Here is a 55381-nt window from a genome sequence, read left to right on the forward strand (position 1 = left end):
AATAAAAAACCGGGTCGCCGGCGCGCCTGGGGAGGGTTTGCGCCGACGACCCGTAGTCGGGCCAAGTCGAGGATGCGAGAAAAGTCGAGGATTTAGAAACGTCGGGCGGCTCGAAGACGTCGGCTCGGAAAAAAGCGCGCGGCCTTCGCCGCCTTCCTTCTCCCCGCATGCGGGGAGAAGGTGAGGATGAGGGGCTCGGGGCGCTTTTCCGTTTCTGGCTAACGCCCCGTGCCCCTCACCCCGGCCCTCTTCCCGCGTGCGGGGAGAGGGAGAAGGCGATCACGGCGCCGAAGCGGATTTCGCGCCGCCCGTCGGCGCCTCGGAGACCAGCGCCACCTTGGAGTAGCCGGCGGAATTGATCGCGCCCATGGCCTCGACGACGCGGCCGTAAGGCACGGTCTTGTCGGCGCGCACATGGATGCGGCGATCCTTGTTGTTGTCGCTGCCGTCGCTCAGCGCAGCGAGCAGACCGTCCGCCGGAACCTCGCGCTTGTCGACGAAGAAGCCCCCGCCCGCATCGACGCTGACGACGATCGGCGGCTTCTGATCGTTGAGCTGCTTGGCCTGCACCTTCGGCAGATCGACCGGAATGCCGGAGGTCATCAGCGGCGCGGCGACCATGAAGACGATGAGCAGGACGAGCATCACATCGACGAGCGGCGTGACATTGATGTCGGCGATCGGCTGGGAATCGAATTCGGAATCGTGCTTACGCAACGCGAAGGCCATGACGCTCTCCCTTGCGCGACAGATGACGGGACAGCTCGACCTCGAAGACGCCGATGAAGGCGGTCACGCGCTTGCCGTAAGCGCCGATGTCGCCGCTGATGCGGTTGTAGAAGACCACCGCCGGAATAGCGGCGACGAGGCCGAGCGCGGTGGCGAACAGCGCCTCGGCGATGCCGGGCGCGACCACGGCGAGGCTGGTGTTGTTGGAGGCGGCGATGCCCTGGAAGGAGTTCATAATGCCCCAAACCGTGCCGAACAGGCCGACGAAAGGCCCGACGGCCCCGATGGTGGCCAGTCCCGGCAGACGCTTCTGGAGCTGATCGAGCGCGGCGGCGCTGGCCAGCACGGAGACGCGATGCACGCGCTCCTGCAGAGCGTCGCGCTGACCCTCTGAGGCGACGAGATCGGACGAGCGCTGATACTCCTCCACCGCGGCCTTGTAGACCTGCGCCAGAGGGTCGCTGGCCGGCGCGGCGAGGAAGGCGGGCGCGACCTCCGTCACCGGAAGATCGCTCTGAACGCTCTCGATGAGCGCGGTCGCGCGGCGATGCAGCAGCGTCAGGCGGATGAGCTTCTCGGCGATCACCGCCCAGCCCCACGCCGAGGCGAGCAGCAGCAGCACGATGACGGTCTTGACGATCGAATCCGCCTGCAGAAACAGCTCGACCGGTGAGAGGGCGTGGGCGACGGCGGCCGAAGCCGCGCCGATTGCTGGATCACTCATTTTCTGTCTGTCCTCGTGCGAAGATTGTGGAGAGCGCGGCGTCAGAAGACGACGCCGCCGTTGATAAAGAACGGACGACCGATCGACCGTAGATTGGCGCCGCAACGCGTGACGATAACAGCGGCGATCGCGTCGAGCGTCGAATTGCCAGAAGGCGACACGATGCTGAATGCCGTCAGGGCTCCGGTGGACCCGAACACAACGCGAAAACCAACACGACCATGCTCCGAAATCGCCGGATCGTAGGCCGCGCGGCGGGCGGAATGTCGAAGGCACGCATAAAACCGGTTGGCGGCGCCCCACTCCGCGGCGTCCCACTCCTTCGAGGCGGCGACGCTTTGCGACGAGTGCAGAAGGCCCCACGCCGCGCCGGTCAGGCCGATAAAGCGCGCGAGGAAACCGATCGTGGCCGGCAACCGGCGCCGCCGCTTGTCGAGCATGGAGGCGCTCGACTGGAGGACGTCGACGCTCTCGAACAGAGAGGAATGTAGCCCCTCGGAAGCGACGAAGTGAGCGTGGACGCCGTCCGTTGCGGCCATGTCGATTGCTGAACCACTCATGTCGGTGCCTATACTCAGCCAAACAAAGGCGCGTCAGAAGACGACGCCGCCGCTGACGGCGAAGACGCGTCCGATCGCCGGCAGCGAGCCGCAGCGCGAGCCGACGCGTGTCGCTATGGCGTCCAGCGTGGCGTTGCCGGAGGAGGAGACGATGTTGAATCCCGTCATCGCGCCGCCGGCGCTGAATGTCGCGCGATAGGCGACGCGGCCGTGCTTGGGTATCGGCCCGTCCGGCGCCGCGTTGCGCGCCGAGCGCTGCATGCAGGACAGGAATTGATTGGCGGCGATGGATTGCTGCGCATTGGCGTTGGCCGTCGCGGCCTGCGCCGGCGCGGCGTCCTGGCGCGCGGCGGTGGCGGGGCGCGGCGTCGGCGGCTTTTTCTCCACCACTTTGGGAACGGGCTTGGGCGCCGGCGGCTTCGGCGGCTCGATCGGCGCGACAGGCTCGATCGCCTCGGGCGGCGGCGGCGTGTCGTCGATCTCCTCGGGCTGCGGAATCTCCTCCGGCGGCGGCTGATCGACCGCGGGGCTCGGCACGACGACGAGCTCGAGCGGCTCTTCCGTCGTCGGCTCCGTGTGCGGCAGCGCGAAATTCACCACCGCCGTCAGCAGCAGCGCATAGGCGAGCGCCGCCGCGACGCTCACCGCATAGTTGGGGCGGCCGCCGTCGGGCAGCAGAAGCGATTGGGTGTTGCGGTGCTCTCCCGTCGTCGTGATCGTTTCCGGCGCCGAAATGAGCGCCTCTGCAGCCGCAGCCGTCATGGAATGATCCCCCTCGTGCGAAACATTACCTGCCATTAAAGATTATAATTCCTATAGAAGCAATGGGCTTAGTTGCGACTTTTGTCGATTCGGCGAAATTCGCTCGCTCGGGCCGCTCCGGCAGAAAGGATGTGCTACGCCGGCTGAAGACCGGAGGCCGTCATTTCGGCTCCGCCAGTCCGAGGCGCCGCGCGGCGCCGCGCGCCGCCACGAAAGCGCTCGAAAAGCTCGCCTGAAGCAGATAGCCGCCGGTGGGCGCATCGAAATCCAGCATCTCGCCGGCGACGAAGACGCCGGGAAGCGTCTTCAGCATCAGATCGTCGTCGAGCGCCGCGAAGCGCACCCCGCCGGCAGTGGAGATCGCCCGCTCGAGGCCCGCCGTCGCGGCAATGGCGAGCGGCAGATTTTTCACGCGCTCGGCGAGCGCTTCGGCCTCATTGGGCAATGGGCCGGAGAGGCGCAGCAGCGCGATCTCCGATTTGGTCAGCCGCAGCGTCTTGCGCAGAAAGGTCGCGAACGATTGCTTTTCGCGCGGGCGCGCCAGCCTTTGCGCGAGCGCTTCCGTCGTGCTGCTGGGCCGCAGATCGATGTGCAATGCGGCGCCCTCGCCTCGCGCGAGCGCGCGTCCGAGCGTGGAGGCGAGCGCATAGACGGGACCGCCTTCGAGCCCCGTGCGCGTGACGACGATATCGCCGAGACTGCGCGCCTCGCCATGGCGCAGAGCGATCGTCTTCAGCGGCGTCCCCTCGAAAGCCTTTGCGAAATCGGCCGGCCAATCGATGACGACGGCGCAATTGGCGGGAAGGAGCGGCGCGATCTCGACGCCCTTCGCCCGCAGCGTCTCGACCCAGCCGCCATCGGCGCCGAGCCGCGGCCAGGAGGCGCCGCCGAGCGCCAGAATCGTGACGTCCGCCGCGATCTCGCGGCGCTCGCCGCTCGCACCCGCGATCAGCAATGCGCCGCTCTCCGCAAAGCCCTCGAAAGAAGCGCGCGTCTCTATGCGGACGCCATTGGCGGAGAGCCGCCCGAGCAGCGCCCGCAACAGAGGCGAGGCCTTGAAGCTCCTCGGAAACACGCGCCCGCTGGAGCCGACGAAGGTCTCCTCTCCCAGCTCGGCGCAATAGTCGCGCAGGCGCTGCGGCGGAAAGGCGCGGATGATCGGGCCGAGCCAATCTGCGGCTTCGCCATAACGGGCGATAAGCCTATCGAGCGGCTCGCTATGCGTGATATTGAGGCCGCCGCGCCCGGCCATCAGAAATTTGCGGGCGACGCTCGGCTTGCGCTCATAGACGGTCACGCTCGCGCCCTGCCGCGCGAGCAGATCGGCGGCGAAGAGGCCGGCCGGCCCGCCGCCGACGATGACGCAATTCGGCGTGGGTGGGGCGAGCGAGATGGTCGGGCTCCGGCACGAAAACGAGGACAGGCGCGCTGGTTAGCACGCCGACAGCATGAGAAGGAAATCCATGCGCGAGGGCGTCGCAGAAATCGCTTTGGTCGATGAGGAAGACGATATTCTGTTCTCCTTCGAGGTTCCGCCGGAGGCGGCGGGGGCGAGGCTCGATCGTTTCCTCGCCGAGCGGCCCGAGCTCGTCGCCGCGCATCTCTCCCGCACGCGGCTGAAAGCGCTGATCGAGGATGGACGGCTGACGATCGGCGCCGCCGCCGCGCGCGACGCCAGCCGCCGCCTCGCCGCGGGCGATTCCGTCACCCTCGCCGTGCCGCCGCCGGAGCCCGCCGAGCCGCAGCCCGAGAATATTCCGCTGAATGTCGTGTTCGAGGACGCGCATCTTCTGGTCGTCGACAAGCCCGCCGGCCTCGTGGTGCATCCCGCCCATGGCCATGAGACGGGAACGCTGGTCAACGCCCTGCTCGCCCATTGCGGCGCCAGCCTCTCCGGCATAGGCGGCGTCAAAAAGCCCGGCATCGTGCATCGCATCGACAAGGACACGTCCGGCCTGCTGGTCGTCGCCAAGACCGACGCGGCGCATAAGGGCCTGTCGCGCCTCTTCGAGGATCATGGCCGCAAGCTGCATCTGGTGCGCGAATATCTCGCTTTCGTCTGGGGCGCGCCGGAGCGCCGCCACGGCGTCATAGAGGCGCCCATCGGCCGCCACTCGACCCAGCGCGAGAAAATGGCCGTCGTGCCCGAGGAGCGCGGCCGCGAGGCGGTGACGCATTGGGAGCTGGTCGAGAGCTTCGGACCCGCTTCGCTCGTGGCCTGCCAGCTGGAGACCGGCCGCACCCATCAGATCCGCGTGCATATGGCCCATATCGGCCATCCGCTGATCGGCGACGCCACCTATGGCGCCGGCTTCAAGACCAAGACCGCCCTGCTCGCGCCCGCCGCCCGCGCCGCCGTGGAGACGCTCGGCCGCCAGGCGCTGCACGCGGCCTCGCTCGGATTCACCCATCCGGTGACGCGCGAGGAGCTGATGTTCGAGAGCGAATTGCCGGAAGACCTCACGGCTTTGCAGAAGGCGCTCGAAGCGAGCTGACCCGCTACGACGAGACGACGAGCCATGCCGATTCCGATGGAGTATCAGCACGCCTCAGAGGAGTTCGAGCGCTTCCTGCGGCTCGTCGTCGAACGCACAGGGCTGACGACGCGCAATCAGGCCTATACGACGGCGCAGGGCGTCCTGCTGACATTCCGCCGACGCCTCGACGTTTCCGATGCGATTCGCTTCGCCGGGGCGCTTCCTCCGGTGCTGCGCGCGATATTCGTCGCCGATTGGGACATTGGAGAGCCGCCGCGTCCATTCTCGTCCCGAGCGGCGCTGACGGAGGAAGTCCGATCCTTGCGGCGCGACCATAATTTTTCGCCCGACAGCGCCATCGTCGATGTGGCCGGCGCTCTGCGCGCCTGCGTGGACGAGGCGGCTTTCGATCGCCTGCTGGCGACGCTCCCGCCCGGCGCCGCGGAGTTCTGGAGGCTCGCCCCACCCGGCTGAGTGTTTCGTTCCGCCTCACGGCCGCAAGCGCGGCTCGGCGGCGATGCAATCGCCGAGAAAATCCATGACCGCGCGAACCGCCGCCGAGCGGCGCAGATCGGGATAGGCGATCAGCCAGAGATTGCGCTCGGGCGGCGGCGGCTCGATCGGCAAGCCGACGAGCCCCGGATCGTCGTCGCCCATGAAATCGGGAAGAACCGCCGCTCCTGCTCCGGCGCGGGCGGCGGCCTGCTGCGCGAAGAGATCATTGGCCTCGAAGACGATTTTGCGCCCGCCGGCGAATTTGCGGAGCCAGCGCTGCTGCGCCAGATGGCCGAGCGATTCGTCGAAGCCGACGAACTCCCATTCCTCCGCCGGCCGCCGCGCGACCTCGGCGCTGGCGTAGAGACCGAAGCGCATGGCGCCGACGCGCCGCGCGACGGCGCTCTCCTCCTCCGGCCGGCTCATGCGGATCGCAATATCCGCCTCGCCGCGATCGAGCGCCGCGAAGCTGGCGGAGGCGAGCAGCACCACGCGCAATTGCGGATGAAGGCGCTGCAACGCCCCTATGCGCGGCGCGACGCAGAGCGTCGCCAGCACCGGCGGAAGGGAGATGCGAACGGCGCCGGTGAGCGTCAGCGCTGCGCCGCGCGAGCGCAGCAGCACGTCTTCGGCGAGCGATTCCATTCGTTCCGCCACTGCGGCGATCGCCGCGCCATCTTCGGTGAGCGGCCGGCTGCGCGGCAGACGATCGATCAGCCGCAGCCCCAGCGACGCCTCCAGAGCGGCGATGCGGCGCCCGACCGTCGCATGGTCGACATCGAGCTCGCGCGCCGCGGCGGACAGCGAGCCGCAATGCGACAGCACCAGAAAAAAGCGGAGGTCTTCCCAATCCATCGGGGAATTATCGCACAGATCTTGTGAGCGCTCGCCGAATTTTCGCTCCGTGGACAAATCGCTATCGTCGACGCGGCAATCAACGAAGGAGCCGCAAATGTCTCGCATCATTCGCTTTCATCGTCTCGGCGGCCCGGAGGTTCTCCAGATCGACGAGATGGAGCTCCGCGCCCCGAAAGCCGGCGAGATTCGCCTGCGCGTCCGCGCGATCGGCCTCAATCGCGCCGAATCCATGTTCCGCTCCGGCGCCTATATAGAGGCGGCGCGCCTGCCCTCGCTGCTCGGCTATGAGGCCTCGGGCGAGATAGAGGCGATCGGCGAAGGCGTGACGGGCTTTTCCATCGGCGACGCCGTGAGCACGTTGCCGGCTTTCTCCATGACCGAATATGGCGTCTATGGCGACGCCGCCATCGTCCCCGCTCATGCGGTGGTGAAGCACCCGAAATCGCTGTCCTGGAGCGAGGCGGCGGCGATCTGGATGCAATATCTCACCGCCTATGGCGCACTGGTCGAGATTGGCGGCGTCTCCGCCGGCGATCGGGTGATCGTCACCGCGGCGTCGAGCAGCGTCGGCCTCGCCGCTATACAGATCGCCAGAGCCGCCGGCGCGACGCCGATCGCCGTCACGCGCAAGAACGCCAAGCGTGAGGCTTTGCTGAAAGCGGGCGCGGGCCATGTCGTCGTGACCGAGAGCGACGACCTCGTCGAAAAGACGCGCAGCATCACCGAAGGCAAAGGCGCGCGTCTCGTCTTCGATCCGATCGGCGGGTCGGGCGTCGAAGCGCTCGCCGAAGCCGCGGCTATCGGCGGAACCATTTTTCTCTATGGCGCGCTTTCCAGCGAGCCGACGCCTTTTCCCTTGTTCGCCGCCATTCGCAAGCAGCTCACGCTACGCGGCTACACGCTGTTCTCGGTGACGCTCGATCCGCAAAAGCGCGAGCGCGGCGTACGCTTCATTCTGGACGGATTGGCGGCGGGGAGCCTCAGGCCCATCATCGCGCGCAGCTTTCCGCTGGAGCGGATCGTCGAGGCGCATCGCTTTCTCGAGTCGAACGATCAGATCGGCAAGGTCGTCGTGACGGTCTGAGCCGGCGAGGGCGCTGCGCGTGACGTAGCGCCGCATCGCGCTAAGTAGTGGAGACGAGGTCTCATAATCGTCACGCGCGCGCCGAAGCCCCTACGCATATTACGGAAATTTAACCCGGCGGCCATTTGGCGCTTAGCGAAGAGCCATCTTTCGGCCATGCTCGGATCAGTCTATATTGAGGCGTTGCGGCCGGCGCTTGCGGTCGCGCATTACGGGCTCGCCGCATATCGGGGGCCCGTCAGGAGGTGAAAATGGCGAACGCCCTGCCCATCGTCTCCGGTGAAAGCGGCCTCGCGCGGTACCTCGCCGAGATCCGCCGGTTCCCCATGCTGGAGCCGCAGGAAGAATATATGCTCGCAAAGCGCTGGCGCGAGCACGAGGACCCACAGGCCGCGCAAAAGCTCGTCACCTCCCACCTTCGGCTCGTCGCCAAGATCGCCATGGGCTATCGCGGCTATGGCCTGCCGATCGGCGAGATCGTGTCCGAGGGCAATGTCGGCCTGATGCAGGCGGTCAAGCGCTTCGAGCCGGACCGCGGCTTCCGGCTGGCCACCTACGCCATGTGGTGGATCCGCGCCTCGATCCAGGAATATATCCTGCGCTCCTGGTCGCTCGTGAAAATGGGCACCACCGCGAGCCAGAAGAAGCTGTTCTTCAATCTCCGCAAGGCCAAGAGCAAGATTTCGGCCTTCGAGGAGGGCGATCTCACGGCCGAGCATGTCGCGACGATCGCCACCCGCCTCGGCGTCTCGCAGCAGGACGTCATCGAGATGAACCGCCGCATGGCCGGCGACGCCTCGCTGAACGCGCCGTTGCGCGAAGAGGGCGAAGGCGAGTGGCAGGACTGGCTGGTCGACGATTCCTCCACCGATCAGGAGCATGTGCTCATGCATCAGGAGGAGAGCGACAATCGGCTGGACGCGCTGCGCGGCGCGCTGACCGTGCTCAACCCGCGCGAGCGCCGCATCTTCGAGGCGCGCCGCCTCTCCGACGATCCGGTGACGCTCGAGGATTTGTCCGAGGAGTTCGGCGTCTCCCGCGAGCGCGTGCGGCAGATCGAGGTGCGCGCCTTCGAGAAGGTGCAGTCCGCGGTGCGCGCCGGAATTGCGCGGCTCGAGGCCCTGCCCGCGGCCTCGCTCTGACGCTGCGGCCGAGAGCGGCGTAACGCTCTCGCGCCGGCTGACGAAATAGGAGCGGCGGACCCATCCGGGCCGGCCGCTCTTTCTTTTTGCCCGAGGCGCAAATGCTGATTCGTCATTCGCCCGATATCGCCCCATCTAAGATCACGCCGCGCTCCCTCTATCTGCGGCGGCGCGAGTTTCTCGCCGGCCTCGGCGCGGGTCTCGCTTTCGCGGGCGCGGCTCAGGCGACGCCGCTCGCCGCCACGCGCAGCCCTTTCTCGACCGACGAGCCCAAGACGCCGCGGGCGGATGTGCTGGCCTATAATAATTTCTACGAGTTCGGCGGCCGCAAGAGCGATCCGGCCGACAACGCCCATACGCTCACCACCAAGCCATGGAAGGTGCGGATCGATGGGCTCGTCGCCAAGCCGGCGGATTTTCTTCTCGAAGACCTCATCAAGCCGCTCGCGCTGGAGGAGCGCGTCTATCGCATGCGCTGCGTCGAGGGCTGGTCCATGGTCATTCCCTGGATCGGCGTGCAGCTCTCCGAGATTTTGAAGCGCGCCGAGCCTCTGGGCTCCGCCAAATATGTCGCCTTCGAGACTCTGGTGCGGCCGGAGGAAATGCCCGGCCAAAAGGGCCTGCTGCAGCTACTGCCCTGGCCCTATGTCGAGGGGCTGCGGCTCGACGAGGCGCTGCATCCGCTCACAATTCTCGCCACCGGCCTCTATGGCGAGACGCTGCCCAATCAGAATGGCGCGCCGCTGCGGCTCGTGGTTCCGTGGAAATATGGCTTCAAGGGCATCAAATCCATCGTGCGCATCTCGCTCACCGAGACGCAGCCGAAGACGTCCTGGAACATTCAAAATCCGCGCGAATACGGCTTCTATTCCAACGTCAATCCGAACGTCGACCATCCGCGCTGGAGCCAGGCGACGGAGCGGCGCATCGGCGAGGGCGGGCTCTTCGCCAAAAGGCGGCCGACGCTGATGTATAATGGCTACGCCGATCAGGTCGCCTCGCTCTATGGCGGCATGGACCTCGAGCGGTATTTCTGACATGCGCGCCGCTCTCCGCATTCCGAAGCTCGCCGTCTATGTCGCGGGCCTCATCCCGGCCACCTGGACCTTTTATCTCGGCCTCGAGGACCGGCTGGGGCCGGAGCCGATCAAGACGCTGGAGCAGGCGCTCGGGCTCTGGTCGCTGCGCTTTCTGCTGCTGTGCCTGCTGATCTCGCCGCTGCGCCGCGCAGCGGGCGTCGATCTCTTGCGCTATCGCCGCGCGCTGGGGCTGCTCGCCTTCTATTATGCGGCGCTGCATCTTTCCGCCTATGTCGCGCTGGATCACGGCTTCGACTGGACCGCCATCGGCCGCGATATTGTGAAGCGGCCTTATGTGACGATCGGCATGGCGGCTTTCGTCATCCTCGTCCCTCTGGCCGCGACCTCCAATAACGCCGCGATCCGCCGGCTCGGCGGCAAGGCCTGGGCGCGGCTGCATCGTCTCGTCTATGTCGCCGCAATATTGGCGGCGGCGCATTTTCTGCTGATCGTGAAGTCCTGGCCAGCGGAGCCTCTGCTCTACGCCGCCGCGACGGTCGCTCTGCTGGCCGTGCGGGCGTTTCCTGCCGGGCTGCGCCGCACGAGACACGCGGCGGAGAGCGTCATTCCCGGCAGGCCGCAGGCCTGACCGGGCTCCTGAGCAGCGTTTCCCATCGAAGGGCCGCCGCCGCTGTGCTACATTGTGGCTCAAGGAGACGAGCCATGACCAACACCGTCGTCCGCGCGCGCATCGACGAGCATGTGAAAGAGGAAGCCGCCGCCGTGCTGGCGACCATCGGCTTGACTGTGTCCGACGCCTTCCGGCTCATGATGGTGCGGATCGCGACGGACAAGGCGCTGCCGTTCGAGCTGCTCGTGCCGAACGCCGAAACGATCGAGGCTATGAAGGCCGCTCGCCGTGGCGAGCTCGTCGAGGTCGGCGCCGTCGAAAACCTGCTCGGAAGCCTGAATGAGGGCGATTAAATATACCTCGCGCTTCCGGCAGGATTATCGGCGCGAACGGTCAGGGGCGCTGGGCAAGAAAATCGATCGGCTGCTCTTGGATGCAGTCGACCTTCTGGCGGCGGATCAGCCTTTGCCGACGCGATATCGCGACCATGAATTGATCGGCGAATGGAAGGATCACAGGGATTGCCACCTTCGGCCCGACCTATTGCTCATATACCGCAAGCCTGATGCCGAAACGCTGGAATTGGTGCGCCTCGGCTCCCATAGTCAGCTCGGGTTCTGAAAATCCTACGCTCTCGTCCACGCCTCAGCGCGTCGGGACCGGCGTGCCGCTGCGGTAATCGTAGAAGCCGCGCTGCGTCTTGCGGCCGAGCCAGCCGGCCTCGACATATTTCACCAGCAGCGGACAGGGCCGATATTTGGAGTCGGCCAGCCCCTCGTGCAGCACCTGCATCACCGAGAGGCAGACGTCGAGGCCGATGAAATCGGCGAGCTGCAGCGGACCCATCGGATGATTGGCGCCGAGCTTCATCGCCGTGTCGATCGCCTCCACCGAGCCGACGCCCTCATAGAGCGTGTAGATCGCCTCATTGATCATCGGCAGCAGAATGCGATTGACGATGAAGGCCGGAAAATCCTCCGACACCGTCACCGTCTTGCCGAGCTCGCCGATGAACTGCTTGGCCGCCTCGAAGGTCTTGTCCTCGGTGGCGATGCCGCGAATCACCTCGACGAGCTGCATCTTCGGCACCGGATTCATGAAATGAATGCCGATGAACTGCTCCGGCCGCCCCGTCACCGCGGCGAGACGGGTGATGGAGATGGAGGAGGTGTTGGTGCCGATGAAGGCGCCCGGCCGCAGCTTGGGGCCGAGCTCGGTGAGGATGCCGCGCTTGACCTCCTCATTCTCGGTGGCGGCCTCGATCACGAGGTCGCTGTCCGAAAAAGCGGCGTAATCCTTGGCCGGATGGATGCGGGCGACGGCGGCCTTGCGGGCCTCCTCGTCGATCTGGCCCCGCTCCACCGCCTTGGCGAGATGCGTCGCTATATCGTCCAGGCCGGCGTCGATGCGGCTCTCGGAGAGGTCGTTGAGCGCCACATCGAAACCCGCGACCGCGCAGACCTGGGCAATGCCCTTGCCCATCTGCCCGGCGCCGACAATGCCGATCTTGCGAATTTCAGAGCCCATCTTTCGAACACCACCAGCGAGAAGCGGAGCGCTTCCAATTCAGTATAGCGCGCGTTCGGCCTTTGTGAAAACCGGCGTTTTGCACCGCAGCACGCGCAATTCTGCAACAATCGGCAGCGCTCAGGCGTGAATGGCCGGGACGAGCCCGGCCATGAGACGACTTCGTGGCTCCCTCGGGAGAGAGCGCGAAAGCCGAGCCACGCCTCAGCGGCCGGCCTTGGCCAGCTCGGCGTCGAGCTCCTTCAAGGTCGGGAAGAGATCCGCGACGAGGCCATAGTCGGCCACCTGGAAGATCGGCGCCTCCTCGTCCTTGTTGATCGCGACGATGACCTTGGAGTCCTTCATGCCGGCGAGATGCTGGATCGCGCCGGAAATGCCGACGGCGACATAGAGGTCCGGCGCCACCACCTTGCCGGTCTGGCCGACCTGCAGATCATTGGGGGCGTAGCCGGCGTCGACCGCCGCGCGCGAGGCGCCGATGGCCGCGCCGAGGCGCGTCGCCACGGGCTCGATATATTCCTTGAAATTCTCCGAGCTCGCGAGGCCGCGGCCGCCCGAGACTATGATCTTGGCCGCCGTCAGCTCCGGCCGCTCCGACTTGGCCAGCGCCTCGCTCTTGAAGCTCGACACCGAAGGATCGGAGCCCGCGCCGATCGCCTCGATCGAGGCGGAGCCGCCCTCGCCCGTCGCCGTGAAGGAGGCGGTGCGCACGGTGATGACCTTTTTCGCGTCCTTGGAGCGCACGGTCTGAATGGCGTTGCCGGCGTAGATCGGCCGCTCGAACGTGTCGGCGGAGACGACCTTGATGATGTCCGACAGCTGCGCCACGTCGAGCAGAGCGGCGACGCGCGGCAGCACATTCTTCGAGCTGGAGGTGGAGGGCGCGAGAATGGCGTCATAACCGCCGGCGAGGCCGACGATCAGCGCCGCCAGCGGCTCCGCCAGGTGATGGCCATAGGCCGAACTGTCGGCGACGAGCACTTTCTCGACGCCCGAGAGCTTGGCCGCGGCCTCGGCCGCCGGGCCGACATTCTCGCCCGCGACGAGAATATGAACGCCGCCGCCGATCTGCAGCGCCGCCGTCAGCGCCTTGGCGGTGGAGGGGGCGAGCGCGGACTCCGCGACTTCCGCGACGATGAGCGCCGTCATTTACAGAACTCCCGCAGTCTTGAGCTTTTCCAGCAATTCGGGGACGGAGCCGACCTTTATGCCGGCCTTGCGGGCCGGCGGCTCGGCCGTCTTCAGCACCTCGAGGCGCGGCGTGATGTCGACGCCATAATCGGCCGGGGTCTTGGCCGCGACCTCTTTCTTCTTCGCCTTGATGATGTTCGGCAGGCTGGCGTAGCGCGGCTCGTTGAGGCGCAGATCCGTCGTCACCACGGCCGGCAGCTTCAGCGTCACCGTCTGCAGGCCGCCGTCGACCTCGCGCGTCACATCCACGGAGCCCTCGACGATCTCCACCTTGGAGGCGAAGGTGCCCTGGCCCCAGCCGAGCAGAGCGGCGAGCATCTGGCCGGTCTGATTGCTGTCGTCGTCGATCGCCTGCTTGCCGAGAATGACGAGGCCGGGAGCCTCATCGGCGACGATCTTGGCCAGAATCTTGGCGACCGCCAGCGGCTCCACCAGCTCGTCGGTCTTGACGTGAATGCCGCGGTCGGCGCCGATGGCCAATCCGGCGCGCAGAGTCTCGTCCGCCTTGGCCGGGCCGATGGTGACGAGCACGACTTCCGTCGCCTTGCCGGCCTCCTTCAGGCGAATGGCCTCCTCGACGGCGATCTCGTCGAAAGGATTCATCGAAAATTTCACATTGGCGACGTCGACGCCCGAACCGTCCGGCTTCACCCTGATCTTCACATTGTAGTCGACGACCCGTTTGACGGGCACGAGAACCTTCATCGCGCAACTCCCGGCGAGATTGACCTTCGTCTCGATTGTTTCGAAAAAATCGCGCTCTGTGGCCGAAAGGCCCCGATCGGCTTTTTCGAGCGCCGCGTCGAGAACGAATTAGCGCCGCGCGGCGCGAGGCGCGCGCGGAAAGCTCGGAAGACGTTCTGGTAGCCTCGGCTCGCCGCCCTGTCAAACCCGCGCCGGCCGAAACCTCCGGCGCCGTGGGCGATCGGCCGGCGCGAAGCGCGGCCGCAGAGGCGGCCTTCCGAAAATCATGGCTCAAATCCACAGCCAAGGGGCGGCGACGCGGGCCAGCGCGCGCAGGCGGCGCTTGGCGCGAATGGGCGTGGAGTCATAGGCGGAATCGTCCCGCGCGGCGTGGCCGGCGGCCGGGCATTCGATCGGCCAGCGCAGCGTCAGGCCACCCTCTCCCCGCCGGCCGCGCAGCGGCGCGATCACGCGCGCGACGAATTCCTCCAGCACCAGGGGAGGCGCGATCATCTCGTCGCGCCGCTCGAAGAAATGCTCGAGGTAGAAATCCTTGGCGAAGAGCATCAATTCGGTGCGCGCCCGCAAAGGCGCGCCGCCTTCTCTGGAATAGGCGCGGCGGAAATCGGCAGCGAAGCGGCGATCCTCCGGCAGATGGTCCATCAGCGCGGAGAGCCGCTCGAAGGTCAGCCTGCCGGTGACTTTGAAAAAGCGCTCGCTCTGCGCGAGCAAGCGGCTATGCCGGCAGGCGTGATCGACGATTCCGAGCTCCGAATAGCCGTAATGGAGGCCCTCCGGCCGGCGATTGCCATCGAAGCCGATGATCTCGAGTGGCCGCCCGGTCTCGCGACGAAGCGCGTCCGCGTCCAGAAAAGCGAGATCCGCGCCGGAATTCTCGCAGAACACGACGCCCGAAATGCGCGCGTCCGGCAGTCGCATGAAAAACCGCAACGCGTTCCGATAGTCGCTTTTTCTCACCTCGAGGTCGCGCCGCGCGATCTCGGCGGCGTAAGCGCCCGGATCGACGGTCGCGGTCAGCAGCAGGACGGTCGGCCGGGTCATCATCGCCGATCGGCTCAGCCCCAGGGGCCATGGTGGAAAGGCCGTGGGCCGAACCATTGCACGTCGCGCCGCTTGAACAGCGGCGTCAGAATGAGCCCGGCCAATATGCCGCCGATATGCGCCCACCAGCCGACCTGGCCCTGATCGTCGGTGAAGGCGTTGAACAGCTGAAAGAGAATCCATGTGCCGACGAAGAGCGAGGCGGGCGCATGGATGGGGATGATCCCGGCGACGAGGCCGAAAATGGTCGAGCGCGGATAGAGCAGGATGAAGGCGGCGCAGACGCCCGAGATCGCCCCGGAAGCGCCGACGAGCGGCGTGATGGTGAGCGGCGCGCCCACAGCGAACAGCATGGCGGCCGAGACGCCGCAGAGCAGATAGAAGACGAGATAGCCGGCGGACCCCATGGCGTCCTCGACATTATCGCCGAAGACATAGAGAAAGATCATGTTTCCCGCGAGATGGCCGAGCCCGGAATGGAAGAAGAGGCTGGTCAGCAACGTCCATTCGGGGCCGGGCGTGACGATCCAGTGGGCGAGCTCGGCGCGGCCGAACAGCACCGCCGGTATGAGGCCGAAGCCCCGCACCACAGTGAGCGGATCGCCGAAAGATTCGCTGAACACGGCGACGAAGACGAAGATGTTGATCGCCATCAGCGTCCAATTGACGTAAGGCCGCCGCACATAATGCAGCGGCGCGTCGTCATGTAGCGGCAGCACCATCTCGTCACTTCTCCCCCGGCTGCGCCGCCTTCTCGTCCCGGGCGATGCGCGCCCGCCTCGCGCCAATTTATAGCGCGGCCCGAGCTCTGGCCAATATGGGGCCGACGCGGGAGAACGCGAGGCCGCGCAGCCCGGCTATGTCGAGGGCCAGCACTGCGCCGCAATAGACGAAGCCGCCGACCCCGACCTGCATCAGCAGGGTGAGAATGCCGGGCTCGAGGCCGGCGAGCGGATGCAGCGCCGCAATCATCGCCCCCGTCGCCGCCAGCGCGCCCAGCATGTCGCGTACGCGCGGCCATTGCGGCGAGGTGCGCGCCGCGAACAGCACCAGCGCCGCCAGCGCCGCCACATAGGCGAGGCATTGGGCGAGCGCGAGGCTGGAGGCGTCCGCGCCGCGCGGGATGACAAAGGCGAGGACGAGGCCCGCGACCACCGCGACCGAGGCCGCGCCGATGAGCGGCGCCGTCTTCTTCTCGATCTGGAATACCGGATTGACGGCGAATTGAATCAGCCCCATGGCGAAGAGGCCGGGCAGCAGAAGATCGAGATAATGGCCGAACGGCCCACGAAATTGCGGCGGCACGATCAGCGCCTCGATCGAGGGCATTGTGAGCCATATGCCGGCGCAGGCGGGCAGCAGAAAGGCCGCGACGATCGTCATATTGCGGGCGATCTGCTCCTTGCCCTTCTCGGCGCCGTGCCGCTCATGGGCGGCGACGGCGATCTGGAACAGCAGCACGTCCAGCGCCGAGCCCATGGCGAAAATGGCGCGAATGCCGAGATCATAGGCGAGCGAGAATTGCCCGGTCTCGGCGAAGCCGTAATAGGCGGTGACGAGCGCCCGCGCCGCCAGCGGCACGGATTGATAGAGCATGTTCGCCGCGACGATGGGCGCGCTATAGGCGACGAGCGTGCGCGCCGTCGCCATGCGCGCGCCGCGCGGCGAGGCGCCGGGGTCCTTCAGCGAGACGCGCGCGGTGAAGACGGCGCCGAGCAGGCTGGCGAGGCTGCCGGCGATGGCCATTCCGGCCGAATGAAAGAGGAAGGCGCCGCCGCCGGTGAGAGCGAGCGCCAGAATATTCTTGGCGAGAACGACGCGGCTATAGCTCTTGTCCTCGAAGCGCGCGCGCAGCAGCGCCGTGGAATAGTCGAAGAGCCCATTGATCGCCGCCGTCGCCAGCGCCAGAGCGATAAGCGTATCGCCGAGCGCGAAGGGCGGCGCGATGAAGAGAAACAGCCCGCCGACGACGATGACCGCCGCCGTGGTCGCGAGATAGGCGAAATCGAGCGTCGAGCGAATGGCGGGCTCCGCCTCGCGCACGCGCGTCGAATAAAAGCGCGTCGCCGAGAGGCGCATCCAATCGAAAGCGCCGGTCTGAATGACGACGCCGATCGCGAAAGCCAGCGCGAAGCGGCCATATTCCTCCGGCCCGAGGAATTTCGCCACCAGCAGGCCGATGAGGAAATTGGCGATGGTGTTGGCGAGGAAGGCGGCGAGAACCTTCACTTCGTCGCTCCGAAGGATCGCGTCGCCACGAGTCGTGGCAAGAAATCGAGCATGTCGGCCCGCGCGCGAAACCCGGCCGGCTCTTCGCTTTTCGCCGCCTCATCGATGAGCTCGGCAAAGAGGATTTTGCGGCCGCCTTTCTCCGCCCACCCGATGAACCAGCCGAATTGGCGATCGGCGCGCCGGCCGTGTGGACCCGTCGGCGTTCCAGTTCCGGTCTTGCCGCGCGCGAGCCAGCCGTCGGCGAGCGGAAAGCTCGGAATGATCGCGACCGTCTGGTCGATCGCGCGTTTCGAGAACGGAAGGCGATAGTCGAGCAGCCTGCGTAGAAAAGCGACCTGCTCATCGGGCGAGATCGCCAGAGACGAGCTGAGCCATGCATGGGTGAGGCCGTTGTCGCGGCCAGGATCGCCGGAGACATCGCGATTGCCATAGCCGAGCCGGTCGATCGCCTCGCGGAAACGTGCGGCTCCGAGCCGCTCGGCGAGCTCCTGCGAATACCAGACGACGGATTCGCTCAGCCAGCTCGTCGGGTCGATCGTCGTTTTCCAGCTCTCGCGCCAAGCTGCATATTTTTCTTTGTAAGCCAAAGCAGGCGAATGCGCGTCGATGAGAAGGCCGGCCTCATAACCGATGAGCGCGAGCGGTATCTTGAAAGTCGAGGCCGGGCTGTTGCGCCGCTCGCATCCGGCGCCTTCCCGCACGAGCGTAGCGCCGGATTCCGCCTCGACGACGAGGCGGCAGATCGGAGCGGCGGAGGCCGGCGCCGTAAGACAAGCGAGCAGGAAGAGGCCGACCGACAAATCAGCGATCCTCTCGGCGAGGAAGGCGACAGGAACCCTCACTTCGTCTCTCCCCGGCCGAGCCGATTTGCGCGCGCCTTCGCCCCCGCGTGGGAGAAGGCGCGCGCATGTGGATCGAGGCTAGCGGCCAGGGACGAAGAAACCCTTACGCCGGCCATTTGCCCGCCGCCGTCAGCTCCCGCAGCGCCTGCGCGTCGCGGGGGGTGACGCCGGGATAATCGGCCTGCGCCGTCGCGGGGTCGAAATATTTCCAGGAGCGGGCGCATTTGACGCCCGAAGCCCGCCGCGGAACCACGGCGACGCCCGCGACCTCGGGCAGGCGGAAGGCCTCGGCCGGCCCTTCGCTCGCGTCGATCGCTATATCCGACACGATGCAGATTTCCGCGAAGTCCACGCCCGTGAGCGCCGCGCGCAGATCGGCGTCCGCCACATGGACGAGCGGCGCCGCCTCCAGCGACGAGCCGATGCGCTTTTGCGCGCGCTCTATCTCCAGCGCGCCGGTCACGACGGAGCGGATGGCGCGCAGCTTCTCCCATTTTTCCGCCAGCGCCGCGTCGCGCCAGGACGCGGGCAGATCGGGGAAGGTCTCGAGATGCACGGAGGCCGCATCGGGATAGCGCGAGAGCCAGGCCTCCTCCGCCGTGAAGGCGAGGACGGGCGCGAGCCACAAAGTCACCGCGCGGAACACTTCCTCCACCACGGTCAGCGCCGCTTTGCGCTTCACGCTCGACGGCGGATCGCAATAGAGCGCGTCCTTGCGAATGTCGAAATAGAAGGCCGAGAGATCGCTGGTGAGGAAAGGCGTCAGCAGAGCGACGACCTTTTTGTAATCGAACTCGGCATAGGCCTCAGCGACCTCCTCGCCGAGCTCCGACAGACGATGCAGCACGAGCCGCTCGAGCTCCGGCAGATCGGCATAGGCGACGCGCTCCTCCGCGCGATAATGCGCGAGCGTGCCGAGCATCCAGCGGATGGTGTTGCGCAGCTTGCGGTAATTATCGGTGACGCTTTTGAGGATTTCCGGCCCGATGCGCTGATCGTCGCTGTAATCGACGCTCGCCACCCACAGGCGCAGAATATCGGCGCCGGCGTCGGCGATGACCTTTTGCGGCGCGACCACATTGCCTTTCGACTTCGACATTTTATGGCCGTGCTCGTCGAGCGTGAAGCCATGCGTCAGCACGATGTCATAGGGCGCGCGGCCGCGCGTGCCGCAGGATTCCAGCAGCGAGGAATGGAACCAGCCGCGATGCTGATCCGAGCCCTCGAGATAGAGCACCTCATCGGCTCCGCCGTCGCGCTTGCGCCTTATGCCCGCGAGGCCGGGAAAATGAACCGGGTCTTCCAGCGTGAAGGAATGCGTCGAGCCGGAATCGAACCACACGTCGAGAACATCGTCGATCTTCTCGTAATCGGCGGGATCGTATTCGGGCGAAAGGAAGCGTTGCGCCGCGCCCTCCTCGTACCAGGCGTCGGCGCCCTCCTTCTCGAAGGCGTCCACGATGCGGGCGTTCACGCGCGCATCGACGAGAATGTCGTGGCCGCCCTTCTTCACGAAAACGGCGATCGGCACGCCCCAAGCGCGCTGACGCGAGACCACCCAATCCGGCCGATTGGCGATCATGCCGCGAATGCGATTCTCGCCCGCCGCGGGAACCCATTGCGTGCGGGAGATTTCGTCGAGCGCGATGTCGCGGAGCGTGGGCGCATTGCCGCCAACCACCTCATCCTGAGGAGCCGGCGCAGCCGGCGTCTCGAAGGATGGGCCGCGGGGCGAGCCCTCGTCCTTCGAGACGGCGCTTCGCGCCTCCTCAGGATGAGGGCTCGACTGCGTGAATTTCTTGTCCAGCGCGATGAACCATTGCGGCGTGTTGCGAAAGATGACCGGCTTCTTCGACCGCCACGAATGCGGATATTGATGCTTCAGCCGCCCGCGCGCGACGAGATTTCCCGCCGCGACCAGCGCCTGAATCACCGCCTCATTGGCGTCGCCCTTGTCGCCCTTCTCGGTGAGCACGCGCTTGCCGGGAAAACCCGGCGCTTCATCGGTGTAGAAGCCGTCGGCGTCGACCGTATAAGGGATGCGCGTGTCGATGCCGCGCTCGGCGAGCATGCGCCCGCTCGCCATCCAAATGTCGAAATCCTCGCGGCCATGGCCGGGCGCCGTGTGGACGAAGCCCGTTCCGGTGTCGTCAGTGACGTGGTCGCCGTCGAGGAGAGGCACTTTGAAGTCGTAACCCAAATGCGCGAGCGGATGCTTGCATAGCAAATCGGCAAGGACACCAGCGGTAACGGTGTCTTCAAGTTCATAAGCCACGACTTTCGCGGACTTGAAAACATCGTCGGCCAATTTTTTCGCGAGGACGTATCGCGCTCCTACTTTTGCCCAATTATTCTCTGGAGCATCGGTAATGCGATAGAGGCCATATTCGATTTTGTGTGAGAACGAAATCGCACGATTGCCCGGGAGGGTCCATGGAGTCGTAGTCCAGATCACGACCGAGGGCGGATTACCTGCTTCGATCAGATTCGCCAAGCGCAATGCACATTGTGCGTCGTCGATCTCGCTTTTTACAGAGGCAACGAGACGCCCTTCTTGAGGTGCGTAATTCGCGATCGGAAAAGCGACATGCACCGTGTCGCTGACATGGTCCTCGTATTCCACCTCCGCCTCCGCGAGCGCGGTCTTCTCGACCACGCTCCACATCACCGGCTTCGACCCGCGATAGAGCAATCCATTCTCGGCGAATTTCATCAGCTCGCGGGCGATATGCGCCTCGGCGGGGAAATTCATCGTGGCGTAGGGATTGGCCCAATCGCCAGTGACGCCGAGGCGCTCGAACTCCTCGCGCTGCACGGAGAGCCAATGCGCGGCATAGGCGCGGCACTCCTGGCGGAAGGCGACGATCGCTTTGGGGTCGGCGAAATCGGGCTTCTTCTTGCCCTTGGAGCGGTAGTTCTCCTCCTCGATCTTCCATTCGATCGGCAGGCCATGGCAGTCCCAGCCGGGGACGTAATTGCTGTCCTTGCCGGCCATCTGCCGGCTGCGGGTGACGAGATCCTTGAGGATCTTGTTCAGCGCATGGCCGATATGGATATTGCCATTGGCGTAGGGCGGGCCGTCATGCAGCACGAATTTCGGCCGGCCCTTCGCTCTCTCGCGCAGCTTGGCGTAGAGGCCGATCTTCTCCCAGCGCGCGAGGATTTCCGGCTCGCGCTGCGGCAGGCCGGCGCGCATCGGAAAATCCGTCTGCGGCAGATAGAGGCTCTTGGAGAAATCGGGGCCTTTGTCCTCTTGGGACTTGTCTTTGGTCTTCTCGTTCATCTTATCGGAAACCGCTGCGCTCGCGGGCTGCGCCCCGAGCCGGGGCGGCGCGCGAAAGGGAAGGGAAAACAAGCGGAAGGGCGCCACGAACGGCGCGAGAACCCGGTCGCCGCGCGAGCTTGGTCACGCTCGAGCGCGGGCCGGGCCAATAATTCGTATGCTGCGGCGCAGGACCATGGCCCTATCTACCAGCGCCGGCCCGCTCCGCAAAGCCGGAATCTGGCCTCAGTGGCCGCGGCGGAAAGGATTGCCGCCGGCGCCGGTGAGATAGGCGATCGCCCCGACGACCAGCGCGATGGGCAGCAGCACCATGAAAGCGCTGGCGAAGAAGATGAGCCCCATGGCGAGGATCACAGCGCTGGCGAGCGTCAGCAGAGCGGCGCCCACCGGCCCGACCTTGATGACCTTCACGCCGTCGGTCCCGCCGATCCATATGCGCGTGCGCGAGCGGAAGCGGGGACGGCTCTCGCTCTCGGGCGGGAGGATCTCGATCTCGGCCGGTCTGTCGATATCGTGCTTTTGCGACACGGGACGCCTCTCCAGTGTAGGGCGTCCTCGATATAGGCGCTCGGTCGGCCTGCGCCAAGGAAGCGCAGCCGCGAATCCGCCAGGGAGAGGCATGTGGCTTTCGCCACAGCCGCCGAACTGCGCCTGCTCTAGCGTCGCTCTCGAAGGTTTTGAAAAACGCGGAGAACGACCATGCCGGGCGTCCGAGACCGGGTCACGCCGACCTATGAATATAATTGGCTAGACTTTCAGCTGTTGATTCGTCCCAATCCGTTGCACCAGGATTTCACGGGCCTGAACATTCTTCCCCATGACGGCTCGCCCCATTATCTCGAAAGCGAATATGTCGAGACGATCGACAAATACGCCGGGCAGAAGCCCTGGATTCTGATCAAGGCGCGCGGTCTCCCCGCCCAGCCCTACAGGCCATGGGGCGTCTATAACGGCGCCGCGGCGTCGTGCCGCGGAAAAGTCATCTATTGGGACGGCGCCGCAGTGGCCGGCCACAATCCGCAGCATGTGAACGCCGTCCCATATACGCCTGCGTTGAATCGAGAGCGCCGAAGGCTCGCGGAAACGGCGCTGGCCGCGATCGTGCTGCACAATCCGCAGCTCGTGCAGCCAGCGCTCTATCGCGTCTCCAAGCAAATGACGATCTATTGGTTGAAACGTCGCGAGCAATTGACCGCCGGCGCCCCTGGGACGACCTTTCAGCAGCCGACGCGCGCGCTCGTCGCGCCGCACAAGCCGGTGATGAACGCCCAGAATCAAATTCAATATCTGCAACCGAAACCGCTGAAGATCGGCCATCATCATACTGCGCCGCAGGGCGTCAGCGCCCTGCAAGTGGCGAATAACGCCGTCCCGCCAGACTCGTGGTCCGCCGTTCGCGGGACCGGGCAATATACGCATGGCGAGACGAGCTTCGGACGCCTCGGCGCGGGGTTTCCTCCCGAGCTGGCGATGGCCGTGCAGCAGATGCTTTCCGCGCTCCATGGCAACTCGATTCCGAAAATTCTGAATGTTCACGACAATTTTCTTCGGATATTTCAAATGCTCGGTCCGAGCGACAGCACGAATTCCGCTAACAACAACGTGAAATCCTGGCTTCCCTATACGAGATGCCCGGACAATGCGGACGCGAGCAGGAAAAAAGAATTCACCGCGACCCAGGAACACTGGACCGAGACGTCATTGAGCTGGCGACGCTTTCAGGGGCTCAAAAAGCTGCTTCGCCCGGACGAAATATTCGGCGAGAACGCATCGGCCAAACGCTATCGCGGAAGAACGAGCAAGGAGAACAAGGATATCAAAGAAAACACTCATCCCGGCCTATTGAGCGCGCAGCATATGACGGCTGATAGTGAGATCGGCGCATGCTGGGAGCGCATCAAACGGGACTGGTTCGACGGTCGGACTCTGCCGGTCGAGAACGAGCCAAGAAAGCGGGGCATCGAAAAATTCGAAGGAACTTTCGATCAGTTCTCGCCCTTCTACGCAAATATGAACGCGCAGAATCTGTTCTGCAGCGCAGGCCTCTCCGGCTCGACATCCACCCTATTGCTGGCGGCGACGTTCTTCGGCGACGTCGACAATTACGAAGACCTCAAGACCTATCTGCTCGCCATCATCGGCTATCTCGTCGGCGGAGGCATGCACTCCTGCCACGAGGTGTTCGAGACCGCGAAGCTCGTCGGCGTTCCCTACACCGTGGGCAAATATAAAAGCTCGCTTCCCAAAGTTTTGACGGACCACAAGCTCTACCAGAGATGGGAAGCCGAATTCTGCGACGTCGTCTCGTAGCGTCGCTCTCCTCGCGCCTTCGCGGCCGGTAGATCGCGAAGGCGCGGCGATCAATTCGCCGCCTGCTGTCGCCACAGATCGCCCTGCGGCGCGCGCGTCTCGCGGTCGCCGAAGCGGGCGCGATAGACGGTCAGATTCTCGATCACGCGCTGAACGTAATTGCGCGTCTCGCTGATCGGAATGCGTTCCACCCAATCGATGGGATCGACCTCGCTTTTGCGCGGATCGCCATAGGCGTCGATCCATTCCTTCACCCTCTTGCCGCCGGCGTTATAGGCGGCGAAGGCGAGGATATAGGAGCCCTTGTGCTCGTCGAGCAGCATGCCGAGATGCGCCGCGCCGAGCCGCGCGTTGAAGGCGGGCTCGTCGATCATGCGCTTCAGATCGAAGCCGACGCCCGTCTGCTGCGCGGTGTGGCGCGCAGTGGAGGCGATCATCTGCATCAGCCCCATGGCGCCGGCGCTGGAGACGGCTTTGGGATCGAAGGCGCTCTCCTGCCGGGCGATGGCGTAGACGATCGCCCGCGAGGCCGAGCCCGGCAGCGCCGCGAAAGCGGGTATGCCGAAAGAGGGAAAAGCCGCGTCGTCGATCGCAATGCCGCGATAGGAGGCGAGCTTGCCGAGCGTCAGGGAGATTTTGGCCTCGCGCCGACGCTGGGCCACCTCGGTCAGCGCCGAGAGCTGCGCCTCGCCGACCAGCGTCTTGGCGGCGTCGGCGGCGAGCTGCGCCGCCATCTCCTTCTCGCCGGCGGCGAAGAGCAGCTCCACAGCGCGCACAGATTCGTCGCGGGCGTCGCCATGGGCGGGCTCGGGCGTCGGACGCAAAGGCGAGTCGAAGGCGCCGAGCCGCGCGCGCGCGAGCTGGCCGTAGAAGGTCGTCGATTGCAGCGCCGCGGTCTCATAGGAGGCGCGCGCCGCCTCAGCCGCTCCGGCGGCCTCACGGGCGCGGGCGAGCCAATAGGCGCCGCGCGATTTTTGAATCGGCGTCTCGGCGATGCGGGCGATCTCCTCGAAATGCCGCTGCGCCTTGGCGGGATCGCTCAGGAATCGCAGCGCGATCCAGCCGGCGTGAAACTCCGCCTCGACGCGATAGGAGAGCGAGCGCGCCGAATGCTGCGCGCAGAGCTCATAGGCCTCGCCGAATTGCCCGATATCCATCAGCTTGCGGGAGATGAGCCGCCGCTCCACCCACCAGGCGTCGCCATCGACGATGAGGCGCGGATCGCGCGGCGCCGTGCGCAGCAGCGCCGCCGCCTCGACGAGCTTCTTTTGATGGCGCAGCATATGAATGCGCGCGAAGAGGATTCCGGGGTCCTTCTGCGCCTCGGCCGGCAGAGCGGAGAAAGTCTTTTCCGAAGCGCTCTCATTGATCGCCAGCGCGCGGGCGCGGGCGAGATCGAGCGCGTCCTTGCCGGCATGGGCGGCGATGCGCAGAGCAGGCCCGGTCTTCTCGGCGTAGAGCAGCCGATCGGCGCGATATTTGTGATCGGCGACGTCGAGATAATCGCCGAACTCTTTTTTCGCGGTCGTCTCGAGCTGCTCGTTGAAATCATCCTCGCGCCACATGGGCTTGATGAGCGCCGCGACCTCCAGCGGCTCGCCGCGGCGGGCCATGACGCGGGCGAGCGCCAGCCTTCCGGCCGGCGTCTTGGGCGGACGCTCGGCGAAATAGTCGACGATCAGCCGATCCGGGTGCTTGTCGCCATAGAGCGCCTCCTCGACGCGCTGGCGCAGCCAGGCCGAGGCGGGCCATTCTGGATGCTCGGCGAGAAATTTCGACAAGCGCGCGAAGCCGGCCTCGCGCGGATGCAGCCGCAAGCCGGCCCATTGCGCGGCGGCGCGGGCGAGCGGCGCCTCGACGCCGACGAGCGCCTGATCGCCGCCGGCGAAATCATTGGCTTTGTAGGCGGTGAGCGCGCGGCCGAAAGCGTCGTAATCCGGCCCGAGCAGAACGGCGGCCTCGGGCGGCTGCGGGACGCGCGCCTCGAGATCGAGCCCGCCGTCCGGCGGCGCGTAGGACAGCAGCTTGGACGCGGCCTCTCCCGCCGGCGGCCGGCGCAGCATGCCGGCGGCGCGCGCATCGGGCGGAGCGGCGGGACCGAGGAAATCATGCAGCGCCTCGCGCGCCGAATCGCCGGCCGCCCAGGGCGCTGGAGGCGAGGAGGGCTCTCGAGGCGAGGTGGCGGCGCCGGCGGGCGGCGGATCGTCGCCGTCGCGATCGAGCGTGCGGCGCTGCGTGGACGGGTAGAAGGCCGCCGCCACGCCCAAGGCGGCGACGATGAGAACGAGGCGCGCGGCCCCACTGTGGCGATTCGTCATCGGCCCAACGCTCCGAACTCTTAACGTAATGCAGCCTGCGGCCATTTCGTTGCGGAACTGTCAACCAAATCGCTAAGCAGCGGCATTTTCGAATTTTTCGCTCCGCGTCGACCGGCTGCTCGAGCTGTTCGCCGATTCCGCGCGGAGGGACGCCGCGGACCCTTTTCACTCTAACGCCCAGAGGCTATGACAGTCTCGTCTTCCCAGGGCGGAACGGCCTCCGCGAGGACGGGCCGAAAATTCTCCGTACCAATCCGAGTCAGTAAGCGCGGCGATTACGGCGCCCGCGTGGCGCAGCGAAAGCGACGGCAGATGAACGACAAGCCAGTGTTCCGAGGATCCTACACCGCTCTGGTCACGCCTTTCGCCGATGGCGAGGTCGATCACGCTGCTCTGCGCGCGCTCGTCGATTGGCAGATCGACAGCGGGACGCATGGCCTCGTTCCCGTGGGCACGACGGGCGAGAGCCCGACCTTGAGCCATGAGGAGCATCGCGCCGTCGTCGAGACCGTGATCCAGCAGGCGGCCGGCCGCGTTCCGGTGATCGCCGGCGCCGGCTCCAACAACACGCGCGAGGCGGTGGAGCTCGCGCTCCATGCCCAGCAGGCGGGGGCGGATGGCGTTCTCGTGGTCACGCCTTATTACAACAAGCCGAATCAGGAAGGGCTCTACCAGCATTTCGCCGCTGTGGCGGAGGCGGTCTCCATTCCGATCATCGTCTACAACATCCCGCCGCGCTCGGTCGTCGATTTGAGCGTCGCCACTCTGGCGCGCCTCGCGCAGCTCGAGTCCATCGCCGGCGTGAAGGACGCGACCGGCAATGTCGGCCGCATCCTTCAGCAGCGCGCCGCCTGCGGGCCGGACTTCGTGCAATTCTCCGGCGACGACATTCTGGCTCTGGCCAGCGTCGCCGTCGGCGCGATCGGCGTCATCTCGGTGGTCTCCAATGTCGCGCCGCGGCTCTGCGCCGATCTGCAGAACGCCGCTCTCGCGGGGGATTTCAAGACCGCTCTGGCGCTTCAGGACCGCTTGACCGCCCTGCAGCAGGCGATCTTCCTCGAGGCCGGCGTGACCGGGGCCAAATATGGCCTCTCTCTGCTCGGCCGCGTGCGCGAGGAGGTCCGGCTGCCGCTGGTCGCCTCCGCCGAGCCGACGAAAAAGGCCATTCGCGACGCGATGGTTCTCGCCGGCGCGCTGGACGCCTGAGCGGACAGCAGCAGGACGCGCGCCAGTGGCCGAGAAAGAAAAGCCCAATTTCAAGGTCGTCGCCGACAATCGGCGCGCGCGCTACGATTATGAGATCGGCGAGACCTTCGAGGCCGGCCTGTCGCTGACCGGCACGGAGGTGAAGTCGCTGCGCACCGGCAAGGCGACCATCGCCGAGAGCTACGCCCATGTCGACCGCAAGGGCGAGGCATGGCTCGTCAACGCCACCATTCCCGAATATCTCTCCGGCAATCGCTTCAATCACGAGCCCAAAAGGCTGCGCAAGCTGCTGCTGAAGCAGCGCGAGATCGCCAAGCTGGCGCAGGGCGTCGAGCGCGAGGGCATGACCATCGTGCCGATGAAGCTCTATTTCAACGAGCGCGGCCGCGCCAAGCTGCAGATCGCGCTGGGGCGCGGCAAGAAGCTGCACGATAAGCGCGAGGTCGAGAAGAAGCGCGACTGGGGCCGCGAGAAGAGCCGGCTGCTGCGCGACCGCGGCTGAGGGAAATATTCAGCGCTATTTTTCCAAAATTTCCCGAGCCCGAGCGAAGATCGCGCTGAACATCTGCGGCGTCAGCGCGCCCGTATTCGTGTTGAGACGCGAGCAATGATAGCTGTCGATAAGAATAATTCGCTTATTGCGAGTATTCGCGACGATCTCATGCTCGCGGCCATGGGCGAAGGGGAAGCCGCCGGGCTTCAGCGAGAAGGCGCGTAGCACGCCTTCATGGGCGATGCGGCCGAGCGCGACAATCAGCCTCACCCTCCGCAGGCGACGCAAGTCCGCCTCGAGAAAGGGGCGGCAGGCCGAAAGCTCGGCCGGCAGCGGCTTGTTGCCGGGCGGAACGCAGCGCAGGACATTGGTGATTCGGCAATCGACGAGCGCGACGCCATCATCGGCGCGGGCGTCATAGACGCCGCGGGAAAAGCCGGTTTCCGCGAGAGTGGCGTAGAGGAGACGTCCGGCGTCGTCGCCGGTGAAAGGGCGGCCGGTGCGATTGGCGCCCATGCGCCCCGGGGCGAGGCCGACGATCAGCAGGCGCGCGTTACGCGGGCCGAAATCGGCGACGGGCGCATTATGCCAGCCGGGTTGGCGCTCCCGAAGCTCGTGCCGGTACATGACCAAGCGCGGACAGAGCGGGCAATCATGGCCCGGCTCGTCCGCGCAGGATGCTGATTTCGAAGGATCAGGCCTCGTGATCGTCGTCGGCGGCGCCGCCCGGCGTCACCGGCTGCGGCCGGCGCTCCTGGAAGCGCTGCATGCGCTCGGCGCGCTCGCCCGGATCGCGGCCGATCTTGCCGACGAGATGGATGAGATCCACGAATTCGTCGGCCTGACGGCGAAGCTCGTCGGCGATCATCGGCGGCTGGGTGGTGATCGTCGAGATCACAGAGACGCGAACGCCCTTGCGCTGCACGGCCTCGACCAGCGAGCGGAAGTCGCCGTCGCCAGAGAACAGGACCATATGGTCGATGTGCTCGGCCATCTCCATGGCGTCGACGGCGAGCTCGATGTCCATATTGCCCTTGACCTTGCGGCGGCCGAGGGAGTCGACGAACTCCTTGGTCGGCTTGGTGACGACGGCGTAGCCGTTATAGTCGAGCCAATCGATCAGCGGACGAATGGACGAATATTCCTGATCCTCGATCAGCGCTGTGTAATAGAAAGCGCGGATGAGGCGGCCCTTGCCCTGGAACTCACGCAGCAGCCGCTTGTAATCGATATCGAATCCGAGCGATTTGGCCGTCGCGTAGAGGTTGGCGCCGTCAATGAATAAGGCAATTCGTTCCGGGTCTGCCATCTTTGTTGGTCTCGCTTGTCGGGTCCAGTATGGAGGGGCCGCCGCTCGCTTGCCGCACGCGCTGTCGACCCTACTGGCAGCACGCATCTTCTACCGTGACGCGAATCGACAGTGACGATAATCTCGGCTCTGTCGTCGCTGACAGGCGAGCCGTCTCCGAACAGCTCTACGTCACATTAAAGTCACGCCCTTCGTTAAATCCGTAAATCGACCATGTATCGGCGGTCGTCAAGGGGGTAGGCGAAAATTCTGTCCAGAAATACTACAGCAATAGATGGCTCGACAAGCGGCGCCATCGCTCCCTGCGGCCGTGGCCCGGCGCCGTCGCGCATTGCCAGCGGCGAAAAATTAGTGTAGCAGCCCGACCGATCGAACGCTAGAGGAGTCCGAGAAGTCATGGCGCGCGTCACCGTCGAAGACTGCATCGACAAAATCGAGAACCGCTTCGATCTGGTCCTGCTCGCGGCCCATCGCGCGCGGCTGATCTCCTCCGGCCAGTCCATTCTGGTCGAGCGCGACAAGGACAAGAATCCCGTCGTCGCGCTTCGCGAGATCGCCGAGACCGCGCTTTCGCCGGACGATCTGAAGGAAGACTTCATCCATTCGCTGCAGCGCCATGTCGAGGTCGACGAGCCGGAGACCGAGACCGTGCCGTCGCTGGCCGCCTCGCCCGATTCCGACGGCGGCGACGCGCAATTCGACCGCATGACGGAGGAGGATCTTCTCCGCGGCCTCGAGGGTCTGGTGCCTCCGGCCGAGGTCGAGGACGAAGGCGAGTAATCGCACGTCTCCAAAGGGAAGAGGCCGCCTCCTCGCGCGCTGAAAACGCTAGGGGCTGGCGGCGAGCTGTTCTACAATCACGCCCGAATGCGGCCGTCGGCCGGCTTCGGGCGCTCGCGCCGCCTTCCGTCCGATCTTCCCCGTGAGCTCCGCGACGCCCCCGACGGTCCGCGCAACCAGATCGCCGGTCGACGCCTATGATGCGCCAATACGAGCTCGTCGAGCGAGTTCGAAAATATAATCCGCAGGTCGACGAGGACCTGCTCAATCGCGCCTATGTCTACGCCATGAAGGCGCATGGCCAGCAGACGCGCGCCTCCGGTGACCCTTATTTCTCGCATCCGCTCGAAGTGGCGGCGATCCTCACCGACCTCAAGCTCGACGACGCCACCATCGTCGCCGCCGTGCTGCACGACACGGTGGAGGACACGAGCTCGACGCTCGACGAGATCAACCGTCTGTTCGGCCCGCAGATCGGCAAGCTGGTCGATGGGCTGACCAAGATCGAGAAGCTCGACCTCGTCTCCAAAAAAGCCGCGCAAGGCGAGAATTTCCGCAAGCTCCTGCTCGCGGTCGCCGAGGATGTGCGCGTGCTGCTGGTGAAGCTCGCGGACCGGCTGCACAATATGCGCACGCTGCATTTCGTGCCCCCGGAAAAGCGCGCCCGCATCGCGCAGGAGACGCTGGACATTTACGCCCCGCTCGCCGGCCGCATGGGCATGCAGCGGCTGCGCGAGGAGCTGGAGGGGCTCGCCTTCCGCCATCTGACGCCGGAGGCCTATCAGGCGATCGAATCCCGCCTGCACGATCTGCGCGCGAAAAATGGCCGCATCATCAAGAAGATCGAGAAAGAGCTGACGCAGGAGTTCGCGACGCGCGGCATTCACGCCGCCGTCACCGGGCGGCAGAAGACGCCCTATTCCGTCTGGCGCAAGATGGAGCGCAAGTCGATCGCCTTCGAGCAGCTCTCCGATATTTTCGGCTTTCGCATCATCGTCGACGATGTGGAGGATTGCTATCGCGCGCTCGGCATCGTGCACACCAAATGGCCGAGCGTGCCGGGGCGATTCAAGGATTATATCTCGACGCCCAAGCAGAATGATTATCGCTCCATTCACACCACTGTGATCGGCCCCGGCCATCAGCGCGTCGAGCTGCAGATCCGCACCGCGGCCATGCATGAGATCGCGCGTTTCGGCATTGCCGCTCATGCGCTCTACAAGGATTCCTCCAGCGACGAGGGCAAAGAGGAGCTGGCCAAGGAGAGCCGCGCCTTCAAATGGCTGCAGGACACGCTGGAGCTGCTCGCCCATGGCGACAGCCCGGAAGAATTCCTCGAGCATACGCGGCTCGAATTGTTCCAGGACCAGGTGTTCTGCTTCACGCCCAAGGGCGGGCTGATCGCGCTGCCGCGCGGCGCGACGCCGATCGACTTCGCCTATGCGGTGCATACGCGCGTCGGCGATTCGGCGGTCGGCGCCAAGATCAACGGACGCATCGCGCCGGTTCTGTCGCAATTGCAGAATGGCGACGAGGTGGAGATCGTCCGCGCGGAAAGTCATGTGCCGCCGGCGGCGTGGGAGTCGCTCGTCGTCACCGGCAAGGCGCGTTCCGCCATTCGCCGCGCGACGCGCGAGGCGGTGCGGATGCAATATGCCGGGCTCGGCCGGCAGATCGTCACCCGCGCTTTCGAGCGGGCCGGGCGTCCGGTCTCGGACGAGAAGCTGAAGGCCGCGCTGCCGCGCCTCGCCCGCGCCTCGCTCGAGGACGCATTCGCCGCCGTCGGCCGCGGCGAGATCTATTCCGGCGATGTGGTGAAAGCGGTCTATCCCGATTTCAGCGAGGAGCGTAAGCCCGCCCCGCAGATGCGGCTCGAGCCGGGCGAGCCCGGCTGGTTCGGCATGAAGTCCAACGCCAATGTCGTGTTCAAGGCCCCCGGCTCGCCCGATCAGGCCAGCGCCATTCCGATCCGCGGCCTGCGCGGCGATGTGCCGGTGCGCTTCGCGCCGGAGGGCGGCGCCGTGCCGGGCGACCGCATCGTCGGCATACTGACGCCGGGCGAAGGCATCACCATATATCCGATCCAATCGCCGGCGCTGACCGCCTTCGACGATCAGCCCGACCGCTGGCTGGACGTGCGCTGGGACATAGACCCGGAGAGCCGCGAACTCTTCCCGGCCCGCCTCGTGGTGACGGCCATCAACGAGCCGGGAACGCTGGGCGGGCTGGCGACGCTGATCGGCGAGACGGGGGCCAATATCGACAATGTCGCCTTCGCCATCCATTCTCCCGACTTTCGTGAGATGCGATTCGATCTCGAGGTCGCCGATCTGAAGCATTTGAACGACATCATCGCCCGGCTGCGGGCGAGCGCTCTGGTCAGCAAGGTCGAGCGCGTCATCGGGTGAGCAAGATAAAAGCTCGGGGTGAGGAAACATGGCTGCTCGCCGCATACGCCTCGGCGTGAATGTCGATCACGTCGCCACAATTCGCAACGCCCGCGGCGGCCTCTCGCCGGACCCGGTGCGCGCCGCTCTGCTGGCGATAGAGGCCGGCGCGGACGGCATCACCGCGCATTTGCGCGAGGATCGTCGCCATATTCGCGACGCCGACATGGCGCGGCTGAAGGCGGAAATATCCAAGCCGCTCAATTTCGAAATGGCCGCGACCGAGCAGATGCTCGACATTGCGCTCACGACCAAGCCTCACGCCGTCTGCCTGGTGCCGGAACGCCGCACCGAACGCACCACGGAGGGTGGGCTGGACGTCATCGGCGGGCATGATCACCTCGTCCCCTTCGTCGACGAGCTGAGCCGCGCTGGCATTCGCGTCTCCCTATTCATCGAGCCGAGCGCGGAGGCGATCGACGCCGCGGCTTCGATCAAGGCGCCGGTCGTCGAGCTGCACACCGGCGCCTGGTGCCACGCCGTCGAGGTGGGAGATCATGAGGCCGCCGAGCGCGAGTTCGCCCGCATCGTCGCGGCCGCGGCCCATACGGCGGAGCGCAGGCTCGAGTGCCACGCCGGCCATGGGCTGGACTATGCGACGGCGCGGCGCATTGCGGCGCTGCCGCAGATCGTCGAGCTGAACATCGGGCATTTCCTCATCGGCGAAGCGGTCTTCGTCGGCCTCGCCGAATCGATCCGCGCCATGCGCCGGGCGATCGACGAAGGCGCAGGCGCCGCATGATCATCGGCTTCGGCAGCGATCTCTGCGACATTCGCCGCATAGAGCAGGCGCTCGAGCGCTATGGCGAGCGTTTCATCCGCCGCTGCTTCACCGATATCGAACGCGAGAAATCGGAAGGACGCGCCGCCCGCGCGGCCTCCTACGCCAAGCGCTTCGCCGCCAAGGAGGCCTGCGCCAAGGCGCTCGGCACCGGCATAAGCGACGGAATCACCTGGAAAACCATGGGGGTGGTCAATCTGCCCTCCGGCAAGCCGACGGTCGAGCTGACCGGCGGCGCCGCCGAGCGTCTGGCCGAGATCGCGCCGCAGGGCGCGCGGATCGTCATTCACCTCACGTTGACCGACGAATATCCGCTCGCGCAGGCCCAGGTTCTCATAGAGGCGCTGACGTGATAGACGAGCGAGGCGAGCGAGCCTGAAGGCTCGCGGTCCGAGAGCCCATGGACCGCGAGCCTTCAGGCTCGCTCGCGCATCGAAATGGGCGACCAAGAGCGGCTTCGGCCAAAAGGGAGTGACGTGGTTTGAGCAGGAACGTCTCGGTCGCCGAACGGCGCGACGAAGGTGGTTTGCTCGAGACGATCAAGGTGATCGTCCAGGCGCTGGTCATCGCGCTCGTCATTCGCACGCTGCTGTTTCAGCCTTTCAACATTCCCTCGGGCTCGATGATCCCGACGCTGCTGATCGGCGATTATGTCTTCGTCTCGAAATACGCCTATGGCTATTCGAACTACTCGCTGCCCTCCGTGCCTTATCTCGACTGGCGGCTCGATCTCTTCTCCGGCCGCGTGCTCGGCTCGCAGCCCAAGCGCGGCGATGTGGTGGTGTTCAAGCTGCCGCGCGACAATGAGACCGATTACATCAAGCGCGTGATCGGCCTGCCGGGCGACCGCATTCAGATGATCGAGGGCCGCCTCTACATCAATGGCGAGATCGTGCCGCGCGAGCCCAAGCCCAAGGAAAAGCACGAGGGCCGCGACGGCCGAGAGGTCGAGGTGCCGACCTACACCGAGACGCTGCCCGGCGGCGTCGCCCATACGATCATCGAGATCGAGGGCGACCACGGCTATAAGGACAACACAGAGCTCTTCGTGGTGCCGCCGAACAATTATTTTATGATGGGCGACAATCGCGACAATTCCACCGATTCGCGCTTCGCGCCGGAAGAAGGCGGCGTCGGCTATGTGCCCTTCGAAAATCTCGTGGGCCGCGCCGAAATCATCTTCTTCTCGGTGCAAAAGGACGAATATGCTCTGGCCTTCTGGCGCTGGCCCTGGACGGTCAGATGGGATCGGCTGTTCAAGCCGGCGCATTGACGCGGCTCGACGCAAAGCAGACGGAAATGGGAGCTCTCGGTCGGGAGGACCTCGCCACGCTCGAGGCGAGCGTCGGTCATGGCTTCGCCAATCGCGGCTTGCTGGAGCACGCGCTGACCCATGTCAGCGCCTCGGCGGCGCGGCCGGAGTCCTATGAGCGGCTGGAGTTTCTCGGCGACCGCGTGCTCGGCGTCGTCGTCGCACATATGCTCTATGAGAACTTCCCGCAGGAGAGCGAGGGCGAATTGTCGCGACGGCTCGCCGATCTCGTGCGCAAGGAATCCTGCGCCGAGGTCTCCGAGCGCTGGGGCGTCGGCCCCTTCATGCGGCTCGGCGACGGCGAGGCGCAGACGGGCGGACGGAAAAAGCGCGCCATATTGGGCGATATGTGCGAGGCGATCATCGGCGCGGTCTATCTGGACGGCGGCCCGCAGGCGGCCGAGGCCGTGGTGCGCGCCGCCTTCGCCGAGCGCATGCGCGCGCCGGGACGCCGCCTGCGCGACGCCAAGACCGCGCTGCAGGAATGGGCGCAGGCCCGCCGCCTCGCCACGCCGCGCTACCGCCTCGCCGCGCGCAGCGGGCCGGACCACGCGCCCTTCTTCGAGGTGGCGGTGGAGGTGGAAGGTTTCGAGGCCGCGCGCGGCGCCGGCGCCTCCAAGCGCGCCGCCGAGCAATCCGCCGCGCAGGCCTTTCTCGACCGCGAGGGGATAGAGAGGGAGGACGTGTGACCCACTTGCGCCTCCAGTTCGCTCGCTCTTCGCCGCTTTGCCTCTCCCCGTGAACGGGGAGAGGGAGATATTCCGAAAATCCGATGACATCGAAAGGCGCATTCTCGTGACCGAAACAAGCTGTGGCTTCGTCGCCTTGGTCGGCGCGCCCAACGCCGGCAAATCGACGCTGCTCAATCAGCTCGTCGGCGCGAAAGTGTCGATCGTCTCGCGCAAGGCGCAGACGACGCGCGCCCTCGTGCGCGGCATAGCGCTGGAGGGCGAGGCGCAGATCATCCTCGTCGACACGCCCGGCATTTTCGCGCCCAAGCGTCGGCTGGACCGCGCCATGGTGGCGAGCGCCATCTCCGGCGCCGGCGACGCCGACGCCATTGTGCTGCTGGTCGACGCGCGCCGCGGCCTCGTCGCGGAGGTGGAGGAGATCGTCGCCAAGCTCGCCACGCTCTCCGCGCCGAAAATTCTGGCGCTCAACAAGATCGATCTGGTGCCGCGAGACTCGCTGCTGGCGCTCACGGCGGCGCTGACGGAGAAGGCGAATTTCATCGAGACCTATATGATCTCGGCGCTGAACGGCGACGGCGTCGCCGATCTCAAGGCCAAGCTCGCCGCGCTGATGAAGCCCTCGCCCTGGCTCTATCCCGAAGACCAGCTCTCCGACGCGCCGCTGCGGCTGCTCGCCGCCGAGATCACGCGCGAGAAGATCTTCGAGCGTCTGCACGACGAATTGCCCTATCAATCGACGGTCGAGACCGATTCCTGGCAAAATCAGAAGGACGGCTCGGCGCGCATAGAGCAGACGATCTATGTCACGCGCGACGGACAGAAGAAGATCGTCATCGGCGAAGGCGGCCGCACCATAAAGGCGATCGGCCAGGCCGCGCGCCGCGAGATCGCGGAAGCGTCCGAGCAGAAGGTGCATCTCTTTCTGTTCGTCAAGGTGCGCGAGAACTGGGCCGACGACCCCGAGCGCTATCGCGAGATGCGGCTCGACTTCCCGAAGGAATGACGCGGCCGGCGTTGCGCGACGAGATCATCCGCTCGCCTTCAGCCGCAAGCCTCGCGGCACGATCCGCGACTCCGCGAGATCGAACAGCCCTTGCGCGGCGAGCGCCATCAGCGCGGCCGGAATCGCGCCTTCGAGGATCAGCGCGAAATTATCCAGCCGCACGCCGGTGAAGATCGGCTGGCCATAGCCGCCGGCGCCGATCAGCGCGCCGAGCGTCGCCGTGCCGACATTGATGACCGCCGCCGTCTTCAGCCCCGCGAGCATCGCCGGCGACGCCATCGGCAATTCGACGAGAAGCAGGCGCCGCCAGGGCGTGAGGCCGATGGCGATGGCCGAATTTTCGATCGCGCGCGGAATGGTCGCAAGGCCGGTCGCGACATTCCGCACGATCGGCAAAAGGCTGTAGAGGAACAGCGCGGCGATGGCCGGCGACGCGCCTATGCCGAGCAGCGGAATCATGAAGACGAGCAGAGCGAGCGAAGGAATCGTCTGCAGCACGCTGACGAGGCCGAGGATCGCATGGCCGAGACGCGGACGCTTCGCCGCCGCGACGCCGAGCGGCAGAGCGACGAGGATCGCCGCCGCGAGCGAGACGCCGACGAGAAAGAGATGCTCGCGCGTGCGTCGCCGCAGCCGCTCGGCGAGGCTCTGCGAAGGCGCGGGCGCCTCGACGCCGAATTGCGCGGCGACGAAATTCGCCGCCGCCTCGCGCTCTGTGCGAAGGCCCGCCCGCACCGCGACATTCATCGCGATCATCGCCGGCGCGTCTATGCGGCCCTCGAGCCGCAGCATGGACATGACCGCCTGTGGCGCGCGCCGCTCGAGATCGGCGCGATAGAGCAGGACGGCGCGATTCTCGGCAAACAGCTTGCGGTCGTCGACGAGCGCGAGAATGCGCCGGTCGGCGAGCTGCGGATCGGTGGCGTAGAGATCGACGACGTCGATCGCGCCCTCGATGAGGCCCTTATAGGCGATGTCGTGATCGAGCCCGCGCACATCCTCCGTCGCGAATCCATAGGCCGCGCGCAGCGCCGGCCAGCCATCGGCGCGCGCGAGCAATTCCTCGCTCAAGCCGAAGACGAGCGAGGGATGCCGCGCGAGATCGGAGATAGTCTCGACGCCCAGCGCCTCCGCTCTGTCGCGCCGCATGCCGAGCGCATAGCCATTGCCGAAGCCGAGCGGCAGGCTCATGCGCAGCCCCAGCTCGCCGAGGGCGTCGGCGAGCTGGCGATCATTGGCGAGCCGCAGCTCGGCCAGAATCTCCTGCCGCAGCGTCCCCGTATATTCGGGATAGGCGTCGATCTCGCCGGAGAGCAGCGCGTCCCACACGAGGCGCGTGCCGCCGAGCGCCGGACGGCGAATGACGCGCGCGCCCGAAGCCGCGGCGAGATCGGCGACGATGTCCGAGAGAATGACGGATTCGGTGAAGCTCTTGGAGCCGATGCGCACGGCGTCTCCCTCGCGCGCGCAGGCGCCGAGCAGAAGGAGCGCGAGCAGCATTGCGAGAGCGCGCCTCATCGCGCGCGCTCCGGCGGAAGCGGCAGATCGGAAAGCCGCCGCGCGCTGGCGCGCACGAAGCGCGTGACGAACTCCTCCGCCGGCCGCTCGACGAAATCGGCGAAACGTCCTTGCTGGACGATGCGGCCGTGATTCATCAGCACGATTCTCTCGGCGAAAAATCCGGCCTCGGCGAGGTCATGCGTGACGATGACGACCGTCTTGCGCAGCCGCGCGAATATGGCGGCGAGATCGTCCTGCAGATCGGCGCGGATCAGTGGATCGAGCGCGCCCAGAGGCTCGTCCATCAGCAAGATTTCTGGATCGAGCATCAGCGCGCGCATCAGCGCCACGCGCTGCCGCTGGCCGCCGGAAAGCTCGGCCGGAAAACGCTCCAGCGCCTCGGCCGGAAAGCGCGTGAGCTGCAGCAGCTCCTCGAGCCGCGCCGCGCGGCGCTCGGCCGGCCAGCCCATCTCGCGCGCCATCAGCTCTATGTTGCCGCGCGCGGTGAGATGCGGGAAGAGGCCGCCCTCCTGAATCACATAGCCCATGACGCGCCGGAGCTTCTCCGCCGAGCGCGGCGTCAGCAGATGGCGCGCCACCTCTATCTCGCCGTCGTCCGGCGTCACGAGCCCGACGATCATCGAGAGAAGCGTGGATTTGCCGGAGCCGGAGGGGCCGATCAGCGCCGTCGTGCGCGCGGGCTCTATCGTCAGCGTGACGTCGTCGACGACGCGCGCGCCGCCGAAACATTTACGGACATGCTCCAGTCGGATCATGACTGCGCCGCGGCGTCGAGGCTCACTCAACTGGCGCGCGCGGCCATGGTTCCAAGGGGCCGGCCGCCGCGAAGATGCGGGACGTCACGCGCGGCCTCGGCTTGAATCCGACGGAGCGACGTGAGAGCTTCGCGCTTCCGCGGCGTCGCCGCTCGGCGTTTCCTCACCCGATGGCGTCGCAACGCAAGATCATCCATATCGACATGGACGCTTTCTATGCGTCGGTCGAGCAGCGCGACGATCCGCGATTGCGCGGACGCCCCGTCGCCGTCGGCTCGCCGCGCGAGCGCGGCGTCGTGGCGGCGGCGAGCTATGAGGCGCGCGCTTTCGGCGTGCGCTCGGCCATGCCTTCCGTCACCGCGATCAGGCGATGTCCCGATCTTCTCTTCGTTCCGCCGCGCTTCGACGTCTATCGCGATGTGTCGCGGCGCATTCGCGCGATCTTCCTCGATTACACGCCGCTGGTCGAGCCGCTCTCGCTCGACGAGGCCTATCTCGACGTCACCGAAAATCGCAAGAAGATCGCCTCCGCCACCCATATCGCCGAGGAGATAAGAGCGCGCATTCGCGAGAAGACGCGGCTGACCGCCTCGGCGGGCGTCTCCTACAATAAATTTCTGGCCAAGCTCGCCTCTGATCAGAACAAGCCGGACGGCCTCTTCGTCATCACGCCGGACAGAGGCGCGGAATTCGTCGCCGCCCTGCCGATCGGCAAGTTTCACGGAGTGGGGCCGGCGACGGCGAAGAAGATGAATGCGCTCGGCATAGAGACGGGGCTCGATCTGCGCAGCAAGCCGCTGCCCTTTCTGCAGCGGCATTTCGGCAAATCGGGCGGCTATTTCTACGGCATCGCGCGCGGCGTCGACGAGCGTCCGGTGCGGCCGGACCGCATTCGCAAATCGATCGGCGCGGAAGTGACCTTCGCGCATGATCTCTTCGCGCTCGAGGAGGCGATCGCCGCTCTCGCGCCCATCGTCGCGCGCGTCGCCGCCCATTGCGAAGGCGCGCGCATCGAAGGGCGCACGGTGACGCTCAAAGTCAAATATGCGGATTTTCAGCAGATCACGCGGCGCAGCACCGGCGCCGCGCCGATCGCCTCCCGCGCCGCGCTGGAGGCCTGCGCGCTGGCGCTGCTGCGCCCGCTGTTTCCGTCGGAGAAAGGCGTGCGCCTGCTCGGCGTCACGCTCTCCTCGCTCGCGCCCGCGGGCGGAAGCGACGATCCGCAGATGAGCTTGGGAGTGTGAAGTCGCCAGCGAATAGCGAGTAGCAGGCGGCGAGCTGTCTATTCGCTACTCGCCAACCTCTATTCGCCCCTCACGGCGCCGTCCACGGATAGGTCCATGTTTCCGTCAGCGTCAGCGGGCCGGCCTTGAGGAAGGCGCGAATATCCGCCGTCTGGCCGGATTTCACCGCTATGTCGAACATCACGCGCATGCCGTCAATGTGCGGATTGGCGGCGACGCTCGAGCGGATGACCGTGCCATTCGTCGCCGAGGCGACGACTTCCACCTGCCCAGGATCATTGACGTAATAAGCGAGATCGCCGCCGGCGAAATCGACGATGAAGCGATGCGCGCCCAAGGTCGTCGCCTCGCTCGAGCCGAGCGCCCGCGCCGGCGCCTCGAATGTGTTCACCGCGCGGCCATTGGGCGAGAGCCGCGGCAGATCGAGCAGCGAGGTGATGCGATAGGCGTAGGAGAAGGGCTTGCCGATCTCCAGCGGCTGCGCGCCGACAAAGGCCGCGACGATATTGTCATTGGTCTCGTCGAGCGTCGGCAGCTCCAGCAGCTCGACGGCGCCCTCGCCCCATGAGCCTTGCGGCTCGATGAAATAGCTCGGCCGCCGCTCATAGGCGAGATCGATGTCCTGATAGGTCTCGAAATTGCGGTCGCGCTGCATCAGCCCGAAGCCGCGAATATTCGGGTCCGAGAAAGTGGTGAGCCGCGCGATGGGCGCATTGGCGAGCGGGCGCCAGAGCCATTCCTTCGACTCGCCATGGACGAGCAGCCCGTCCGAATCATGCAGCTCTGTGCGGAAGCCGTCGCGCATGCGGCGGTCGTTCTCGCCGGTGAGATACATGGAGGTGAGCGGCGCGAGGCCGAATTTCGCCTTGCGGCGCGGAAAGATGGTCGCCTGCACGTCGATCGTGCTGTCCTGGCCCGTCGTCAGATCGAAGCGATAGGCGCCGGTCGCCGCCTCGCCGTCGAGCAGCGCATAGAAGGTGATGCGATTGCCGCCCGGCTGCGGCGTCTCGATCCAGAACTCGCGGAAGAAGGGGAAGACTTCCGTATTGTCGCCGCAGTCGACGCAGAGCGCGCGCGCCGAGAGGCCATAGCGCTGGCCGCGGCCGAGAAAGCGGAAATAGCTGGCGCCGAGGAAGGAGATCACCTCGTCGTGCACATGCGGATCATTGAGCGGGAAATGCAGGCGGAAGCCGGCGAAGCCTATGTTGATCGGCAGCGTCCGCTCGAATTTGTTGCGGCCATAGTCGAACAGCGCCGCCGAATAGGGAATGGGCGTCGGTATGCCGTCCCTTATCGTGTTCACCGTCACCGGGCGCTTGTAGAGAAAGCCCAGATGGAAGGTGTGCAGACGGAAAGAGCCCGGAATATTCGAGAACAGCGCCTTTTCCGGCCGGAAGCGCAGATCGCGGAAAGAATCGAAGTCGAGCTTCGCCAATTCGTCCGGCAGCTGCGGCGGCGCCGCCTCGAAAGGCGCGCCGGCGAGGTCGCGAGCGCGGCGCGCCACATCCTCGAGGCCGAAGCGCGGCTGCGTTCCGTTCTGCACGGATTGCGCCACGGCGCGCCCGAGCGGCGCGGCCTGAGCGCCCGCCGCGACCATCGCGCCCAGAAGCCGGCGGCGTGTGATGTCGATCATTTCAGTCGGTTTCCGAGAAAATTGAGCGACGGGCGGAAGCCCGTCTTCTGGTCGCAGACGAATCGGGGTCGCAGACGAATCGGGCGTTCTTGGGGACGCCGCCTCGTCTGCGAGCGCGGCGCGCGTCGCCCGGCCCCGTCCGAGCTTCTGCCTATCCGGCTTTGCGCCGTCCCGCAAGACGGTGGAGCTATCACCCCGGGCGGGGCGCAAAATGGGCGAAAGGGCGACAAATTTCGCCGGGGCGCGAAAAAGCCCTTGCAGAGCGGGCGAAAGCGCGTATTTACGTTCTCGCCCACTTTCGCACGTGCCTGTGGTCGTGTGTCGGTCGATGGGGATCCGGACAAGAGGCCGGTCAACCATCGGAATAAAACCGGCAGCCGGAGGCGAAACCGGCGAACCTCGCCTGAGCGAGGGATCGCGACTTAAAGCAACGACGGACCGGGCTTTTTCGTCTCTGTCGACCCTCCAAAGGTCGGCGTACCGAAGAGGCTTGTCTTTCTTGCCGGGCGTGCGGAAAGGGAAAAATCCCCTTCCAAGCGATGGCTATTCGAATCGGATTCGATGTCCGTCTGGACATTCGCGTCCGTGTTTCGTCTAGCCGACGGCGCATCACCCGACCGTCCTGCGCTTCGCCGCGAGCGAGGCCGTGACGGTCATGGAACGCAGTCGTCTCGATGTTCAGCGCGCCTCCACAGCGTGCTGCGCAAACGACGTCGTGCATCCGATCGAAGCCCTTGGCCACTCCGCGGCTCTTCATGCCGCGACTTCGTTGGGGATGCCGCAAATGACGGATCGTATTCGCGAATTTTTGGAGGCCCGTCGTCGCGCCGGACGCGATGTCGGCCCCTGCCTCGTCGTCGACCTCGAGGTCGTGCGCGACAATTACACGAGCTTCGCCAAGGCGCTGCCGGACACGCGCGTGTTCTATGCGGTGAAGGCCAATCCGGCGCCGGAAGTGCTCTCGCTGCTCGCCTCGCTCGGCTCCTGCTTCGACACGGCCTCCGTTGTCGAGATCGAGCAGGCCATGGCCGCCGGCGCGACGCCGGAGCGCATCAGCTTCGGCAACACGATCAAAAAGGAGCGCGACATCGCCCGCGCCTATGCGCTGGGCGTGCGCCTCTTCGCGGTGGATTGCGAGGCGGAGGTCGAGAAGATCGCCCGCGCCGCCCCCGGCTCCAAGGTTTTCTGCCGCATTCTCTGCGACGGAACCGGCGCCGAATGGCCGCTGTCGCGCAAGTTCGGCTGCGCGCCGGATATGGCGCCGCGCGTCCTCGAGCACGCGCATCGCCTCGGTCTCTCGGCCTATGGCGTCTCCTTCCATGTCGGCTCTCAGCAGGGCAATCCGAACATGTGGGACGGCGCGCTGAAGTCGGCCTCGTCGATCTTCCGCGATCTGGCCGAGCGCGGCATTCAGCTGCAGATGGTCAATCTCGGCGGCGGATTTCCGACCCGCTATCTCAAGAATGTGCCGGCCGTTAAGGCCTATGGGCAGGCGATCTTCCGGGCGTTGTCGAAGCATTTCGGCAATCGCATTCCCGAGACGATCATCGAGCCGGGCCGCGGCATGGTCGGCAACGCCGGCGTGATCGAGGCCGAGGTCGTGCTGGTGTCGAAGAAGTCGCGTGAGGACGAGGTCCGCTGGGTCTATCTCGACATCGGCAAGTTCAACGGACTCGCCGAGACGACCGACGAGATGATCCGCTATCCGATCCGCACCGAGGCGGACGGCTCCGCGACCGCGCCTTGCGTCATCGCCGGGCCGAGCTGCGATTCGGTGGACGTGCTGTATGAGAAGGAGCCTTATCTCCTGCCCATCAGCCTGGAGATCGGCTCGAAAGTGCTGATCGAGGGAACCGGGGCCTATACGACGACCTATTCGTCGGTCGGCTTCAACGGCTTCCCGCCGCTCGAATCCTTCGTCATCTGACGCCTCTCGACCGCGAGCCTCTCGGCTCGCGGCCTCCGCCCAAATCTCTGTCCCGTTCGGCGGGCGCGCGGCTTTGCGCGCCAGGCGCGAGGGTCGTCCGTCCTCGAAGGGAGGAACCGATGGCCTTTGAACTCTCTCGGCACGAGACCGGATCGCTCGACTTTCCGGGCGTCGGCATGGCCGCGGCAGCGAGCCGCTCGGCTCGCCGCCCCGTTTGCGTGATCTCAGAGGAAGCCTCGGAAGACATTGCCGCGCGCGAGGCGCTGCTCGACGCGGCCTTCGGCCCGGCGCGCTTTCTGAAGACTTGCGAGCGGCTGCGCGAAGGCCGCAAGCCGGCGCGCGGTCTCGCGCTGGTCTGCAAGGATGAGGATCGCCTCGTCGCCACAATGCGCATGTGGGCGATCTTCGCCGGTCCGGGACGTCCGGCTCTGCTGCTCGGCCCGCTCGCGGTGGCGCGCGACTATCGCTCTCTCGGCCTCGGCGCCGCCATGATCGAGGCGGGCCTGTCGCGCGCGGCGGTCCGCAATCATCGCGCCGTTCTGCTCGTCGGCGACGCGCCCTATTATGCGCGCTTCGGTTTCGAGACCCGCTTCACCGACGGGCTCACAATGCCAGGTCCAGTCGAGCGCGAGCGCTTTCTCGGCCTCGAGCTGACGAAAGGCGCTCTGACGGGGGCGTCGGGCCGTGTTTCCGCCGCCGGCCTGACCGTCCGGGCGGCCGCCCCGGCCATGACGATCGGCGAGCTGGCGCGCGCAGCGTGACGTCGGGGACCGCGAGTCGGAAGGGGAAGCCCTTTCGGGCCGCCAGCCTCTGAGCCGACCGTCGCCCGCCCATTCGCGAAAAGCAAAACGCCCGAAGTCTCGCGACTTCGGGCGTGTTTTGCTTTGGTCTCTCTGAGGAAGCGGCGCGCGGCCGCCTCCCGGAAGAGCGCGGCGATCAGTGCGCCAGCGACTTCACATCCGCAATGCCGGCGGAGACGAAATCGGTTCCGGCCACGCCCTTGCGCAGCACGGCCTCGGCGACCTTCACCGCGGCGTCGGCGGCGCTGGCGCGCACCTCGGCGGCGGCCTGAGCCTCGGCCTGAGCGATCTTGTCCTCCACCTGCTTGGTGCGGCGGGTGATGTAGTCCTCGAGGCGCTGGCGCGCTTCGGTCGCCAGCAGCTCGGCCTCGCTCTTGGCCTGAGCGACGATCGCCTTGGCCTCTTCCTCGGCCTCCTCGCGCTTCTTCTCGAAGGAGGCGAACAGGCTCTCGGCCTCGCTACGCAGGCGCTCGGCCTCGGCGAGCTCGCTCTTGATTCGGATCACGCGCGCGTCGAGCGCGGCCGCGAGCTTCTTATGCGCGCCCACATAGAGCAGCACGCAGACGAAAATGCCGAAGCCGATGGCGACGAAAACTTCCGCGTCGAAATGCATGGCTCGACCTCTCAGCTCGCCTTGATGTTACGATATTCGCCCTGCAGCGTCTCGGCGGCGAAACGGGCGCCCGTCAGCTTCTCGAGGATCGCTCCGGCGGCGTCGGTGGCGATCGCCTCGACATTGGCCAGCGCCTCGGTTTTGGCGGCGAGAATCTGCGCTTCGGCGGCGGCGACCTTCTCGGCGAAGGCGGCTTCCTCGCTCGCGCGGCGCGTGGCGGTGTCGGCGGCCGCCTGCTGCTGGGCGGCGCGGCCGATGTCCTGCGCCTGCGCCTTGGTGACGCGCAATTTCTCGTCATGCGCGGCGGCGGCTTCCTGCGCCTTCGCCTGAAGCTCGCGCGAGGCGAAGAGATCGCTCTCGATGCGGCTCTCGCGGTCGTGCAGGATGGAGCCGATGCGCGGCAATGCGATGCGCGACATGAGAAGATAGAGAAGCCCGAAGGTCAGCGCCAGCCAGACGAGCTGCGGAACGAAATTCTCCGTCTGGAACGGCGGAAACTCGCCTCCGCCGTGATGCTCGACGCTCGTTTGCGTCGCGCTCGGCTCATGGGCTCCATGCGGCGCCGCCTCTTCGGCGGCGAGAACGATATTCGCCATGACGGCTTCCAGCCTCTTGTCTGCGTGGGAGACGACAAAGGCTCGGGACGCGTCCCGAGCCTTCGTTCATTAAGGCCTTTAGGCCTTGAGATAGAGCAGGATCGCGATCAGGAACGCGAAGATGCCGAGACCTTCGGCCAGCGCCGCGCCGATGATGGCGTTGGTGAACTGGGCGGCCGCAGCCGACGGATTGCGCAGAGCGCCGTTGAGATAGTTGCCGAAGATGATCGCGACGCCGATAGCGGCGGCGCCCGTTCCGATGGCGGCGAGACCAGCGCCGATCGGACCGTAGACGGAAACATCAGCCATTGTTAGCTCCTGCTCTTTTTTAGACGGGCGACCATTTATTGTTCGAATATTTATCAGTGGCCCGGGTGGATCGCGTCATTGAGATAGACGCAGGTGAGGACGGTGAAGACGAAAGCCTGGAGGCAGTTGACCAGCAGCTCCAGAGCGTAGAGCACGACGACGCCGAGGACCGGGACCGGCGCGAGCGCCGCCCAGGAGCCGGCGCCCAGCAGCATCACCGCGAGACCGCCGAACACTGCGAGCGTGATATGGCCCGCGAGAATGTTGGCGAAGAGACGAACGGAGAGCGACACGGGCCGCGACAGGAAGGAGATGATCTCGATCGGGATCAGAATGACCAGCACCGGCGCGGGAACGCCATGCGGCACGAACAGCCGCAGAAAGCCGAAGCCGTGGCGATAGAGCCCGTAGAGGATCACCAGAAGGAGAACGAAAGCCGCGAAGGCGAAGGTGAGGACGATCTGGCTCGACAGCGAATAGGTGTAGGGGACGAGGCCGATCAGATTCGACATCAGGATGAAGGTGAACAGCGTGAAGACGAAGGGGAAGAAGCGCATCCCTTCCTTGCCCGCCGTGGAGCGCACCGTATTGGCGACGAATTCGTAGAGAACCTCGGCGAGCGCCTGTCCGCGGCCCGGCACCAGCGCGCGCTTGGACGTCGCGAATATGGTGAGGATGATGGCCGCCGAGGCGGCGAGCAGCATATAGAGCGAGGCGTTGGTGAAGGAGACGTCGACGCCATTGATGAAGTAAGGCGCAATACGCTGGAGCTCGAACTGCTCGGTAGGATTCATCGCTCGATCCGGACGGCGCCCGGCCCTTCATCTCCGCGGCGCCGAGGGAGTCGGGCCGCCTGTTTCATCCGCCGCCTCGCGCGTCTTTCGGCGCGACGAAGCGAAACACATTGTAGAAGCCCGCAGCGACGCCGAGCCCCAGAAACAGGATCAGCAGCCACGGCCCGGTGCCGAACCAGCGATCCGCCTGCCATCCGATCAGCGTAGCGACGAGAATCGCCGCGACGAATTCGGACAGCACGGTGAAACCCGCGCTCAGCGCCTTTCCGAACGACCCGCCGACCGGCAATCCGCCGCCAGTCTCGGCGCGTCGCTCCTCCTCCTTGCTGCCGAGCTCGGCCTGGAGCCTCTCCAGTCTCGCGCGCAGCTCGCGGTCGCTCACATTCTTGTCCGTCGTCATCGGCTCTCCTCCTCGCGCAAAAGCTTCAGAGCACGCGCGAGCAGCATAGATGATCGCCGAAGAAACGCCCGGACAGGGGCGACGGAAGGGATTTCGACGCGACGCGAAATCGGCCGGGCGGCCAAGTCGTTCGAGCCGCGCGCAACATATGGGCAGCGCCATTTCGTGTCAAGCCGCAGCCGCCGCCGCGAATCGCCCGGAAAACCAGGGTTTTTCCGCGATTGTCCATTTCTTGCGCAGACTCCTTTTCGCGGTTGCGAGATGGTTCGCGGCCGCAATGTGACGCCGCATCCCCTCGCCTCGCCCTTCCGCCCCTCGGAGGAGCGCGCGGGAAGCCATCGGGGACGATCATGAGGGGGCGAGGCCGCCTGCGCTCTTTCGCGGCGGGGCGAGGAATGGCATGGTCCGTCCCGAGCGCGCGCAAATGCATCGATTTCATCGCGCGATCGAAAATTTTCAGTGGCGTCGAAGGCGCCGTTCTGGCGTCATCTTCCGAACGATCCTCGCGCGCGCGACGATGCGGATGGCGGACAAATGACCGAGCTGCGGAACTTCGATCTCAATCTTCTCGTCGCCTTCAATTTTTTGATGGAGGAGCGCAATGTGTCGCGCGCGGCGCAGAAGATGTTCATCACCCAATCGGCGATGAGCCATGTGCTGCAGCGCTTGCGGCAGCAGCTCGACGATCCGGTGCTGGTGAAGACGCCGCAGGGCATGAGGCCGACGCAGCGCGCGCTCGCCCTGGTCGAGCCCGTCGCCTCCATATTGAACGAGGTCGAGCTGGTGATCCGCGGCTCGAAGGAATTCTCGCCGGCGACGACGCAGCGGCGCTTCACGATCGCGACGAATGATTATGTCGAATTCTGCCTGCTGCCGCCGCTGATGCGGTCGGTGAGCCGGCAGGCGCCCAATGTGGAGATCCATCTGGTGCAGACCTCCGGCTCGCTGCGCGAGGCGGCGGACGCCGGCGACGTCGATCTCGTCATCGGCTTCGACGTTATCTTGGATTCGACGCCCTATGTGCGGCGCGAGCGGCTCTACACGGATCGCATCGTCGCGCTGGTGCGGCGCGACCACCCGGATTTTCCGACCGATGAGCCGACGCTCGAGCAATTCGTCGCGGCGCGGCATATGCTGATGTCGCGCCGCGAGGCGGGCACCGGAATCATCGACGATTGGCTGGAGCGCCGCGGCCTCGCGCGCAAGGTGTCGCTCGTCGTGCCGAATTTTCTGTCGGCGCCTTGGATCGTGGCGAGCAGCGATCTCGTCTTCTCCTTGCCGCTGCGCATCGCCGAGCATTTCGTGCGTCTCGCGCCGCTGCGAATATTGGAGATACCGATCGAGTTCCCGACCTATGATCTCTTGATGGTCTGGCACTCGCTGCAAGACCGCGAGCCGGCGCACGCCTGGCTGCGGCGCGAGATCGTGGAGATTTGCCGCGGCGTCGCGGAGGAGCCGGGAGAGGAGGCGCCGCGGGCGCGCGCGAAAGGGCGGGAGGCTGTGTGAAGAATGCGCTAGCCGCTCATCATCGGGTTTCCATCTGATTCTTCGCTCGAAAAAGCGACGACCGCACGGCCGTCATTGCGAGCGAAGCGAAGCAATCCAGAGCCGTGGGGCGGTTCTGGATTGCTTCGTCGCTCCGCTCCTCGCAATGACGACCATGCGGAATGCGTGGCATTCACGCGGAAACCGTAGCACGCCTTCGCAAAAGCCCTCTCCCGCGATAGCGGGGGAGGGTGCGGGAGGGGGCCTCAGCGCGAGAATTTCTTATATTTCAGCCGATGCGGAATCACGCTGTCGATGCCGAGACGACGCTTCTTGTCCTCTTCGTAATCGGCGAAATTGCCTTCGAACCATTCCACATGCGAATCGCCCTCGAAGGCGAGCATATGGGTGGCGATGCGGTCGAGGAAGAAGCGGTCATGCGAGATGATGACCGCGCAGCCGGCGTAATCCACCAGCGCTTCCTCCAGCGCGCGCAGCGTGTCGACGTCGAGATCATTGGTCGGCTCGTCGAGCAGCAGAACATTGGCGCCCTGCTTCAAAATCTTGGCGAGATGCACGCGATTGCGCTCGCCGCCGGAGAGCATGCCGACCTTCTTCTGCTGGTCGCTGCCCTTGAAGTTGAAGGCGCCGCAATAGGCGCGCGAATTGATCTCGCGCTTGCCGAGATAGATGATGTCATTGCCGCCGGAAATCTCTTCCCACACGGTCTTCTTGTCGTCGAGCGCGTCGCGTGACTGGTCGACATAGCCGAGCTGCACGCTCTCGCCGACAGTGACGGCGCCATTGTCGGGCTTTTCCTGACCGGTGATCATGCGGAACAGCGTCGTCTTGCCAGCGCCGTTGGGGCCGATCACGCCGACAATGCCGCCGGGCGGCAGCTTGAAGGTCAGATCGTCGATCAAGAGGCGATCGCCGAAGGCCTTCGACACATGCTCGACATCGATGACATTGGCGCCGAGACGCTCGGCCACCGGAATGACGATCTGCGCCGTGGTCGGCGCCTTCTCGTTCTGCTTGGCGACCAATTCCTCATAGCGCTGGATACGCGCCTTGGATTTGGCCTGCCGCGCCTTGGGCGAGGCGGCGATCCACTCGCTCTCCGCCTCGAGGGCGCGCTGGCGAGCCTTGTCCTCGCTGCTCTCCTGGGCGAGGCGCTTCTGCTTCTGCTTCAGCCAGCTGGTGTAATTGCCCTCGTAGGGAATGCCGCGGCCGCGATCGAGCTCGAGAATCCACCCCGTCACATTGTCGAGGAAGTAGCGGTCATGGGTGACGATGAGGATCGCGCCCGGATAATTGCGCAAATGGCCCTCGAGCCAATTCACCGTCTCGGCGTCGAGATGGTTCGTCGGCTCGTCGAGCAGCAGCATTTCCGGCTGCTCGAGCAGCAGGCGGCACAGCGCCACGCGGCGGCGCTCGCCGCCGGAGAGCTTGGTGACGTCGGCGTCGTCGGAGGGGCAGCCGAGCGCCTCCATCGCCTGATCCACTTGGCTGTCGAGATCCCACAGGCCCTTGGCCTCGATCTCGTCCTGCAGGCGGGTCATCTCATCGGCGGTCTCGTCCGAGTAATTCACGGCGAGATCATTGTAGCGGTCGAGAATCGCCTTCTTGTCGGCGACGCCGAGCATGATATTGCCGCGCACGTCGAGCTCTGGATCGAGCTGCGGCTCCTGCGGCAGATAGCCGACGCGCGCGCCCTCGGCGACGAAGCCCTCGCCCGTATATTCCTTGTCCATGCCGCCCATGATGCGCAGCAGGGTCGATTTGCCGGCGCCATTGACGCCGAGCACGCCGATCTTCGCGTCCGGGTAGAAGGACAGATGGACATTGTCGAGGACCTTCTTGCCGCCCGGATAGGTCTTGGTGAGACCTTGCATGTGATAGATGAATTGCCGCGCCATGGGTGATCGGTCCCGCTAGAGAAAGAAACTCGGCGCGATGTTTAGCGCCTTTTGGGCGGAAGTGAAAACCGGCTTTTTGCGTCGGCGCCGGCGCGGTCGCGCAAGGCCCGTGCGGCGCCGGAAGTTGACAGCGGCCGGGCTTTTCCGCAGAGATCGCCGGTCTCCAACGAGAGCGGGCTCATGCGCGTCTTCGTGACCGGCACGGCCGGATTCATCGGCTTCCATCTCGCACAGCGCCTGCTCGAGCTCGGCCACAGGGTCGACGGCTTCGACGGGCTGACGCCTTATTACGATGTGACGCTGAAAGAGGCGCGCCACGCCCGGCTCGCGAGCTTCGAAGGCTTTCGCCCCCATATCGCCATGCTCGAGGATATGGAGGCGCTGACCCGCGCCGTCACCGCGGCGGAGCCGGAGGTCATCGTCCATCTCGCGGCGCAGGCGGGCGTTCGCTACAGCCTCGAAAATCCGCGCGCCTATGTGGACGCCAATCTCGTCGGCGGCTTCAATATTCTCGAGCTGGCGCGGACGCAGGGCGTTCGCCATCTGCTGATGGCCTCCACCAGCTCCGTCTATGGCGGCAATCAGGACGTGCCTTTTTTGGAGAGCGAGCGCGCCGATTTTCCGCTCACCCTCTACGCCGCCACGAAAAAGGCCAATGAGGCCATGGCGCATTCCTATGCGCATCTGTGGGCCATTCCGACGACCATGTTCCGCTTCTTCACCGTCTACGGCCCCTGGGGCCGGCCGGATATGGCGTTGTTCAAATTCGTCGACGCCATAGAGAGGGACCGGCCGATCGACATCTACAATCACGGCGAGATGCAGCGCGACTTCACCTATGTCGGCGATCTCGTCGAGGCGATCACGCGGCTCGTCGACCGCGCGCCGCAGATCGGCGCGGACGCCTCGGTCTCGCCGGTCGCCCCGTTCCGCATCGTCAATATCGGGCGCGGCGAGCCTGTGGGCCTGCTCGATTTCATCGAGGCGATCGAGCGAAAATTGGGCAAGACGGCGATCCGCAACTATCTCGAGATGCAGAAGGGCGACGCCCCCCGCACCTTCGCCGATTGCTCGCTGCTCGAGCGGCTGACCGGCTATCGCCCGCAGACCTCGGTGGAGGAAGGCGTCTCGGCCTTCGTCGACTGGTATCGCGCCTATTATGACGGCCGCCGAGGCCCGGCCGTGAGCAATCCTTAACCATCTGTCTGAGACAAGACCGTAACCGCCGCGCGGGGGCGATTCGCGCCCTTCGGCGCGGCCGCGGGCCTCGTTTCGGAGAGCTTTCATGGCCTTGGCTTGCACTTCAGGTCTCGACACCGGCTTCGTCGAGCTCGGCTATGCGAAAGTGGCGGCGCTCGGCGTCGTGCAGGGCGTAACCGAGCTTCTCCCCATCTCCTCCACGGCGCATATGCGCATCGTGCCGGCGCTGCTCGGCTGGAAGGACCCGGGCTCGGCCTTCTCGGCCGCCATGCAGCTCGCCGCCCTCGCCGCCGTCGTCAGCTATTTCTGGAAGGATATTCGCGGGATCGCCTTCGGCTCCGTCCAAGCGGCGCTGCGGCGCGATTTCGGCGATTGGAACTTCCGCTTCCTCATCTGGATCATTCTCGCCACCATCCCCATCGGCCTCGCCGGCATCGCGCTCTCTGGCGTGCTGAACGCCTGCGGCTCGCCGCTGCGCTCGCTGCCGGTCATCGGCATCTCCTGCATCGTCATGGCCGCCCTGCTCGCCATCGCCGAGCTCTATTGCAACCACTCCCGCACGCTGGACCATGTGAGCCTGAAGGATGCGCTGGTCGTCGGCTTCGCCCAGGTGGGGGCGCTGGTGCCGGGCGTCTCGCGCTCCGGCTCCACCTTGACCGCGGCGCTGTTCCTAGACCTCAAGCGCGAGCAGGCGGCGCAATTCTCCTTCCTGCTCGGCCTGCCCGCCATCACCCTCGCCGGCCTCAAGGAGCTCTATGAGCTGCACAAGGCGCATCTCGACGGCCACGGCTGGTCGGTGCTGGCGGTCGGCCTCGTCGTCGCCTCCGTTTCGGCCTTCGCGGCCATATGGGGGCTGATGCGCTTTCTGGAGCGCTTCTCCACCTGGCCCTTCGTCGCCTACCGGGCCTTTATCGGCGTGGTCCTGCTCGCCGGCGCCGCCACCGGCCTATTGTCTTGAGCCACAAGGGAGGCGGCGCCGATTCGGTCGTTTCGACGCCGCGATCTTTTATTTTTGTTCGCTTTGTCGGCGTCCGGCTCTTGCCGAAACAGGCCCTCGGGACCTAACATCGGAGCCATGGTCGAGACCGCCACCCTCATTCGCCATGCTGGACCCGGCGACGCCGAGGCGATCACGCATGTGCACGACTCCTCCTGGCGAGACGCCTATCGCGGCGTCATTCCGGGCGGGGAGCTCGAGCGCATGATCGCCCGCCGCGGGCCGCAATGGTGGGCGCGGGCGATCGTGCGGGGCAGCGGCATTCTGGTGCTGGAGTTCGACCAGGACGTCGTCGGCTACGTCACCTACGGCCGCAATCGCGTGCCCTCCATGCCTTACTCGGGCGAGATCTTCGAGATCTATCTGCTGCCCGAATATCAGGGCCTCGGCTTCGGCCGACGCCTGTTCAACGCCGCGCGGCAGGAGCTCGCCGCGCATGGCTATCTCTCCACCATCGTCTGGGCCTTGGCCGATAATGACAAGGCTCTGGCCTTTTATCGGCGGCTCGGCGGCCTCACCGTTCGCCGCGCGGAAGAGCGCTTCGGCGACGACATGCTGGCGCGCGTCGCCTTCGGATTCGTCTCCGCGCCCGTCCGCTGACTTTTCCCACCGTCAGGAGTTACTAGATGCGTCTCGACGCCATTGAAATCGGCGCGAATCCCCCATTCGAGGTCAATGTCGTGATCGAAGTGCCGCTGGGCGGCGAGCCGATCAAATATGAGCTCGACAAAGCCTCTGGAACGCTCGTCGTCGATCGTTTCCTCTACACGTCGATGCGCTATCCCGGCAATTACGGCTTCATCCCGCACACTCTGTCGGAAGACGGCGACCCCTGCGACGTGCTGGTCGCCAACACGCGGCCGATCGCGCCCGGCGCGCTGATCGCCGTGCGCCCGATCGGCGTGCTCTACATGCGCGACGAGGCCGGCGGCGACGAGAAGATCATCGCCGTGCCCGCGCCCAAGCTCACCAAGCGCTACGACAAGGTGCAGAACTACACCGACCTGCCGGAGATCACGACGCGGCAGATCGAGCATTTCTTCGCCCATTACAAGGACCTCGAGCCCGGCAAATGGGTCGAGGCGGCCGGCTGGGGCGACGCCGCGGCGGCGCATAAGATCATCAATGAAGCGATCGCGCGGGCGAAAAAGGCCGAGTAGAAAGCGAATAGAGAGTAGCGAATAGCGAGTAGCAAAAACTATTCGCTACTCGCTGTTTCGCTATTCGCTCACCCCTTCGGCGCCGGCGGCGTGCGCGAGATTATCCCCTTGCGCATGGCGTCCGGCCGATCCTTCTTCGGCACCAGGCCGGTTTCCGAGGCCGTGTAGCGGCGCGCCGATTCGATGAGGTCATCCACATCGGCGACCTTGTCGAAATCGCCCAGCACATAGGTCCACTTGCCCCGCGCGGCCATGGCCACTGTGCAGGGGCGCGAGCACACGCCGAGACATTCCACCGGCTCCGCCGCGACGATCGCCCGATCCTCCGCCGTCAGCCGCGCGCCGAAGGCCTCGAGCAGCGCATGGCCGGGACGGACCTCTGGATCATCCTTGGCGCGGCAGACGGTGCACACATAGACAGTCGTCGTTTCCGGCTCGCTCACCTGACCTCCTTCGCCGCTCACTTCGGCGGCTCATATTTGCACTGCGCCCCTCCGCCGGCCTTTTGCGCGACCTCGTCGGGCTCGACTGCGCAGTCAAGAGCGGAAGCCGCAGCATAAATCGTTCCGGCTGCGCCGTCCGGCGGCACGCCCACCTCGAGCAGCGTCGCGAATATCTCATGCGCCTGGCGGCCGGCGAGCTGGACCTTCTTCTGGCCGAAGGTCAGCTCGCATGCATGCTGCGTGATGTCCACATTGCTGGCGCGGCAGCTGATCGAATCGACGGCCACCTCTATCGTCTGGCCCTTGGGAAAAGCGATTTTCGCATGTCCGTCGGCGAGCTTGGCGAGCGCCGCCTTCGCGGCCGGCTTCACCGCCGGCGAACGCGCGCCGACGAGCGCGGCGAGCGACAAGGCGCCGGCGCCATCCGTCGTGGAGCCGGCGAAAGCTGCGCCCTCGGCCGAGAAAATGAAAAAAGCGGTCGCGAAAATCCGTCTCATGCGCAATTCCTTCCGAGCGTCGCGCGTTGCGCGCGAGGGGCGCAGGATCGCGGCATGCGCGGCCGAAATCAAGGCGCCCTGGCGGCGACGCTCAGGCGAGCGCGCCCCGGCTCTCGATCAGATCGCGCCGCTCGGAGGGCAGAGGGGGCTCGCGCTCGCCGCCGCAACACTCATTGGAGAGGCGCGCGACATTCTCGATGGTGACGTCGCGCGTCTCGGTGCGCACGCCGATCTCGCGCAGCTTGGCGAAGGCGCGCGACAATGTCTCCTGCTTGACGCCGAGCCGCGCGGCGATGAGCCGCTTGTCATAGGGCAAGCGCAGGCTGCAGCTTTCGACATTCGGCGGACACAGCGTCAGAAGGAAACGCGCGAGCCTCTGCTCTGCGGTCTGGCCCTTGAGCGATTCGATCTCGCCGATGAGCCCGCACAGCTTGCGCGCTGTCTCCTCGATCACCGCCGTTGCGAGGGACGGAGATTCACGCAGCATGTAACGAAATCGCGGCGCGGAGAGCTTCATGAGCTGCGCCGTCCCCACCGCTTCCGCGCCGACGCGGTAGCTCTCGCCGTCCGGGCTCAACGCCTCATAGAGGCTCTCGCCGACATTGCAGATATTGATGAGAGTCTCGTCGCCGCAGGAGGCGGTGCGCGTCAGCTTCACGAATCCATCGAGCACGATGGCCACATGCAGCGCGCGATCGCCTTGGCGAAAAATCGTCTGCCCGTCTTCGAACTGTTCTAATTTCGCGTCGCGGGTGAGCCGCTGCATCGACTGCGCATCGACAGTCGCGAACATCGGCACGCCTCGAAGAGACGGCGGCTCCAGCATCAGCGCGCTCCCGCGGTCGCCGACTTTATTTGCGCAAATCGGCGCTTTCGTCGGTCATTACGGGCAATCTACCGCGAAGCTTCGCCCTGGGAAAGCGCTCGCTCTCGGACAGGAGGTCGCACGAAGCGCGCGCTACCCCGCCGCGCGCGCTCGTAAAAAGCCGCGATCCGCCTTTGATTTCTTGCATTTTCGCTATTCGCGCGGCGCTGCATGAAAATGAGAGAGCGCGGCGTCTCGGCAATATTGCGCAGACGCCGAGCCCCGCGAGATTCAATCGCCTAAGTATTTTTCGCAGCTAATCATGATATT

Annotated in this window: 57 protein-coding genes (1 of these 57 running past the window's edge); 26 read left to right on the forward strand and 31 right to left on the reverse strand. The window is 65.7% G+C overall.

The genetic code is table 11. The annotated features are described in order from the left end of the window. Positions 1 to 279 precede the first annotated feature (279 nt). From tolR to ACT53T_RS21270, 5 genes are all read right to left on the reverse strand, one after another. Entirely contained in the window at positions 280 to 729 is a 450-nt protein-coding gene (gene tolR / locus ACT53T_RS21250; protein ID WP_018267061.1) for a protein TolR, read from the reverse strand. Beyond that, entirely contained in the window at positions 710 to 1453 is a 744-nt protein-coding gene (locus tag ACT53T_RS21255; RefSeq protein ID WP_476162729.1) for a MotA/TolQ/ExbB proton channel family protein, read from the reverse strand. The genes tolR and ACT53T_RS21255 overlap by 20 nt, the downstream gene beginning before the upstream one ends. A 41-nt stretch (positions 1454 to 1494) precedes the next feature. After that, a complete protein-coding gene (locus tag ACT53T_RS21260) occupies positions 1495 to 1992 on the reverse strand; it encodes a hypothetical protein (protein ID WP_476162730.1) in 498 nt (165 codons plus the stop codon). 54 nt (positions 1993 to 2046) lie between these two features. Next, the gene (locus ACT53T_RS21265; RefSeq protein WP_476162731.1) at positions 2047 to 2775 is read right to left on the reverse strand and encodes an energy transducer TonB; all 729 of its coding nucleotides are present in this window, start codon (positions 2773 to 2775) and stop codon (positions 2047 to 2049) included. Positions 2776 to 2935: 160 nt separating this feature from the next. Next, on the reverse strand, positions 2936 to 4198 hold the full coding sequence (locus tag ACT53T_RS21270) for a BaiN/RdsA family NAD(P)/FAD-dependent oxidoreductase (protein WP_476162831.1): 1263 nt from the start codon (positions 4196 to 4198) through the stop codon (positions 2936 to 2938). Positions 4199 to 4238: 40 nt separating this feature from the next. Between ACT53T_RS21270 and ACT53T_RS21275 the strand changes: the two genes are divergently transcribed. Continuing rightward, entirely contained in the window at positions 4239 to 5270 is a 1032-nt protein-coding gene (locus tag ACT53T_RS21275; protein WP_476162732.1) for an RluA family pseudouridine synthase, read from the forward strand. Between the two features lie 24 nt (positions 5271 to 5294). Next, a complete protein-coding gene (locus tag ACT53T_RS21280; RefSeq protein ID WP_476162733.1) occupies positions 5295 to 5726 on the forward strand; it encodes a DUF2267 domain-containing protein in 432 nt (143 codons plus the stop codon). 15 nt (positions 5727 to 5741) lie between these two features. Here ACT53T_RS21280 and ACT53T_RS21285 read toward each other — a convergent pair whose 3' ends face one another. Beyond that, positions 5742 to 6602, reverse strand: coding sequence for a LysR family transcriptional regulator (locus ACT53T_RS21285; protein ID WP_476162734.1), 861 nt, complete (start codon positions 6600 to 6602; stop codon positions 5742 to 5744). Positions 6603 to 6699: 97 nt separating this feature from the next. Between ACT53T_RS21285 and ACT53T_RS21290 the strand changes: the two genes are divergently transcribed. From ACT53T_RS21290 to ACT53T_RS21315, 6 genes are all read left to right on the forward strand, one after another. Then, the gene (locus ACT53T_RS21290; RefSeq protein ID WP_476162735.1) at positions 6700 to 7689 is read left to right on the forward strand and encodes a zinc-dependent alcohol dehydrogenase family protein; all 990 of its coding nucleotides are present in this window, start codon (positions 6700 to 6702) and stop codon (positions 7687 to 7689) included. 251 nt (positions 7690 to 7940) lie between these two features. Beyond that, entirely contained in the window at positions 7941 to 8831 is an 891-nt protein-coding gene (rpoH, locus tag ACT53T_RS21295; protein WP_018267069.1) for an RNA polymerase sigma factor RpoH, read from the forward strand. A 101-nt stretch (positions 8832 to 8932) separates the two neighbouring features. Further along, positions 8933 to 9868, forward strand: a complete 936-nt coding sequence (gene msrP / locus ACT53T_RS21300) for a protein-methionine-sulfoxide reductase catalytic subunit MsrP (protein WP_476162736.1) — start codon at positions 8933 to 8935, stop codon at positions 9866 to 9868. Position 9869: 1 nt separating this feature from the next. Then, on the forward strand, positions 9870 to 10499 hold the full coding sequence (gene msrQ, locus ACT53T_RS21305; protein WP_476162737.1) for a protein-methionine-sulfoxide reductase heme-binding subunit MsrQ: 630 nt from the start codon (positions 9870 to 9872) through the stop codon (positions 10497 to 10499). A 74-nt stretch (positions 10500 to 10573) separates the two neighbouring features. Beyond that, a complete protein-coding gene (locus ACT53T_RS21310) occupies positions 10574 to 10834 on the forward strand; it encodes a type II toxin-antitoxin system RelB/DinJ family antitoxin (RefSeq protein WP_400770025.1) in 261 nt (86 codons plus the stop codon). Beyond that, positions 10821 to 11102 carry a type II toxin-antitoxin system YafQ family toxin gene (locus ACT53T_RS21315; protein ID WP_476162738.1) on the forward strand — a complete coding sequence of 94 codons (282 nt, stop codon included), beginning with the start codon at positions 10821 to 10823 and terminating at the stop codon, positions 11100 to 11102. Before ACT53T_RS21310 ends, ACT53T_RS21315 begins: the two co-directional genes overlap by 14 nt. Positions 11103 to 11126: 24 nt before the next feature. Here the strand turns inward: ACT53T_RS21315 and ACT53T_RS21320 are convergent, their stop codons facing one another. From ACT53T_RS21320 to ACT53T_RS21360, 9 genes are all read right to left on the reverse strand, one after another. Next, a complete protein-coding gene (locus ACT53T_RS21320; RefSeq protein ID WP_018267072.1) occupies positions 11127 to 12008 on the reverse strand; it encodes a 3-hydroxybutyryl-CoA dehydrogenase in 882 nt (293 codons plus the stop codon). A 204-nt stretch (positions 12009 to 12212) separates the two neighbouring features. Then, positions 12213 to 13157 carry an electron transfer flavoprotein subunit alpha/FixB family protein gene (locus tag ACT53T_RS21325; protein WP_476162739.1) on the reverse strand — a complete coding sequence of 315 codons (945 nt, stop codon included), beginning with the start codon at positions 13155 to 13157 and terminating at the stop codon, positions 12213 to 12215. Continuing rightward, positions 13158 to 13904: an electron transfer flavoprotein subunit beta/FixA family protein gene (locus ACT53T_RS21330; RefSeq protein ID WP_476162740.1), complete on the reverse strand. Its 747-nt coding sequence runs from the start codon at positions 13902 to 13904 to the stop codon at positions 13158 to 13160. Positions 13905 to 14174: 270 nt separating this feature from the next. Next, the gene (locus tag ACT53T_RS21335) at positions 14175 to 14948 is read right to left on the reverse strand and encodes a hypothetical protein (protein ID WP_476162741.1); all 774 of its coding nucleotides are present in this window, start codon (positions 14946 to 14948) and stop codon (positions 14175 to 14177) included. 11 nt (positions 14949 to 14959) lie between these two features. Next, a complete protein-coding gene (locus ACT53T_RS21340; RefSeq protein ID WP_018267076.1) occupies positions 14960 to 15667 on the reverse strand; it encodes a rhomboid family intramembrane serine protease in 708 nt (235 codons plus the stop codon). Positions 15668 to 15734: 67 nt separating this feature from the next. Next, the gene (locus ACT53T_RS21345; protein ID WP_476162742.1) at positions 15735 to 17174 is read right to left on the reverse strand and encodes a lipopolysaccharide biosynthesis protein; all 1440 of its coding nucleotides are present in this window, start codon (positions 17172 to 17174) and stop codon (positions 15735 to 15737) included. Beyond that, positions 17171 to 17986, reverse strand: coding sequence for a class D beta-lactamase (gene blaOXA, locus ACT53T_RS21350; RefSeq protein ID WP_476162832.1), 816 nt, complete (start codon positions 17984 to 17986; stop codon positions 17171 to 17173). Before blaOXA ends, ACT53T_RS21345 begins: the two co-directional genes overlap by 4 nt. A 136-nt stretch (positions 17987 to 18122) precedes the next feature. Further along, positions 18123 to 21302, reverse strand: a complete 3180-nt coding sequence (gene ileS, locus ACT53T_RS21355) for an isoleucine--tRNA ligase (RefSeq protein ID WP_476162743.1) — start codon at positions 21300 to 21302, stop codon at positions 18123 to 18125. A gap of 225 nt (positions 21303 to 21527) precedes the next feature. Then, positions 21528 to 21830 carry a hypothetical protein gene (locus ACT53T_RS21360; protein ID WP_400770032.1) on the reverse strand — a complete coding sequence of 101 codons (303 nt, stop codon included), beginning with the start codon at positions 21828 to 21830 and terminating at the stop codon, positions 21528 to 21530. Positions 21831 to 22001: 171 nt separating this feature from the next. On the opposite strand from ACT53T_RS21360, the gene ACT53T_RS21365 reads away from it, so the two are divergent. Continuing rightward, the gene (locus tag ACT53T_RS21365; RefSeq protein ID WP_476162744.1) at positions 22002 to 23612 is read left to right on the forward strand and encodes a hypothetical protein; all 1611 of its coding nucleotides are present in this window, start codon (positions 22002 to 22004) and stop codon (positions 23610 to 23612) included. A gap of 50 nt (positions 23613 to 23662) precedes the next feature. On the opposite strand, the gene ACT53T_RS21370 is transcribed toward ACT53T_RS21365, so the two are convergent. Continuing rightward, entirely contained in the window at positions 23663 to 25930 is a 2268-nt protein-coding gene (locus ACT53T_RS21370; RefSeq protein ID WP_476162745.1) for a lytic transglycosylase domain-containing protein, read from the reverse strand. Between the two features lie 312 nt (positions 25931 to 26242). Here ACT53T_RS21370 and dapA point away from each other — a divergent pair, with 312 nt between their 5' ends. Both dapA and smpB read left to right on the forward strand, forming a co-directional pair. Further along, entirely contained in the window at positions 26243 to 27136 is an 894-nt protein-coding gene (dapA, locus tag ACT53T_RS21375) for a 4-hydroxy-tetrahydrodipicolinate synthase (RefSeq protein ID WP_476162746.1), read from the forward strand. Positions 27137 to 27161: 25 nt separating this feature from the next. Then, positions 27162 to 27638: an SsrA-binding protein SmpB gene (gene smpB / locus ACT53T_RS21380; RefSeq protein ID WP_018267084.1), complete on the forward strand. Its 477-nt coding sequence runs from the start codon at positions 27162 to 27164 to the stop codon at positions 27636 to 27638. Positions 27639 to 27653: 15 nt separating this feature from the next. Here the strand turns inward: smpB and ACT53T_RS21385 are convergent, their stop codons facing one another. Both ACT53T_RS21385 and ACT53T_RS21390 read right to left on the reverse strand, forming a co-directional pair. Beyond that, the gene (locus ACT53T_RS21385) at positions 27654 to 28256 is read right to left on the reverse strand and encodes a uracil-DNA glycosylase (RefSeq protein WP_400770035.1); all 603 of its coding nucleotides are present in this window, start codon (positions 28254 to 28256) and stop codon (positions 27654 to 27656) included. 67 nt (positions 28257 to 28323) lie between these two features. Next, positions 28324 to 28938, reverse strand: a complete 615-nt coding sequence (locus tag ACT53T_RS21390; protein WP_018267086.1) for a LabA-like NYN domain-containing protein — start codon at positions 28936 to 28938, stop codon at positions 28324 to 28326. Positions 28939 to 29334: 396 nt separating this feature from the next. Between ACT53T_RS21390 and rpoZ the strand changes: the two genes are divergently transcribed. From rpoZ to era, 7 genes are all read left to right on the forward strand, one after another. Further along, entirely contained in the window at positions 29335 to 29718 is a 384-nt protein-coding gene (rpoZ, locus tag ACT53T_RS21395; protein WP_018267087.1) for a DNA-directed RNA polymerase subunit omega, read from the forward strand. Positions 29719 to 29915: 197 nt separating this feature from the next. Then, the gene (locus ACT53T_RS21400) at positions 29916 to 32126 is read left to right on the forward strand and encodes a RelA/SpoT family protein (RefSeq protein WP_476162747.1); all 2211 of its coding nucleotides are present in this window, start codon (positions 29916 to 29918) and stop codon (positions 32124 to 32126) included. 28 nt (positions 32127 to 32154) lie between these two features. Continuing rightward, on the forward strand, positions 32155 to 32907 hold the full coding sequence (locus ACT53T_RS21405) for a pyridoxine 5'-phosphate synthase (protein ID WP_476162748.1): 753 nt from the start codon (positions 32155 to 32157) through the stop codon (positions 32905 to 32907). Beyond that, positions 32904 to 33299, forward strand: coding sequence for a holo-ACP synthase (acpS, locus tag ACT53T_RS21410; protein ID WP_018267090.1), 396 nt, complete (start codon positions 32904 to 32906; stop codon positions 33297 to 33299). The genes ACT53T_RS21405 and acpS overlap by 4 nt, the downstream gene beginning before the upstream one ends. A gap of 128 nt (positions 33300 to 33427) precedes the next feature. Next, entirely contained in the window at positions 33428 to 34219 is a 792-nt protein-coding gene (gene lepB / locus ACT53T_RS21415; protein ID WP_026191535.1) for a signal peptidase I, read from the forward strand. A gap of 26 nt (positions 34220 to 34245) precedes the next feature. Beyond that, entirely contained in the window at positions 34246 to 34947 is a 702-nt protein-coding gene (gene rnc / locus ACT53T_RS21420; RefSeq protein ID WP_400770039.1) for a ribonuclease III, read from the forward strand. A 106-nt stretch (positions 34948 to 35053) separates the two neighbouring features. After that, on the forward strand, positions 35054 to 35953 hold the full coding sequence (gene era, locus ACT53T_RS21425; RefSeq protein ID WP_476162749.1) for a GTPase Era: 900 nt from the start codon (positions 35054 to 35056) through the stop codon (positions 35951 to 35953). A 24-nt stretch (positions 35954 to 35977) separates the two neighbouring features. Here era and ACT53T_RS21430 read toward each other — a convergent pair whose 3' ends face one another. Both ACT53T_RS21430 and ACT53T_RS21435 read right to left on the reverse strand, forming a co-directional pair. Next, the gene (locus ACT53T_RS21430; protein ID WP_476162750.1) at positions 35978 to 37471 is read right to left on the reverse strand and encodes a glycine betaine ABC transporter substrate-binding protein; all 1494 of its coding nucleotides are present in this window, start codon (positions 37469 to 37471) and stop codon (positions 35978 to 35980) included. After that, positions 37468 to 38229 carry an ATP-binding cassette domain-containing protein gene (locus ACT53T_RS21435; RefSeq protein ID WP_400770042.1) on the reverse strand — a complete coding sequence of 254 codons (762 nt, stop codon included), beginning with the start codon at positions 38227 to 38229 and terminating at the stop codon, positions 37468 to 37470. The genes ACT53T_RS21430 and ACT53T_RS21435 overlap by 4 nt, the downstream gene beginning before the upstream one ends. A 170-nt stretch (positions 38230 to 38399) precedes the next feature. On the opposite strand from ACT53T_RS21435, the gene dinB reads away from it, so the two are divergent. Next, positions 38400 to 39473 carry a DNA polymerase IV gene (gene dinB / locus ACT53T_RS21440; RefSeq protein ID WP_476162751.1) on the forward strand — a complete coding sequence of 358 codons (1074 nt, stop codon included), beginning with the start codon at positions 38400 to 38402 and terminating at the stop codon, positions 39471 to 39473. Between the two features lie 70 nt (positions 39474 to 39543). Here the strand turns inward: dinB and ACT53T_RS21445 are convergent, their stop codons facing one another. Further along, a complete protein-coding gene (locus ACT53T_RS21445) occupies positions 39544 to 41106 on the reverse strand; it encodes an OpgD/OpgG family glucan biosynthesis protein (RefSeq protein WP_018267097.1) in 1563 nt (520 codons plus the stop codon). A gap of 784 nt (positions 41107 to 41890) precedes the next feature. Here ACT53T_RS21445 and ACT53T_RS21450 point away from each other — a divergent pair. Together ACT53T_RS21450 and ACT53T_RS21455 are read left to right on the forward strand one after the other, a co-directional pair. Beyond that, complete coding sequence (locus ACT53T_RS21450) at positions 41891 to 43033, forward strand: type III PLP-dependent enzyme (RefSeq protein WP_476162752.1); 1143 nt, start codon at positions 41891 to 41893, stop codon at positions 43031 to 43033. Positions 43034 to 43152: 119 nt separating this feature from the next. Then, positions 43153 to 43794 (forward strand): GNAT family N-acetyltransferase, encoded by a 642-nt coding sequence (locus ACT53T_RS21455; protein WP_476162753.1) that lies wholly within the window; start codon positions 43153 to 43155, stop codon positions 43792 to 43794. 175 nt (positions 43795 to 43969) lie between these two features. On the opposite strand, the gene ACT53T_RS21460 is transcribed toward ACT53T_RS21455, so the two are convergent. From ACT53T_RS21460 to ACT53T_RS21480, 5 genes are all read right to left on the reverse strand, one after another. Continuing rightward, positions 43970 to 44446 (reverse strand): F0F1 ATP synthase subunit B family protein, encoded by a 477-nt coding sequence (locus tag ACT53T_RS21460; protein ID WP_400770046.1) that lies wholly within the window; start codon positions 44444 to 44446, stop codon positions 43970 to 43972. A gap of 11 nt (positions 44447 to 44457) precedes the next feature. Beyond that, positions 44458 to 45042, reverse strand: a complete 585-nt coding sequence (locus ACT53T_RS21465) for a F0F1 ATP synthase subunit B family protein (protein WP_476162754.1) — start codon at positions 45040 to 45042, stop codon at positions 44458 to 44460. Between the two features lie 78 nt (positions 45043 to 45120). Continuing rightward, positions 45121 to 45351 carry a F0F1 ATP synthase subunit C gene (locus ACT53T_RS21470; RefSeq protein ID WP_018267102.1) on the reverse strand — a complete coding sequence of 77 codons (231 nt, stop codon included), beginning with the start codon at positions 45349 to 45351 and terminating at the stop codon, positions 45121 to 45123. Positions 45352 to 45404: 53 nt separating this feature from the next. Beyond that, positions 45405 to 46145: a F0F1 ATP synthase subunit A gene (locus tag ACT53T_RS21475; protein ID WP_018267103.1), complete on the reverse strand. Its 741-nt coding sequence runs from the start codon at positions 46143 to 46145 to the stop codon at positions 45405 to 45407. A 64-nt stretch (positions 46146 to 46209) separates the two neighbouring features. Continuing rightward, positions 46210 to 46545: an AtpZ/AtpI family protein gene (locus ACT53T_RS21480; RefSeq protein WP_018267104.1), complete on the reverse strand. Its 336-nt coding sequence runs from the start codon at positions 46543 to 46545 to the stop codon at positions 46210 to 46212. Between the two features lie 534 nt (positions 46546 to 47079). Here ACT53T_RS21480 and ACT53T_RS21485 point away from each other — a divergent pair. Then, the gene (locus ACT53T_RS21485) at positions 47080 to 48051 is read left to right on the forward strand and encodes a LysR family transcriptional regulator (protein ID WP_476162755.1); all 972 of its coding nucleotides are present in this window, start codon (positions 47080 to 47082) and stop codon (positions 48049 to 48051) included. Positions 48052 to 48296: 245 nt separating this feature from the next. Here the strand turns inward: ACT53T_RS21485 and ettA are convergent, their stop codons facing one another. After that, positions 48297 to 49949, reverse strand: a complete 1653-nt coding sequence (ettA, locus tag ACT53T_RS21490; protein WP_036293883.1) for an energy-dependent translational throttle protein EttA — start codon at positions 49947 to 49949, stop codon at positions 48297 to 48299. 180 nt (positions 49950 to 50129) lie between these two features. On the opposite strand from ettA, the gene ACT53T_RS21495 reads away from it, so the two are divergent. From ACT53T_RS21495 to ppa, 4 genes are all read left to right on the forward strand, one after another. Then, positions 50130 to 51146: an NAD-dependent epimerase/dehydratase family protein gene (locus ACT53T_RS21495; RefSeq protein ID WP_476162756.1), complete on the forward strand. Its 1017-nt coding sequence runs from the start codon at positions 50130 to 50132 to the stop codon at positions 51144 to 51146. 88 nt (positions 51147 to 51234) lie between these two features. Next, positions 51235 to 52107, forward strand: a complete 873-nt coding sequence (gene uppP / locus ACT53T_RS21500) for an undecaprenyl-diphosphatase UppP (protein ID WP_476162757.1) — start codon at positions 51235 to 51237, stop codon at positions 52105 to 52107. 117 nt (positions 52108 to 52224) lie between these two features. After that, the gene (locus ACT53T_RS21505) at positions 52225 to 52746 is read left to right on the forward strand and encodes a GNAT family N-acetyltransferase (protein WP_018267110.1); all 522 of its coding nucleotides are present in this window, start codon (positions 52225 to 52227) and stop codon (positions 52744 to 52746) included. Positions 52747 to 52772: 26 nt separating this feature from the next. Further along, positions 52773 to 53306 (forward strand): inorganic diphosphatase, encoded by a 534-nt coding sequence (ppa, locus tag ACT53T_RS21510; protein ID WP_018267111.1) that lies wholly within the window; start codon positions 52773 to 52775, stop codon positions 53304 to 53306. Positions 53307 to 53374: 68 nt separating this feature from the next. On the opposite strand, the gene ACT53T_RS21515 is transcribed toward ppa, so the two are convergent. From ACT53T_RS21515 to metW, 4 genes are all read right to left on the reverse strand, one after another. Beyond that, entirely contained in the window at positions 53375 to 53749 is a 375-nt protein-coding gene (locus ACT53T_RS21515) for a DUF1636 family protein (RefSeq protein WP_026191539.1), read from the reverse strand. 17 nt (positions 53750 to 53766) lie between these two features. Continuing rightward, positions 53767 to 54246, reverse strand: coding sequence for a hypothetical protein (locus tag ACT53T_RS21520; RefSeq protein ID WP_476162758.1), 480 nt, complete (start codon positions 54244 to 54246; stop codon positions 53767 to 53769). A 91-nt stretch (positions 54247 to 54337) separates the two neighbouring features. Further along, positions 54338 to 55039, reverse strand: coding sequence for a Crp/Fnr family transcriptional regulator (locus ACT53T_RS21525; RefSeq protein WP_476162759.1), 702 nt, complete (start codon positions 55037 to 55039; stop codon positions 54338 to 54340). Between the two features lie 332 nt (positions 55040 to 55371). Then, a protein-coding gene (gene metW / locus ACT53T_RS21530; RefSeq protein ID WP_018267116.1) for a methionine biosynthesis protein MetW crosses the window boundary here: on the reverse strand, positions 55372 to 55381 show its end. 650 nt of this gene lie beyond the right edge of the window; the window shows 10 of its 660 coding nt (coding positions 651-660); its start codon lies beyond the right edge, outside the window — the gene reads right to left on this strand; it ends in the stop codon at positions 55372 to 55374.

Source organism: Methylosinus sp. DMC45, from assembly GCF_056313885.1.

Coding starts and splice junctions, on each gene's coding strand:
- tolR (WP_018267061.1), bottom strand. CDS start 729: ATGGCCTTCGCGTTGCGTAAGCACGATTCCGAATTCGATTCCCAGCCG.
- ACT53T_RS21255 (WP_476162729.1), bottom strand. CDS start 1,453: ATGAGTGATCCAGCAATCGGCGCGGCTTCGGCCGCCGTCGCCCACGCC.
- ACT53T_RS21260 (WP_476162730.1), bottom strand. CDS start 1,992: ATGGCCGCAACGGACGGCGTCCACGCTCACTTCGTCGCTTCCGAGGGG.
- ACT53T_RS21265 (WP_476162731.1), bottom strand. CDS start 2,775: ATGACGGCTGCGGCTGCAGAGGCGCTCATTTCGGCGCCGGAAACGATC.
- ACT53T_RS21275 (WP_476162732.1), top strand. CDS start 4,239: ATGCGCGAGGGCGTCGCAGAAATCGCTTTGGTCGATGAGGAAGACGAT.
- ACT53T_RS21280 (WP_476162733.1), top strand. CDS start 5,295: ATGCCGATTCCGATGGAGTATCAGCACGCCTCAGAGGAGTTCGAGCGC.
- ACT53T_RS21285 (WP_476162734.1), bottom strand. CDS start 6,602: ATGGATTGGGAAGACCTCCGCTTTTTTCTGGTGCTGTCGCATTGCGGC.
- ACT53T_RS21290 (WP_476162735.1), top strand. CDS start 6,700: ATGTCTCGCATCATTCGCTTTCATCGTCTCGGCGGCCCGGAGGTTCTC.
- rpoH (WP_018267069.1), top strand. CDS start 7,941: ATGGCGAACGCCCTGCCCATCGTCTCCGGTGAAAGCGGCCTCGCGCGG.
- msrP (WP_476162736.1), top strand. CDS start 8,933: ATGCTGATTCGTCATTCGCCCGATATCGCCCCATCTAAGATCACGCCG.
- msrQ (WP_476162737.1), top strand. CDS start 9,870: ATGCGCGCCGCTCTCCGCATTCCGAAGCTCGCCGTCTATGTCGCGGGC.
- ACT53T_RS21310 (WP_400770025.1), top strand. CDS start 10,574: ATGACCAACACCGTCGTCCGCGCGCGCATCGACGAGCATGTGAAAGAG.
- ACT53T_RS21315 (WP_476162738.1), top strand. CDS start 10,821: ATGAGGGCGATTAAATATACCTCGCGCTTCCGGCAGGATTATCGGCGC.
- ACT53T_RS21320 (WP_018267072.1), bottom strand. CDS start 12,008: ATGGGCTCTGAAATTCGCAAGATCGGCATTGTCGGCGCCGGGCAGATG.
- ACT53T_RS21325 (WP_476162739.1), bottom strand. CDS start 13,157: ATGACGGCGCTCATCGTCGCGGAAGTCGCGGAGTCCGCGCTCGCCCCC.
- ACT53T_RS21330 (WP_476162740.1), bottom strand. CDS start 13,904: ATGAAGGTTCTCGTGCCCGTCAAACGGGTCGTCGACTACAATGTGAAG.
- ACT53T_RS21335 (WP_476162741.1), bottom strand. CDS start 14,948: ATGATGACCCGGCCGACCGTCCTGCTGCTGACCGCGACCGTCGATCCG.
- ACT53T_RS21340 (WP_018267076.1), bottom strand. CDS start 15,667: ATGGTGCTGCCGCTACATGACGACGCGCCGCTGCATTATGTGCGGCGG.
- ileS (WP_476162743.1), bottom strand. CDS start 21,302: ATGAACGAGAAGACCAAAGACAAGTCCCAAGAGGACAAAGGCCCCGAT.
- ACT53T_RS21365 (WP_476162744.1), top strand. CDS start 22,002: ATGCCGGGCGTCCGAGACCGGGTCACGCCGACCTATGAATATAATTGG.
- ACT53T_RS21370 (WP_476162745.1), bottom strand. CDS start 25,930: ATGACGAATCGCCACAGTGGGGCCGCGCGCCTCGTTCTCATCGTCGCC.
- dapA (WP_476162746.1), top strand. CDS start 26,243: ATGAACGACAAGCCAGTGTTCCGAGGATCCTACACCGCTCTGGTCACG.
- ACT53T_RS21385 (WP_400770035.1), bottom strand. CDS start 28,256: ATGTACCGGCACGAGCTTCGGGAGCGCCAACCCGGCTGGCATAATGCG.
- ACT53T_RS21390 (WP_018267086.1), bottom strand. CDS start 28,938: ATGGCAGACCCGGAACGAATTGCCTTATTCATTGACGGCGCCAACCTC.
- rpoZ (WP_018267087.1), top strand. CDS start 29,335: ATGGCGCGCGTCACCGTCGAAGACTGCATCGACAAAATCGAGAACCGC.
- ACT53T_RS21400 (WP_476162747.1), top strand. CDS start 29,916: ATGATGCGCCAATACGAGCTCGTCGAGCGAGTTCGAAAATATAATCCG.
- ACT53T_RS21405 (WP_476162748.1), top strand. CDS start 32,155: ATGGCTGCTCGCCGCATACGCCTCGGCGTGAATGTCGATCACGTCGCC.
- acpS (WP_018267090.1), top strand. CDS start 32,904: ATGATCATCGGCTTCGGCAGCGATCTCTGCGACATTCGCCGCATAGAG.
- rnc (WP_400770039.1), top strand. CDS start 34,246: ATGGGAGCTCTCGGTCGGGAGGACCTCGCCACGCTCGAGGCGAGCGTC.
- ACT53T_RS21430 (WP_476162750.1), bottom strand. CDS start 37,471: ATGAGGCGCGCTCTCGCAATGCTGCTCGCGCTCCTTCTGCTCGGCGCC.
- ACT53T_RS21435 (WP_400770042.1), bottom strand. CDS start 38,229: ATGATCCGACTGGAGCATGTCCGTAAATGTTTCGGCGGCGCGCGCGTC.
- dinB (WP_476162751.1), top strand. CDS start 38,400: ATGGCGTCGCAACGCAAGATCATCCATATCGACATGGACGCTTTCTAT.
- ACT53T_RS21445 (WP_018267097.1), bottom strand. CDS start 41,106: ATGATCGACATCACACGCCGCCGGCTTCTGGGCGCGATGGTCGCGGCG.
- ACT53T_RS21450 (WP_476162752.1), top strand. CDS start 41,891: ATGACGGATCGTATTCGCGAATTTTTGGAGGCCCGTCGTCGCGCCGGA.
- ACT53T_RS21455 (WP_476162753.1), top strand. CDS start 43,153: ATGGCCTTTGAACTCTCTCGGCACGAGACCGGATCGCTCGACTTTCCG.
- ACT53T_RS21460 (WP_400770046.1), bottom strand. CDS start 44,446: ATGCATTTCGACGCGGAAGTTTTCGTCGCCATCGGCTTCGGCATTTTC.
- ACT53T_RS21465 (WP_476162754.1), bottom strand. CDS start 45,042: ATGGCGAATATCGTTCTCGCCGCCGAAGAGGCGGCGCCGCATGGAGCC.
- ACT53T_RS21470 (WP_018267102.1), bottom strand. CDS start 45,351: ATGGCTGATGTTTCCGTCTACGGTCCGATCGGCGCTGGTCTCGCCGCC.
- ACT53T_RS21475 (WP_018267103.1), bottom strand. CDS start 46,145: ATGAATCCTACCGAGCAGTTCGAGCTCCAGCGTATTGCGCCTTACTTC.
- ACT53T_RS21480 (WP_018267104.1), bottom strand. CDS start 46,545: ATGACGACGGACAAGAATGTGAGCGACCGCGAGCTGCGCGCGAGACTG.
- ACT53T_RS21485 (WP_476162755.1), top strand. CDS start 47,080: ATGACCGAGCTGCGGAACTTCGATCTCAATCTTCTCGTCGCCTTCAAT.
- ettA (WP_036293883.1), bottom strand. CDS start 49,949: ATGGCGCGGCAATTCATCTATCACATGCAAGGTCTCACCAAGACCTAT.
- ACT53T_RS21495 (WP_476162756.1), top strand. CDS start 50,130: ATGCGCGTCTTCGTGACCGGCACGGCCGGATTCATCGGCTTCCATCTC.
- uppP (WP_476162757.1), top strand. CDS start 51,235: ATGGCCTTGGCTTGCACTTCAGGTCTCGACACCGGCTTCGTCGAGCTC.
- ACT53T_RS21505 (WP_018267110.1), top strand. CDS start 52,225: ATGGTCGAGACCGCCACCCTCATTCGCCATGCTGGACCCGGCGACGCC.
- ppa (WP_018267111.1), top strand. CDS start 52,773: ATGCGTCTCGACGCCATTGAAATCGGCGCGAATCCCCCATTCGAGGTC.
- ACT53T_RS21520 (WP_476162758.1), bottom strand. CDS start 54,246: ATGAGACGGATTTTCGCGACCGCTTTTTTCATTTTCTCGGCCGAGGGC.
- ACT53T_RS21525 (WP_476162759.1), bottom strand. CDS start 55,039: ATGTTCGCGACTGTCGATGCGCAGTCGATGCAGCGGCTCACCCGCGAC.